Raw genomic sequence first — 56,758 nt, 5'->3', positions numbered from 1 at the left:
CGTCGGCCGGGTCCTCACGCAGGGTGCGCAGGAACAGCGACGACATCCGGGTCAACACCCGCAGAAGGGTAGCGAGGTCCCCCGCGGCGCTTCATCCCGGTTCGGACGGCGGCGCTCGGCACGGTGCCCGCCGGGCGGCGCACGGGAACAGTGACCCGCGTCATCGACGTTGTGCGGACATGGGAGACGAACAGCACGAACTGCTCCGCGACGCGAAGCAGGGCGTCCTCGCCACGATCAAGCGCAGCGGGATGCCGCAGCTCTCGCCGGTCACGCCGCACTACGACCGCGAGGCCGGCACGATCGGCGTGTCGATGACCGACGGGCGGGCGAAGACCGCGAACCTGCGTCGCGACCCACGCGCGGCGCTGTCGGTCGAGAGCGCCGACGGGCGGGCCTGGGCCACCGCGGAGGGCCCGGTCGAGCTCATCGGCCCGGACGACTCGCCGGACGGTCCCGCGGTCCGGGCGCTGGTCGACTGGTACCGGGCCGCCGCCGGGGAACACCCGGACTGGGACGAGTACCGCGAGGTCATGGTCCGCGACCGGCGGGTCCTGATGGTCATGCGGGTGCAGCGGGTCTACGGCGAGCGCGTCTGACCTCCGGCCGTCACGCGCCCGCCCGGTCCGGCGGGCGCGTGACGTCGTCCACCCCCCGTCGTTGCCGCTTGCATCGGTAACCCGCGTGCGCAACTATTTGCGGATGCGGGCTATATGTACACGCCTGCATCCTGCACCGACTGACGACAAGGGAGACGGGCGTGCCACTCGGACTGGTCGCACTCGCACTGGGCGGCTTCGGGATCGGGCTCACCGAGTTCGTGATCATGGGGCTGCTGCCGGAGGTGGCGGCGGATCTCGCCGTGAGCGAGCCGGTCGCCGGCTACCTCATCTCGGGCTACGCGCTGAGCGTCGCGATCGGCGGGATCGCGCTCACCGCCCCGCTCACCCGCTGGAACCGGCGCACCGTGCTGCTGACGCTGATGGTGCTGTTCGTCCTCGGCAACCTCATGTCGGCGCTGGCCCCGGACTACGGCGCACTGCTCGCCGGCCGGGTCGTCGCCGCGCTGTGCCACGGAGCGTTCTTCGGGATCGGCGCCGTCGTCGCGGCCGACCTGGTCGCCCCGGACCGGCGCGCCGGCGCCATCGCGACGATGTTCGCCGGGCTGACCCTCGCGAACGTGCTGGGGGTGCCGTTCGGGACGTTCCTGGGCCAGCAGTTCGGCTGGCGCTCGACGTTCTGGGCGATCACCGCGATCGGTGTCGTCGCGCTGGTCGCGATCCGGCTGCTCGTGCCGTCGATCGCGGCCGGTCCCGCGCGCCCCGGCTCGGTGTTCGCGGTGTTCCGGCGTCCGCAGGTGTGGATCTCGGCGGCGGTGACGGTGCTCGGCTTCGGCGGGATGTTCGGCGGCTTCACCTACATCGCCTACACCCTCACCGAGGTCACCGGCTTCGCCTCCGGCACCGTGCCGTGGCTGCTGGTGCTGTTCGGCGCCGGTCTGTTCGCCGGCAACCTGCTGGGGGGCCGGGCCGCGGACCGGGCACTGACGCCCACCCTGGTCGTCCTGCTCGCGGTGCTCACCGTCGTGCTCGTCGCGTTCGCGCTGGGGGCCGGCAGCAAGCCGGTGACGATCGTGCTGCTGCTGCTCATGGGCGGCGTCGGCTTCGCCACCGTCCCGGGCCTGCAGCTGCGCATCATGCGGCACGCCGGGGACGACCCGACGATGGCCTCCGGCGCCAACATCGCCGCCTTCAACCTCGGCAACACCCTCGGTGCCTGGCTGGGCGGGCTGACCATCGGGGCCGGCCTCGGCTACACCGCACCGCTCTGGGCGGGCGCCGCCGTCACCGCCGCCGGGCTGGCCGTCCTGCTGGCGGCCACCGCCGGTGCCCGCCGTGCCGCCACGGCGACCGGTCCGGTCGCCGTCGGCTGACTCCGCGCTGACCTCCGCGCTGACTCCGCGGGCCCGCCGGGCTGCTTGCCGGCGCCGGTAGTCGGCGACGACGGGTAGCCTCGGCGGGACCGACGGAGGAGGGGTCATGTCGCTCGCCGACGACGAGGTCGAGGGCCAGGTCCACGGCTGGCGGCTGCTCGCCGTCCTGCACGCGCGGATCGAGTCCCGGCTCGAACGGGCCCTGCAGACCGGGCACGGGCTCTCGGTCAGCGAGTACGGCGTGCTGGAGATGCTGTCCCGGCAGGAGCAGCACCACCTGCGGATGACCCAGCTCGGCACCACCATGGCCATGAGCCAGAGTGCCACCACCCGGCTCGTCACCCGGCTCGAGGACCGCGGGCTGCTGACCCGGTACCTGTGTGCGACCGACCGGCGCGGCATCTACTCCGAGGTCACCGACGCCGGGTTCGCGGTGCTCACCGAGGCCCGGCCCACGCACAACCGGGTGCTGCACGAGGAGCTGGCGGCCGCCGCGGAGAACCCCGAGATGGCGCACCTGGTCGCGGCGATCTCGGCGTCCGAGCCCGCGGTCACGACCGGCGGGCCGGTCCGGGCCTGAGGATCCGGCCCGGTCAGCCCGGGTGCGCCTGCTGCTCCCGGACCGCACGCAGGACCGCGGCGCAGAGCCGCACGTGCTCGCGGCGGTCCCCGGGCCCGGTGCGGGCCAGCGCGACGTGCACGGCGTCCTGCGCCAGGTCACCGCGCCCGGTCAGCAGCGCCGCCCCGGCCAGCAGCTCCGACCGGACCGGCGGGGTGACGGTGCCCGGTTGCGGGGCGCTCTCCCCGGAGAATTCCCTGCCCAGCTCCCGCAGCGCCCGCGCCAGGTCCGCACTCATCCCGACCACCGGGCGCGCAGCGCCGCCAGCCCGTGGTGGGTGTAGCCCTTCACCGCGCCCTCGCTGACCCCCATCACCTCGGCGGTCTCCTTCACCGACAGCTGCCACTGCAGCCGCAGCACGACCGCCTCCCGCTCCCGCGGCGCGAGCGAGGCGAGCGCCTCGGCCAGCGCCATCCGGTCCACGACCCCACCGGCGACGTCCCGGCCGCCCGCGGGGAGCTCCGCGGCCGGCTCGGACCCGGGCCCGTCGCCGGCACCGGCCGGGTCGGCGGTGTGCGCGCGCTCGGTGACGAACCGCTTCAGCTCGCGGTTGATCTCGTTGCGGGTCGCGGTGACCAGGTACGCCGCCGGGTTGTCCAGGTCGGCGGGGTCCGGGCTGCGCCGCCAGACCTTCTCGTAGGCCCGCTGCACGACGTCCTCGGCGCGGGCCCGGTCCCCGATCCGGCGCAGGGCGTACCCGACCAGGCCCTCGTGCTGCTCGCGGTAGAGCCGGTCGAGCAGCCCGGCCAGCTCGGGGCCCCGGTGCCGGGACACCCGCCGGGTGCGGCCGCCGCGCAGCACCGCCGCGGTCGCGCCGAGCACCGTGCCCCGGCCCAGCCGGGCGAGGTCGTGCAGGCCCGCGAGCAGGGCCCGGCCCAGCTCGTCGGTGGCCGAGGGGTCGGTGACGTCGCTCGCGGGTTCGGTGGCCGGGCACATGGGGGTCTCCTCGGATCACGGACCGGGCGGGATCAGTATGCGCGGGTCTCGGTCGTCCACCGGGTCGCCGGGCCGTCCCACGGCCGGTAGCCGGTGAACGTCAGCGTCGCGGACGCGCCGGGAGCCAGGTCGAACGACTCGACGTCCGCGATCCGCCCGTTCGTCATCGCCGTCACCGACCCCGTCGCCGGGAACGTCTCGGCGTTGGTGACCCGCACCGTCGCCGAGCAGCTCTCCGGGCAGGTCCCGGGCGGCGGGGTGGCCCACTCGACGGTCACCTCGGGCGCCGCGCTGAGCCGCTGCTGGTAGTCGACGGCGGTGTCCCGGGCACCGCGGGCGGCGCCGACGGCGTCGAGCGCCTCCGGCGTCCCCGGGGCGACCTGCAGCATCGACGGCCCGGTCGTCACGAACGTCGGCCGGTAGCCGAGCAGGCGCGGGTCGGCACCGTCGGTCACGAACAGCTCGTCGCCGATGCCGGTGATCCGGCGTGCGGGGGTGCCGTCGACGTCGGAGGTCCCGCCGTCGGACCACGGCGACCAGCCGACCCCGGAGGGCAGCTCCGGCAGGTGGCCACCCAGGTCACCGGCGAGGTCACCGGGGGGCTTGAGCACGGTGTCCAGCGCGTAGACCTCGCCCATCGGGTTCTTCACCCACCGGTTCGCGAGCCGGCCGGCCCGGTCGACGAGGTCGATCTCGTCGGCGAACCAGGCGTCGTCGGCCCGGAGCATCTCGATCCCGTCGATCCGGGCGTACTCCGCCCGGCCGCCCTCGGGCAGGGCCAGGGTGCCCGCCGCGTCGCCGTCCCGGTTCACCGTGATGTCGACGTCGAGGTCACCGGCGCTGATCTGGGTGATCCGGCCCCGGTAGGTGACCGACTCCCAGGTGCTCAGGTCGTCGGTCGCGGCGGCGACGGCGTCGCCCGGATCGGGACGGCCGCCGAGAGCGGACCAGGCCACCCCACCGGCCACGACCAGCGCCAGGGCGATCGCGCCCGCGACGACCACCGGGCGCCGGCGGTTCCCGGACGGCCGCGACCCTCCCTGCTCCGGCGGCACCGGCGGGGTCCCGTGGCCCGCCCCGCCCGCGTCGTACGGGACGGGGCCGATCCACGGGCCCACCGCCCGCGCGGTGGCCATCAGCCGGGCGAGGTCGGCCCGCTCGGCGGCGGTCATCGTGGTCCCGGCCGGGTGCGCCAGCTCGGTCCCGGCCGCGCCCGGGCGCGCGACGTCCGTCCCGGCGGGGGCGGCCTTCGCGGTGTCGTCCGGGACCGACGGACCGGCCGGGGTGATCGTCCACCACGCACGCTGCTCGTTCGGCTCGGGAGTGTTCGAGGAGGTCATGGTCGCGAGTCCTTTCGTGGGCCGCGGGAGCACCCCGCCTGCCCCGACCGACCCGCGGCACCGGCGATCGGTGGGGGCCGTGCCCGCGATTCACCCGGACGGACCAGTGCCCGGGACGTGGATCCGGTCGGCACGGACGGACACACGCCCGGTCTCGTTGTCGATCTCGATCCGGTCGACCCCCGCGAGATCGGCCGTGGTGAGGGCGTTCCCGGGATCGCGCGGCCGCCGCAGGAGGCGCAGCACGCGGTCGGGGTCGCCGGTCTGCAGCTCGTGCCCCGGTGTGGTGACCAGGAGCCGGACCACGACCTCGTGCCGGGGGTCGTGCACGTGCAGCCGGTGCCGGGCCGCCGCCGTCCGCAGTACCCGGAACACCGCGTCGGGACGGTCGCCGTCGACCCAGCCCTCCTCGGCCACCACCCGCGGCCGGGGCGCGTCGAGCCGCACCCCGGCGTCGTCGACCTGGAACCGGACACCCCGCAGGGTCTGCTCGGGGTCGAGTTCCCAGCGGCCGCGGCAGCGCGCGACGACCGCCCGCAGCCGGGCGAGCAGCCCCGCCAGTCGCGGGGCGTTGCGGGCCGCCAGCGCCGTGTTGTCCGCCGGGTCGTCGTAGTCGTCGATGTCGCGGACCGGATCGGGAACCGCCCAGGGCAGCCAGATGTCGGACCGGGACACCACGGTGAGCTCGGCGCTCCCGTCCGGCCGGGCGATGCCGTCGACCTCCAGCACCGGGACCATCGGGCCGCCGGCGGCCCGCAGGTCCGGCACGTCGTCCTCGACGACCGTTCCGCCCGCGGCGGTCCACGCCAGCCGGACCGAGACGTGATGGCGGTGGTCGAACAGCGCGGCGCCGCCGTCGAGGTGCGGGTGGGCGTCGAGGAACCCGGCGAGCGGGCCGTGGGCGTCCCGGTCGAAACCGATCGCGGGCACCGACCGGACCCGGTAGACGCCCGACGCCTCCCCGACCGCCAGCACGGTCCGCGTCATCGCCCGGCCGCCGTCGGCGCCAGCCGGGAGCACCGCCCGCCAGCCGACGACGGCGGAGCCGGCCACACCCCAGGTGTTCCGTTCCGGCCTCATGCGCGTCCCCTCCCGGCCGACCGGCGGTGCCGGCGCCGCCATCCGGTCGTGACCAGGACCAGGATCCCCGCCGCCACCGGCAGCGCCCAGGTCCAGGGCGGCGGTCCGGCCCCGGCCGGTGCCCGCGGTGGCGGTGGGTCCTCGGTGACCGACCCGAGCCAGACCGTCCCGTCCGGTGCGTTCACCGGCCGGTCCACCGCCGCGACCGGTACCACCGGGTCCGGCCGGTCGTCGGTGCGCACCGGCACCGCGCTCAGGTCGATCCCGCCCCAGCTCACCAGCCAGCGCCCACCCTCGAGCCCGATCTCGGCGGGCGGGTACTCGCCCTCCCGGAAGGACGTCCGGTAGCGCTCGAAGATCTCGCGCGGCGACCACGGCTCGGCCGACGCCCAGCGCGCCGCGTCGCCGCTGTCGACCACGGATGCGAACTCGGTCGGCCGGGTCGCGCTGCGGGCCCGGTACCACTCGGCGACCACCCGGGCCGAGTGGATCTGCCGGAGCTCGGCGAACGCGGGATCGTCGTCGACCTGGCGCTGCAGCGCGGGCAGCAGGCGGGCGCGCAACGCCGACTCCTGGCGGTCGGTCACCTCCGGCGGTGCCGGTTCGCACGGGCCCGGCGCCGTGACGGTGGACCGTTCCAGCTGGACGCGCAGCGGTGCGTCCAGCACCTCGACGGCGTCGCCGGCGTCCCGGACCCGGGCCTCGCCGGGCACGATCCACACCCGGACGGTGTTGCAGTAGCGGACGAGGTCCAGCGCCCCCGGGGCACGCCAGAAGGCCGCGCCACCGGGCGTGCGGGGGTCGGTGAGCCGGGCCAGCGCCTGCTTGAGCCGCAGGTCGGACTCCAGCATCGTCCGTCCGACGTCGGTGGTCCCCAGCTGCGGATCGGTGATGGTGTCCGGCTGGTCGGGGTTGAGGTTGACCCAGAACGACGACCGCGGGAGCGCGAGCCAGACGAAGAAGGCGTCCGACGCCCGCAGGGCCGTGTCCGCGGTGCCCGTGGCGGGCGCGGCGCCGGGCCGGGCGCTGAACGCGTACCGGGTCCCGGTCCCCGCCGTGCCGTCGGACAGGTAGCGCAGCGTCACGCTGCCGAGGTCGATCCCGCCCGGCGCCGTGGCCCGCGGGTCCGGTGCCCCGGACAGCGGGCCGCGGGCGACCCGGCCGCTGCCCGGGACGTCGAACGGGGCGGCGGCCCGGCGGACCGGGTCGGTCGACGGCGCCGTAGCTCCGCCGGGTGCGGTGCCGTCCGGCGCCGCACTGTCCGATCCGGTGTCGCCCGGTGCTGCGGCGGATGCGCGGACCTCGGGCGCCGCGGCGCCGGCGGAATCGGAGGCGTCCGCCGAAGGCTCGGGCAGGGCGGAACCGGCCGGACCCGACGGTCCCGTGGACGGCTCCGGCGGGGCCGGTGCCGCAGGATCCGCGGGTGGATCCTGGCCGCCGGGACGCAACTGATCGGGAGTGCGCGCAGCGCTGGTGATCATCGTGTCGCCGGGACTCATCCCGGCGAAGGTCTCGATCACGATCAGGTCCAGGAAGTCGGCAGGCCGACGACCGCCGAGCTCGGGGTCGGGCGTGTTCAGCAGGTCGTACAGCCCGATCCCGGGCCCGTTCAGGTGCTCGAAGAAATCGGCCGGATCGGTGAACACGTGCGGGCCACCGGCGATCCGGATGACCCAGACGTTGCGGGGACCGGTGTCAGGATCGAGTGTCACCCGGGTCTGTCTGATCAGCGTCTTGAGGGTGGCCCGCAGGGACTTGTCGCTCGCGGTGGTAAGCCCCTTGTGCTGCTGATTCTCCTCGACGGTCAGATCCTGCAGATCGATGTCGCTCCCGTTCGCCGGGGTTTCGAGGGTTACGAGGTGCCCCTCAAGGATGCGCCGGGCCGCGGTCTCGATCGGGGCCCGATTGCCGGCCTCACGCAAATCGTCGGCGAGCCGGTTCAGCGTCTCCGGTGTCGTGAACCGGCCGCTCAGAGCAAGGATGGAGAACGCGGGGAACATCTTCGCGTCGAGGATCTGCTGGAGCATCACCCCCGCCCGGGCCTGCCGCTTCTGCGGGGTGGAGAAGTCGAACCTGCCCCGCTTCTTCCGCGGGTCGTCATCGTTACGGCGCGGGTCGATCTCGATCAACGACAGCAAAGCATCCAGCAGTTCCGTGACCTCCCGTTGCCGCTGCGGAGTGATCGCGGCCTGCGTGACCAGCCTGCGGAAGTCGGCCGTCGGTGCGCCCGGACGGCGCAGGTCGGTCGCCAGGTCCTGCATGGCCTCGGTCTCCTCGACGGTCAGCGGCGCGATGGCTTTATAGGTCTCCCTCCAGCCATCCACCCAGGAGGGATCCGGATCGGCCGCGTCGCCTGCGCCGGTCGCTGTGCCCGACCCGGATCCGCCCGACCCGGCCCTATCGGAGTCGGACGCGGTCGGTCCGGTACCGGGCGCACCAGGATCCGCGGCTCCGGCGCCGGGCACCCCGGGTTCGGCCGCACCGGCACCCGGCCCGCCCGGGTCGGCGGGCCCGCCACCGGCCGCTCCCGGAGCCGGCGCTCCGGTCCCCAGTGCGAGGACCTCGGTCCCGTCCAGCACGGCGAACCCGCCGTCGGACGTGCGGAGCAACCGGCCGGAGCGCCCGTCGACCACCGTGGTGTCCGCCGTGACGCCGCCGGTGCCGGGCGCCCCCGGGGCCCCGTCGTTCCACGAGGTCGCGCCGACTATCCGGCGCGCCAGATCGGCCGGGGTTAGCCCGGCGACCGGCGGCATCCCCGTCTCGGACGGTGCGGGGTCGCGCAGCAGCTCGTCCGCCAGCGCGTCGGCGGCCTCCGGGTTCTCCGAGAGCCACCACTCCCGGTTGCCGCGGAAGCGGGACGTGCCGTCGGCGACCGTGAACTCGGCCCGGGCCCCGAACTCCCGCACCAGCACGCCGCGCGCGGTGCCGTCCGCGGTGATCTCGACGTCCGCCGTGGTCGTCAGCCCCGTGGGGTCCACCGCCACGGCGCGGTACCGCAGACCGGCCATGCTGCCGACGGCATCGGCCGCCGCCCGTGCCTGCGGCCGCGCGGGATCGCCGGACACCCACGTCCAGCACCCGAGCACGGTGAACAGGACGAGCAGGAACGCGAGGAAGCGCGCGGCGTCCCGGCGGACACGCGTCGTGGCGGGCAGCATGCCGGCTACGACCCCGTCACGGCCCCATCGGTTGGGGCCGTGCTCAGACCGGTTCGGCCAGCAGCTCCCCCAGCAGCCGGGCGACGACGGCCGTCTCGATCAGGAACCCGTCGTGCCCGTACGGCGACTCGATGACGTGCAGCGGCCCCGACCCCGCGATCCCGTCGGCCAGCTGCTCCTGCTCCGCGAGCGGGTAGAGCCGGTCCGAGGTGACCCCGGCGACCCGGGTCAGGGCCCGCACCCGGGCCAGCCCGGCCGCCGTCCCGCCCCGGCCGCGGCCCACGTCGTGATGGTTCATCGCCTGGGTCAGCCGCACGTAGGAGGCCGCGTCGAAGCGGTGCACCAGCTTGTCCGCATGATGGTCCAGATAGGACTCGACGGCGTACCGGCCGCCGTCCAGCGGGTCCGCACCGTCCTGCGGGGAACGCCCGAACCGGGTGGCCAGCTCGTAGCCGGACCGGTAGCTCAGGTGCGCGATCCGCCGGGCGACGCCCAGGCCGCGCCACGGACCCTCGGGCCGCTCGTGGTAGTCGCCGCCGTGCCAGAACGGGTCGGTGCGGATCGCCTCGATCTGCGGTCGCGCCCACCCGATCTGGTCCGCCGACGACGCGGCCGGCCCGGCGAGCAGCAACAGCCGCCGGACCCGGTCGGGCTCGGTCGCGGCCCACTCCAGCGACCGCATCGACCCCATCGAGCCACCGATCACGCAGGCGAACGCGTCGATGCCGAGTGCGTCGGCCAGATGCTGCTCGGCCGCCACCATGTCGCGCACCGTGACCAGCGGGAACCGGCTCCCCCACGTCCGGCCGTCCGGCGCGGGTGAGGCCGGGCCGGTGCTGCCCTGGCAGCCGCCGACCGCGTTCGGCGCGACCACGAACCAGCGCGCCGGGTCCAGCGGCCCGCCCGGCTCGATCAGCCCCGGCCACCAGCCCGCCGTCGGGTGCCCGGGCCCGGCCGGGCCCTGCAGATGCGTGTCCCCGGTCAGCGCGTGCAGCACGAGGACGGCGTTCGACCCGTCCGGCGCGAGCTCGCCCCACGTCTCGTAGGACAGCCGGACACCGGGCAGCTCCCCGCCCGCCTCCAGCTTCAGCGGCGCGGGGAGGTCCAGGAACCGGCGACGGCCGGGGTCGTCCCCCTCCCGCCAGCCACCACTGGCGGGAGGGGGGACGACGCCGGTCTCGTTCACGATCACGGGAGCGATGGTGCCGCGCTCACGCGTCCTTCGCGGCGCGGAACCCCGCGTCCAGGTCGGCCTTGATGTCCTCGATGCCCTCCAGACCCACCGACAGCCGGATCAGCCCCGGGGTGACCCCGCTCGCCAGCTGCTCGTCGGCGCTCAGCTGGCTGTGCGTGGTCGACGCCGGGTGGATCACCAGGCTCCGGACGTCGCCGATGTTGGCAAGGTGGCTGTGCAGCTCCAGCGCGTCGACGAACGTCCTCCCCGCCTCGACGCCGCCACGCAGCTCGAACGCGACGATCGCGCCGCCGCCCTTCGGCAGGTAGCGCTGCTGGGCCGCGTGCCACGGCGAGGACGGCAGCCCCGCGTAGTGCACCGTCTCGACCTCGTCGCGCTGCTGCAGCCACTCGGCCAGCGCCTGGGCGTTCTGGTTGTGCCGCTCGATCCGCAGCGACAGCGTCTCGATGCCCTGGATGATCAGGAACGCGTTCTGCGGGGAGATCGCCGGGCCGAGGTCGCGCAGCAGCTGCACCCGGGCCTTGATGATGTAGGCGATCGGGCCGACCGCGTCGGTGTAGACGGCGCCGTGGTAGCTCGGGTCCGGTGTGGTCAGGCCCGGGAACCGCTCGGCGTTGCCCACCCAGTCGAACCGCCCGGAGTCGACGATGATGCCGCCGACCGAGGTGCCGTGACCGCCGAGGAACTTCGTCAGCGAGTGCACGACGATGTCGGCGCCGTGTTCGATCGGGCGCACCAGGTAGGGCGTCGGGACCGTGTTGTCGACGATCAGCGGGACGCCGGCGGCGTGTGCCACCTCCGCGACACCGGCGATGTCGAGCACGTTGCCGCGCGGGTTGCCCAGCGTCTCGCCGTAGAGCAGCTTGGTGTTCGGCCGGATCGCCGCACGCCACGCCTCCAGGTCGTCCGGGTCGTCGACGAAGGTGACCTCGATCCCGAGCTTCGGGAACGTGTAGTGGAACTGGTTGTAGGTGCCGCCGTAGAGCGAGGCGCTGGAGACGATGTGGTCCCCGGCCTGCGCGATGTTCTGCACGGCCAGGTGCTGGGCCGCCTGCCCGGACGCGACGGCCAGCGCCGCGGCACCGCCCTCGAGCGCCGCGACCCGCTGCTCCAGGACGTCCTGGGTGGGGTTCATGATCCGGGTGTAGATGTTGCCGAACTCCGCCAGCCCGAACAGGTTGGCGGCGTGCTCGGTGTCGCGGAAGGCGTAGGACGTCGTCTGGTAGATCGGCGTCGCGCGGGCCCCGGTGGTCGGGTCCGGAGCGGCCCCGGCGTGCACCTGCTTGGTCTCGAAGGACCAGTTCACGGTCGGGTCGGGCTCGGTCATGAGGGTTCTCCTGAACGGGATCGGCCGTGCCTGCCCCGCCCGGGTGGGCCGGGACGTCTGCTGGACGCCCCGGGGACCCGGGGGGCACGGGGAGGTTCCGGCGGGAGGGAAACGGGCAGCCGCGCACGGGCGGGGGCCCGGACGGGCACGGGTCAGCTGCAGGAGCGACAGGCCGCGCTCGTGATCCGCATGCAGTCGACGTGGAGGCGCTCCACCAGGCAGGTCACCCCACGAACCTAGCCCGCACCGCCGGTGCCGCACAACGCCCCGGCCGGGTCCGGCACGCTCAGCCGCGGGCGGTCATGACGGCACGCTGCTCCGGGGTCGCACCGGGCCCGGGTGCCGCCCGGACCTCCGCCACGGACGGCCGCTCCGAGCAGCCGGTGCACTCCGTCGTCGTGGTCACCGTCCCGCCGCAGCCCTCGTGCCGGTAGACGACCGGGGCGCCGTCCGGAGCGGCCCAGCGGTCGCCCCACGCGCTCAGCGCCATCACGATCCCGCCCAGCTCGCGCCCCTTGGGCGTCAACCGGTAGACCCGCCCGGACTCGCCGGTCTCGACGACCTCCATCAGGTCGTTGTGCACGAAGTCCGCCAGGCGCTTGGCCAGGATGTTCGGCGCGATGCCCAGACGACGCTCGAACTCGGAGAAACGCGTCATCCCGGCGAAGACGGCGTTGCGGATGATGAGCACGCTCCACCGCTCGCCAACGATCTCCAGCGCCCGTGCGGCCGAGCAGTTCTCCCTCTCGTACATCCGTCCCAGCACGGGACCGACGGTACCCGTGGCACTTGCGTGATGCTAGCGAGACCCCTACGTTACTAGTGCCGCGTCCGGGAACGTTGGGGACGTAATCGTGTCGGCTTGATCCGTCCCGGTCTGGCGCAGGAGGCTGTGCGCCGGAGGTGATGGCCGTGGCGCGACAGCCGGAGGTGTTCGTCCGGGGACTGACCCCGGACGAGGCCCAGCGATTGGTCAGGATCACGCGCACGGCGCGGGACCGGGTCCGGTTGCGGCGGGCGGGGATCGTGCTGGCCTCGGTGCAGGGCCGGACCGCGACCGAGGCCGCGATGATGTTCGCGGCGAAGCCGCAGTACGCGCGGGAGGTGATCCACGCGTTCAACCAGCAGGGCTTCGCCGCTTTGGACCCAAAATGGAGCGGGGGCCGACCCCGTAGGTTCGGTCCCCACGTCCGTGAGCTGATCTGCCGGGTCGCTCGCACCCCGCCCCAGCAGGTCGGGTTGCCGTTCACCACCTGGAGCCTGGCCAAGCTGGTCGAACACCTCGCCGCCGCACACCGGGTCGTGATCAGCGTCGAGACCGTCCGCCAGGTCCTGCGTGACGCCGGGGTCCGCTGGCAGGCCACGAAGACCTGGAAGGCCAGCCGGGACCCGCGGTTCGTGGAGAAGATGAACCGGATCCTCGACCTCTACGACCGCGCCGCCGACGGTCGCCTCGAACCGGGTGCGCGGGTGATCTGTGTCGATGAGTTCGGGCCGCTGAACCTGCTGCCCCGCCCCGGTCGGGGCTGGTTCCCGATCCGGCGCCCGGCCCGGCTACGGGCCACCTATAGCCGTCACAGCGGGGTCCGGCACATGTTCGCCGGTCTGGACCTGGCCTCCGGGCAGCTGTTCTACCGGCTCCGTGACCGCAAACGCGGCCGCGAGTTCCTCGACTTCCTCCGCCAGCTGCGCCGCCGTTTCCCCACCGGCGGTCTGCACGTGGTCTGCGACAACTTCTCCCCGCACCTGCGCACCGATGTCGCGCACTGGTGCCACGACCACGACGTCGAGCTGGTGCTCACCCCCACGAACGCGTCCTGGCTGAACTGGATCGAGTCGGAGTTCACCGCGCTGCGCTACTTCACCCTCGACGGCAGCGACTACCCCTCCCACACCGCCCAGGAAGCCGCGATCGCCGGCTACATCCGCTGGGCCAACCGCCACGCCCGACCCAAGAAACACTTCGCGCCCGAGTCCAAGATCCGCAGGCCGGATTACCTACCCAACATTGCCTGACGAGGCACTAGCATCACGCAAGCGAACCGATCGGAGACCGGCCATGGCACTGCCCGAGATCGTCGATCACGACACCTGGATCACCGCGCGCCGAGCGCTGCTGGAGGAGGAGAAGGACCTGACCCGCCGCAGTGACCGGCTCGGCGAGCAGCGGCGACGGCTGCCGATGGTGCGGGTGGAGAAGGACTACCGGTTCGCCGGGGCCGGCGGGGAGGCCGGCCTCGCCGACCTGTTCGGACCGCACCGCCAGCTCGTCGTCCAGCACTTCATGTTCGACCCCGATTGGGACCGGGGGTGCGGGAGCTGCACCGCCATGGCCGACGGCGCCGCGCACCCGGGGGTGCTGCGGCAGCTGGCCTCGCGCGGGACGGCGTTCGCCGCCGTCTCCCGGGCACCGCTGGAGCGGCTGCAGTCCCTGCACGGCGAGCGGGGATGGGACTTCCCCTGGTACTCCTCGCACGACAGCGACTTCAACCACGACTTCTCGGTGACGCTCGACCCCGCCAGGGGCCCGGTCCGGTACAACTTCCGTGATCCCGGGGAGCTGGCCGCGACCGGCATGGAGTGGATGACCACCGAGCCGAGCGAGCAGTCCGGCATCAGCTGCTTCCTCCGCGACGGCGACGCCGTGTTCCACACCTACTCCACCTACGGCCGCGGCGTGGAGGTCATGATGCCCGCCTACCAGCTCCTCGATCTCACGCCGCTCGGCCGCCAGGAGGAGTGGGAGGAACCGGCCGGGCGCGCCACCGTCCTGTACCGCAGCGACGACGCGGTGCTCAGCGGCGAGATCCTCCGGACCGGCTGAGGTCCGCGCTGCGGCGGGGCCTCCCGGCACGGGTACTAGGCTCGCCCGCCGTGCTCGTTCTGCTGCCGCCCTCGGAGACCAAGCGCGCCGGCGGGGACGGCGCGCCGCTCGATCTCGCCGGCCTCTCCCACGACGCCGAGCTGGGCCCGGTCCGCTCCGCGCTGGTACCCGAGGTCGTCGCGCTGGCCGCCGACCCGCCCGCGGCCCGCGCGGCACTCGGCCTGTCCGCCGGCCAGGCCGCCGAGATCGACCGCAACGCCGCCCTGCCGACGGCCCCGACGATGCCGGCGCTGGACCGCTACACCGGCGTCCTCTACGACGCGCTCGACGCCGGTTCGTTCACCCGGGCGACGCGCGGGCGGGCACGGTCCCGGCTCGCCGTCTGCTCGGCGTTGTTCGGGCTGCTGGGGGCGGACGACCCGATCCCCGCGTACCGGCTGTCGGCCGGGTCGCGGCTGCCCGGCGCCGGCACGCTCGCGGCCCGCTGGCGACCGGCGCTGGACCCGCTGCTGGCCCGGATCGCCACCGGCGAGCTCGTCGTCGACCTCCGCTCCGGCGGGTACGCCGGCCTGGGTGCCGCGCCCGGCGCGGTGACGGTGAACGTGCTCGCCGAGCGCGCCGACGGTCACCGCTCGGTGGTGAGCCACCACAACAAGGCGCACAAGGGCGGCCTGGCCCGGCTGCTCGCGACCTCCCGGGCCGAGCCGGGCGACGCCGGGGCGATCGCGCGGATCGCGCGGCGCGCCGGGCACACCGTCGAGCGGACCGGCGACCACCTGGACCTGGTCGTCCCGGCCTGACCCGGCCCCGGTCCGGGAGCCCGGCCGAGGGGCGGGGTGTCCGGCGGGTCGCGGAAAACCGGTGGCGCCGCGGGACGGGGCCGGGCACGGTGTCGGCAGCCGGAGGGACCGGTGCGCGGCCGTGGCCGCGCTCGAGGGGCGAGGGGGTGGGTACCGATGGCCGTCGCCCGTGTCCGGGTGCGCGTCGCGCACCCCGATCCCCCGTTCCCGCCCCGCGGCAGGTCCGGCACCCGGTAGCGCACCGGCCCGGAGCCGCGCGGCCACCCGCTGCCCTCCGGAGCCCACTGTGTCCTCCCGCAACACGTCCTCCCGCAACACGTCCTCCCACCACACCGAACCCGTCCCCCGCCGTCGCCGCCGCTTCGACGACGAGGACGAGCGGTCCGGCCCGACCGCCCGCACGTCCCCGGTGTCCGACCTGGACGAGCGCGCCGGGCACGATCCCGATGCCCCACCGGACGGCGACCGCTGGAGCACCTGGCCGTCGATCACGGCCGGGTGCCGCGGCCCCCGCCCGTGGCCGTCCTGGCTGGTCACCGACGCCGGTGCCGTCGACCGCGAACGCGGGGTCCTCAAGACCGGCAAGGAGGCCGACGTCCATCTCGTCGAGCGGGCACTGCCCGGCGAGGACGGGGTCCTGCTCGCCGCCAAGCGCTACCGCGACCCGGCCCACCGGCTGTTCCACCGCGACGCCGGCTACCTGGAGGGGCGGCGGGACCGCCGGTCCCGGGAGAACCGCGCCATGGCCCGGCGGACGGCGGTGGGCCGCGACCTCATCGCCACGCGCTGGGCCGACGCGGAGTTCGGCGCCCTGACCCGGCTCCACGAGGCCGGAGCACCGGTCCCCTATCCCGTCTCGGTGTCCGGGACCGAGGTGCTCATGGAGTTCGTCGGGTCGGCCGGTGGCACCGCGGCACCCCGGCTGGCCGCGACCCGGCCGGACCCCGACCAGCTCTGGACACTGTGGACCGTGCTGGGCGGGGCACTCGGGACGCTCGCCGATCTCGGGTACGCGCACGGCGACCTGTCCGCCTACAACGTGCTGGTGCACGACGGCCGGCCGGTCCTGATCGACCTCCCCCAGGTCGTCGACGTCATCGGGAACCCGCAGGGACCCGGGTACCTCGACCGGGACGTGACCCGGATCGGCGAGTGGTTCACCGCCCGTGGCCTCGATCCGGACGAGCCGGAACGGCTGCGGCGCGAGCTGGGCGAACGGGCCCGGCTGCGCTGAGCGGCCCCGCCGGGTACGCCGCACGGCGTACCCGGCGGCCGGCGCCGACCGGTCCGCTGCGCGCCCGCCGGGCCGGGGGGCGTACCGTCGTCCGACGAGCGCCGGGCCGCGAACGGCCGGGCGCGGACCTTCCCATCACGGAGCGCGGCCGCGACGACGCCGAGCCGCGCCCGGGCCCGTCGGCCGAGTCCCGTTCCCCACGAGGTCTCCGCAGGACGTGCCACGTCCTGCGAGGAGCCCTGTGACCAGGCCCCAGTTCCGTCCGCCGTCCGAGCCGAGCACCGCCGACCGGCGGCCCCGCCGGCGCGCCACCCGCCCCGCCGGGACCGCCGCACCGTCCGGCGACGGCGGCACCCGCGGCCGGGACGCCGACCGCGAGCCCCGTCCCGACCGCACCGGCACCGGTGGTCGGGGCGGTAGCGGCCCCCGCGACCGCGCCGCCCACGACGGCGCCGGCGGTGGATCCCGGCGCGGCCGGTCCCGCCGGCCCGGTTCCGGCGAGCCCCGGGACACCGCGGGGCGCGACTCCCGCGACGCCGGACCGCGCTCCGGGGGGACCGGAGCCGGGTCGCGGTCCCGCCGCGGCCAGAAGCGCGGCGCCGCGCCGGGCGACACCCGCCCCGCGGAGCGGCGCCCCGCCGCCACCGAGGCGGTCCCGGTGTGGACGCCCCCGGCGACCGGCATGCCCTCGTTCGCCGAGCTCGGACTGCCCGACCGCCTGGTCGCCGCGCTGGCCGAGCAGGGCTTCGACACCCCGTTCCCGGTCCAGGCGGCGACGCTGCCCGAGACCCTCGCCGGCCGCGACCTGCTCGGCCGGGGCCAGACCGGGTCCGGCAAGACCCTCGCGTTCGGGCTCGGCCTGCTGGCCCGGCTCGCCGGCGACCGGGCCCGCCCGACGGCCCCGCTCGGCCTCGTCCTCGTCCCGACCCGTGAGCTCGCCGCCCAGGTCGTCGACGTGCTGACCCCGCTGGCCGCCGCCGTCGGGCTGCGGGTCACCGCGGTCGTCGGCGGGCTCTCGATCAACCGGCAGGTCGCCGAGCTGCGCCGGGGCATCGACCTGCTCGTCGCCACCCCGGGCCGGCTCGGCGACCACCTGCAGCAGCGCACCTGCGACCTGTCCGAGGTCGCGGTCACCGCGATCGACGAGGCCGACCGGATGGCCGACATGGGCTTCCTGCCGCAGGTCCGCACGATCCTCGACCGCACCCCGTCCGACGGGCAGCGGCTGCTGTTCTCCGCGACCCTGGACGGGGAGGTCGACGCGCTCGTCCGGCGCTACCTGACCGACCCCGTGACCCGGTCGGTGGCGCCGCCGACGGCGAGCGTCGACACCATGGAGCACCACGTGCTCGTCGTCGACCGCGACGAGCGGTCCCGGGTGATCGCCGAGATCGCCGCGCGCGAGGGCCGGACGATCCTGTTCGTGCGCACCAAGCACGGCGCGGACCGGATGGTGCGGGTGCTGCGCCGTGAGGGCGTCGCCGCGGGCCCGCTGCACGGCGGGCGCTCGCAGAACCAGCGCAACCGCGCGCTCGACGACTTCCGCTCCGGCGCGGTGCCGGTCCTGGTCGCCACCGACGTCGCGGCCCGCGGCATCCACATCGACGACGTCGGGCTGGTCGTGCACGTCGACCCGCCCGCCGACCCGAAGGCCTACCTGCACCGGGCCGGGCGGACCGCCCGGGCCGGGGAGGAGGGCGTCGTCGTCACCCTCGCGATGCCCGAGCAGCGCGCCGAGGTGAACCAGCTGACCAAGCAGGCCGGGGTCACCCCGGCGGTCGCGACGATCGCGCCCGGCCACCCGGACCTGGTGCGGGTGACCGGGGCCCGGGAACCCTCGGGTGAGCCGATCGTCGTGGCGAAGCCCGCGCAGCCCGCCCGCGGTGGTTCCCGGGGCGGCCCGCGGGGCGGTGGGGCCGGCGGGGCCGGCCGGGGGCGGCGCCGCCGCTGACGTCCGGCGTCCGGCTCCGGTGGCACCGCCACCGGGGCGGACCCGGTGCGGCCGGGGTCAGTCCCGGCGGGCCTGCCGCCGCAGCTGCAGGATGCGCCCGGTGCCGGGGATCGCGACCAGCAGGATCCCCGCCACGGCGGCGAACAGCAGCGCGGCGCCGGTCGGCAGGCTGCCGCTGAACCACAGGAAGTTGATCACCACCGGCTCGGTGTTCTGCACGATGAACACCAGCAGGAAGATCAGCACGACGGCGGAGAGGACCAGGGCGGCCCAGAGACCCCCGGTCCGGGTGTGCGGGACCTTCCGCCGGACCGGCTGGGTGGGACCCTCCGCCGGGCCCTCGCCGCCCGGTTCCGGCTCCCCGACCGGTACGGCGACGGTCGGCTGCTCGGACGGCTCGATCTCCCCCGTCGGCACCCGCATCGCCGGATGCGTCACCGGATCCGCCGTGGGGTCCTCCGGCCCGACCCGGCCCCACGCCGGCGACTCCCCGGCCCGTCGATCGTCGCTCATCGCCCGGCTCTACCCTCCCGTGTCGGTGCGCATGGTGGCGTCACCGTCGTGGGCCACCGGCGGGGCAGTATCCCGCAGGCACGGGTCCCGACCGGGACGGCGCGCCGGATTCACCTGATCATGACCGCCCGCGGGGTCAGCGCTCCACCCCGGGCAGCTCGGGGATGCCGGCCCCCGGCCGGGCGAGCGCGCCGCGCAGCCACTGCTCCACCCCGGCCACGTGCACCGTCGCCCAGGACCGGGCCACCTCCGGCTGTCGCGCAGCGATCGCCCGGTAGATCTGTTCGTGCTGCTCGCGGGTCCGCTCGAGCGCACCCTCCTCGTTGAGCCCGCGCCAGATCCGCGCCCGGGTGGTGGGGCCCGAGATGCCCTCGATCAACGAGCAGAGCACCATGTTCCCCGCGCCGCCGGCGATGCGGCGGTGGAACTCCAGGTCGTTGGCGACCAGGCTCTCCACGGTCGGTGCGACCTCCAGCGTGTCGAGCTGGGCGCGCAGGCCCAGGATCTCCGCGTCGGACATCCGCACCGCCGCCATCGCCGTCGCGGCCGGCTCGATGATCCGCCGGACCTCCAGGAACTCCAGCACCGTGTCGTCCTGGTGGAAGTCCACGACGAAGCCGAGCGCGTGCATCAGCACCGACGGCTCCAGGCTGGTGACGTAGGTCCCGTCACCCTGGCGCACGTCCAGGACCCGGATCAGGGACAACGCCCGCACCGCCTCGCGCAGCGAGCTGCGGGACAACCCCAGCCGCTCGGCCAGCTCGGCCTCGCGGGGAAGCCTGGATCCCGGCGGGAGCTCCCCGCTGACGATCATCTCCTTGATCTTCTCGATCGCCTCGTCGGTAACCGGCACGCTCGTCCCCCCTGGTCGGACCCGCTGTCCGGGGCCGATTGTGCCGGTACCGCGCTCCGCCGGATCGCCTGGCCGGTACGCCGCCGGCCGTCCGCGACGGAGGATGACGACCCGGTCGTAACCGCTACCCGATCGCGAAACTACGAGCGACTTCCATCGCAGTAAACGTCTACTACGCGCAGAGATAGGACCAATGGTTGCGCACCATGGACACAGGACAGGCGAGCCTTCATCGCCGCGCACGGCTCGCACACCACTCTGAGTGATCGAGCCACGGACGACGTCCCCGCGAGCTCGTCCCGGAGCACACTCTCGTAGCGTCTTCCACCTGGAGTAACCGTCGAGAACCCGCCCCGGACGGCGCGATACGTCCAGCGCTTGACCATTGCTGTCGGTCACCGACGGCCGCGCCGAGCCGACGTGCCGGCCGCGACACAGCGGGCGATCACTCGCTCGCGAAACGTCGAAACATTCATGCTTCGGCACACATCGGATGTACATCCTTCCTCTGGGGCAGTAATAATTACTCCATACGGCTAGAGTTTGACAGGACATATAACCCTTCCTTAACGTCTCTCCGTCACCGAGGGGGTCCCGCAATGAACCGCATCGTGGTCTTGACCGCGTCCGTCGCCCGCGCCGCCCGGCCGCGGCGCGTCCACCCGTCGCCCACCGCGGGTCCCGCGCGGCACCCGGCCGGCTGACCCCCGCGACGCCCACCCCCGACATCCCGAGCCCCGACGAGGAGACACCGTGCTTTCCGGGATCCACCCCCTCCTGAGCGGACCGCTGCTCGCCCACCTCGACGCCATGGGGCACTCCGACGGGGTCGTGCTCGCCGACGCGCACTTCCCGGCCGAGAACCTGGGCCGGCGCACCCTCGTCCTCCCCGGGGTCGGTACACCGGAGTTGCTGGCCGCCGTCCGGACCGTGCTGCCCCTCGACGACGAGCCGGCCCTCGACCTGATGGCGCCCGACGGCGGCAGCACGCCACCGGTGCACGAGGAGCTCGTCGTGGCCGCCGGCGCGACACCGCGCCTGCTGGGGCGCTTCGAGTTCTACGACGCTGCGGCCGAGGCCTTCCTCGTCGTCCGGACCGGCGAGACCCGGGTGTACGCCAACGCCTTGTTGCGCAAGGGCGTCGTCACGTGAGTCCGCCGCTGCTCGAGGTCCGCGGGATCCGCAGGGAGTTCCCGGGGGTCGTCGCGCTCGACGACATGGACCTCGAGCTGCGCGACGGCGAGGTGCTGGCCGTCGTCGGCGAGAACGGCGCGGGCAAGTCCACCCTGATGAACGTCCTCAGCGGGGTGCACCGGCCGGACGCGGGCGAGATCCGGATCGACGGGCGTCCGGTGCGGATCGGGGACCCGCGCCGGGCCCGCGAGCTGGGCATCGCGATCATCCACCAGGAGTTCACGCTGATACCCGACCTCACGGTCGCGCAGAACGTCCTCGCCGGCCGCGAGCCCCGCCGGGCCGGGTTCCTGCTCGACGAGCGTGCCCTCGTCGCCCGGACCCGCGCTCTGCTCGACCGCCTCGAGCTGCCGCTCGACCCGCACGCGACGGTCGCGTCGCTGACCGTCGCCCAGCAGCAGATGGTGGAGATCGCGAAGGCGCTCGCCGACGACGACGCCCGCATCCTGATCATGGACGAGCCGACCGCGGCGCTCGACGACGCCGAGGTGGAGGTGCTGCACGCGCTGATCCGCCGGTTCCGGCGGCCCGGGACGGGCGTCGTCTACATCTCGCACCGGCTCGAGGAGCTGGCCGCGGTCACCGACCGCATCACCGTCGTGCGGGACGGGCGCCACGCCGGCACCCTGGACACCGCCGGTGCCTCGATGGCCGAGGTCATCACCCGCATGGTCGGGCGGGAGCTGCCGGCGGCGACCGCGCCGGCGACGGTGCCCGAGCGCGGGCGCCCGCTGCTCGCGGTCCGCGGGCTGTGCACCCCCGGCCTGCTCCGCGACGTCTCGTTCGACCTGCACGAGGGCGAGATCCTGGGTGTGGCCGGGCTGATGGGCGCCGGTCGCACCGAGGTGGCCAGGGCGCTGGTCGGTGCCGACCGGCCCAGTGCCGGCACCGTCGAGCTGCGCGGACGGGCGGTGCGCATCGGCTCCCCCGCCGTCGCCGCCCGGCTCGGCCTGGGCTACCTCTCCGAGGACCGCAAGCAGTACGGCCTGCTCCTCGACCGGTCCGTCACCGAGAACGTGGTGCTGAGCTCGCTCGCCTCCCGGTTCTCCGGGGCCGGTGTCGTCCGCCGCCGCGCCGCCGAGCGGCGTACCGCCGAGCTCGTCGAGTCCCTGCACATCCGTACGCCGTCCGTGCACACCCGGGTCGGCACGCTGTCCGGCGGCAACCAGCAGAAGGTCGTCATCGCCCGGTGGCTGGCGCGCGACTGCGACGTCCTGGTGTTCGACGAGCCCACCCGGGGCATCGACGTCGGGGCGAAGGACGAGATCTACCGGCTGGTGCGCGAACTCGCGGCCACCGGGAAGGCGGTCGTCGTCATCTCCTCCGAGCTGCCCGAGGTCCTGCGGCTGTCCCACCGGGTCCTCGTGATGAGCGAGGGCCGGGTGACCGGCCAGCTGGAGGCCACCGACGCCACCCAGGAGTCGATCATGGAACTCGCCACCCTGCGGCCCGGCGAGCCGGACCGGAAGGACGCAGGGCGAACGTGGACACAGACATGACACCCGTCTCCACCGGGGCGGCGGACCCCGCCGGACCGCGGACCGGTGACCGCGTCCGATCGGTCGGTGACCGGCTGCAGCAGCTGCTCGCCGGGGCCGGGCTGCTGGTCGTGTTCGCGTTCTTCGCGATCGCCGACCCGAACTTCCTGAACTACGGCAACGTCACGAACATCCTGTTCTCCACCGTGGTCATCGGGACGCTGGCGCTCGGTACGACCGCCGTCGTGGTGACGGGCGGGATCGACCTGTCGCTCGGGACCGGGATGGCGTTGTGCGCGGTCGTCGCGGGCGTCCTCATCACCGGCTCCGGGTTGCCGGTCGTGGTGGGGGTGCTCGGCGCGATCCTGTTCGGCGGGCTCATCGGCCTGGTCAACGGGCTGAACGTCACCCTGCTCGGGCTCCCCCCGTTCATCGCCACGCTGGCGATGATGATGGTCGCCTCCGGGCTCGCCCTGGTGCTGTCGGGCAGCGCGCCGATCTACATCGACGCACCGGGCTACACCGCCATCTCCACCGGCAGCGCGCTGCCCGGCTCCGGATTCCCCAACGCGGTGCTCGTGCTGGCCGTGGTGGCGGTACTGGCCGCCGTGCTGCTCAACCGCACGGTGCTCGGCCGCTACGCCTACGCGATCGGCTCCAACGAGGCGGCCACCGCGCTGTCGGGCATCGACGTCCGGCGCAGCAAGGTCCTGATCTACACCATCGGTGGCCTGTTCACCGGCCTGGCCGGGGTCCTGATCTCGGCCCGGCTCGGCTCGGCCCAGCCGGGCACCGGGACCGGCTACGAGCTGCAGGCCATCGCCGCGGTGGTCATCGGGGGCACCTCGCTGTCCGGTGGTCGCGGCTCCGTGGTCGGCACGCTGATCGGCGCGCTGATCATCTCGGTGCTCAACAACGGCCTGCAGATCATGTCGATCCCGCAGGAGTGGCAGAACGTGATCCTCGGCGTCGTCATCGTCCTCGCCGTGTACGCCGACCAGGCACGTCGCCGCAGATCGTGAACCGCTCCCCCGCCCACCCCCTCCAGGGAGGACTCAACCCCGTGCGTACCCGTCGACTGCTCGTCGCCACCGTGGCGGCGCTCTCGCTCGCCCTCGCCGGCTGCGGATCCGGCGCCCGGTCCGGCGACGACGAGCCGCTGGAGATCGCCATCGTCTCGAAGGGCTTCCAGCACGAGTTCTGGCAGGCCGTCAAGCAGGGCGCCGATCAGGAGGCCGCCCGCCAGCAGGTGAACATCACGTTCGAGGGACCGGCCACCGAGTCCGAGATCGAGGCCCAGGTCACGATGCTCACCAACGCGGTCGGCCGCGGGCCGGACGCGCTCGCGGTCGCCGCCCTCGACTCCCGCGCCGCCGCGCCGGTCCTGCAGCAGGCGCAGGGGTCCGGCATCCCGGTCGTGGCGTTCGACTCGGGCGTCGAGAGCGACATCCCGGTCACGACCGCGGCGACCGACAACCGGGCCGCGGCGGCCGAGGCGGCCAAGCAGCTGTCGACGGCGCTCGGCGGCGTCGGCAAGGTCGGCGTGGTCGTCCACGACCAGACGAGCCGGTCCGGCATCGACCGGCGGGACGGCTTCGTCGAGTGGATGCGGGCCAACGCGCCGGGCATCCAGCTGCTGGACCCGCAGTACGGCGGCGGTGACCAGGCGAAGTCGGCCGACATCGCCAAGGCGATCGTCGCCGCCAACCCGGACCTGCGCGGGATCTACGGCTCCAACGAGGGCACCGCGATCGGTGTGACCCGCGGTGTCGGGGAGAGCGGACGCCAGGGCGTCGCCATCGCCGGCTTCGACTCCGGGTCCGGGCAGACCGACGCCATCCGCGACGGCCGCCAGCTCGGCGCCGTCACCCAGGACCCGGTCCGGATGGGCGCGGAGGTCGTGAAGGCCGCGGTGAAGGCCGTGAACGGCGAGGAACAGCCGAAGGTGATCAACACCGGCTTCTACTGGTACGACCGGTCCAACATCAACGACCCGAGGATCCAGTCCTCGCTCTACGAGTAACCGGCGGCCCACGGCCCGGTATCGCCACCGATCACCGGGCGGCACGAGCGACGACACACATCGGAGGACCTCTCGTGGACGAACGCATCCTGATCACCGGAGCCGCCGGCGTCGTCGGCACCGTGCTGCGCCGGCGGCTGCGCCGGCCGGGCCGGGTGTTCCGGCTGCTCGACATCGCCCCGCAGCAGGCGCCGGGGCCCGACGAGCCGGTCGAGATCATCACCGGCTCGGTCACGGATCCGGCCACCGTGGCCGCCGCCTGCGACGGCGTCGACGCCGTCGTCCACCTCGGCGGGCTCGGCCCCGGATCCGGCTGGGCGGACGTGCTCGCGGTGAACGTCGACGGGACGCACACGGTTCTGGAGGCCGCACGGATCGCCGAGGTGGACCGCGTGCTGCTCGGCTCCGGCATCGACGTCGCCGGGCACCGTGCCGGGCGCGAGTCCCCCGCCGGCGCCCCCGCCCGGCCCGGCACCTACTCCGGGGTCGGCAACGCCGCGGTGGAGGGCCTGGGCAGCATGTACCACTCCCGCTTCGGGATGGACGTCGTCGTGCTGCGGCTCGGCAGCTGCGCGGAGACCCGCCCGGCGGAGGACCGGGACGGGACGGGCGCCTGGCTGTCCCCCGAGGACGCGGGGCGGCTGTTCGATGCCTGCATCCGCCATCCCGCCCCGGGCTACCGCATCGTCCGGGGGGTGTCCGGCGGGGTCGGCGGAGCGCTCTCCCCCGCCGGGACACCCGGTACCGCGGCCGCACCCGGCGCCCCGCTGGACGGGGTGGTCGCCGACGCCGAACGGTTCAGCACCGGGCTGTAGTGCCCCGCCGGGCGCGGTGCCCGCTGCGGATCAGCGTCCCAGCCGGTGCGCCAGCTGGGCCCGGTACAGGTTCACCGGTTCCGGGACGGTCCCCGGATCGGCCAGGACGCTGCCGAGGTCGTCGCCGAACTCCCTGGTGTGGTCGGTGACGGCGTCCTCGGCCGTCCCCCGCACACCCACGACGGCGCTGCGCGGCGCGTTCCGCTCGATGCGGACACCGTGCCCGCGGCCGTTGCGCACGTCGACGTTCCACATCGAGATGCGGGCGCCCCACAGCGGCCCCGCGTCGTCGGAGCCCCCCATCCGGCCGGTGTTCGCCAGCGTGATCCCGGTGCGCACGCTGTCCGCCGGGATGGCGCGGTGCGAGTCGAAGGTCCCGGCCGTCATCGTCCCGTCGCTCCAGACGTTGCCGGTGGAGAACCCCTCCGAGTTGAGACCGTGCACGCAGTCCCCCAGCACCGCGAAGTCCGACACCAGGTTGTCGTGCGACTGGACCCGGCAGAAGAACGGGTGGTGGGCGGTGCGGCCGCCGGTGGACACCCCGGTCAGGGTGACGTTCTTGGCGCTGACCATGCCGAACGCGTTGTCGGCGTGCTCGACGTGCACGTTGCGCGCCCAGCAGTCGATCGCGTTGTGGAAGCACGGCCCGTTGTAGCCGACCTCCTGGTTGTGCGGGCCGAGCTCGACCTCGCGCATCCGGATCGTGAGCTCCTCGACGCCCGAGCCCCGCACGACCGGCCCGATCTCGCACAGCGCCGGGTTCCACTCGGCCCGCAGGTCGAGCCGCAGCGGCTGGGCGAGGGTGACCGTGTCGCCGTCGACCGCCCGGATCTCGACGGGCCACCGGTACCGGGTGAAGTTCGGGGCGCCCGACCAGTCCGACAGCTCCGGGCGCAGCCGGCGCGCCGCCGTCGTCCAGTCGTAGTCCGCGGTGTCCGGCACGTCCCCGCACAGGTGGCGCAGCAGGCTGCTGTCCTCGATGTTGTCGAGGGTGAGGAGCACGGTGTCGCCCGCGGCGAGCCCGCTCGCGTCGGCGACCCGCAGCGTGCTGTCACCGCGGCGGGGGCCGCCCGGCACGGTGCTGAGCACCGCGCCGCCCTCCCAGCCCTCCTCCCCCAGGAAGTCCGCCGCCCGCAGGCTGTCCAGCCGGGTGCGCGGGACGAACCAGAGCAGCCCGCCCATGAAGCTCCACTGGATCCGGGTGTCGCGGCGGTTCTCGAAGTACGCCTCGGACAGCGATCGGTCGCAGTACAGGGTCGTGCGGTCCTTCCCGGCCCCGCGGAGCACGACACCCGAGTGGTGCACAGGGATCAGCCGGGTCGTCCGGTAGGTCCCCGCCGGCAGGCTCACGCACCCGCCACCGGCGGCCCCGGCCGCCTCGATCGCCGCGAGCAGCGCGTCGGTGTCGTCGGCCGCACCGTCACCGGTCGCGCCGTGGTCCCGCACGTCGAACACCGGCCCGGGGGCCGGGAGGTCCTGCTCGCCGCGCCGGTACCCGGCGAAGGAGACGTTGGGGAGCGTCGGATGGGTGTCCGGTGCGCCCAGGTACTCCTCCCACAGCGCGGCCGACGTCGAGCGGGCCGGGCCCGGCTCCGGGGCCGGGACCCTGGGCCCCGACGGTGCCCCGGCCGGTGCGGCCGCGGCCCCGGACACGGCCAGACCACCGGCGATCGCCAGGAACCGGCGCCGGTCGAACGGGACGTGCATCACCCGGTCGCCGTGGGTACGCCGTCGACCCGGCGGGGCAGCTGCCACGGGTTCGCCTCGCGCAACGCGTCGGGCAGCAGCTCGTCCGGGAAGTTCTGCCAGGCCACCGGGCGGAGGAACCGCTCGAGGGCTGCGGTGCCGACCGACGTCGTGGTCGGTGCGGTGGTCGCCGGGTAGGGGCCGCCGTGCTGCTGGGCCCAGCTGACCGTCACCCCGGTGGGCCACTGGTTCCACAGCAGCCGCCCGGCCACGGCGACCAGCGCCGGGAGCAGGTCGCCGACGGCGGCGGCGTCCGACGGCTCGCCCTGAACGGTCGCCGTCAGCCCCGGCTCCAGCTCGCTCAGCAGGGCCACCAGCTCGTCGGTGCCGGAGTAGGTGACCAGGAGCGACACCGGTCCGAAGCACTCGTCGTGCAGGCGGGCGCCGGCGGCCCGGAAGGTGGCCGCGTCGGTGCGCAGCAGGGTCGGGACCGGTCCGTCACCCGTGCCCTCCGCGAGCAGCTCGACGCCCGGCGTGGTGGCGACCGTGTCCAGCCGGGCCCGGAGAGCGGCCTCGATCCGGTCGTTCAGCAGCGGCGCCGCGGACGTGCCGCCGACGGCGGCGACCAGCGCCTCGTCCATCCCGTGCCCCTCGGGCACGAGCAGCAGTCCCGGCTTGGTGCAGAACTGACCGGCGCCGAGGGTGAACGACCCGGCGAACTCCTGCGCGATCCGCTCCCCGCGCGCCGCCGCGGCGGCCGGGGTGACGACGACCGGGTTCAGGCTGCCCAGCTCCCCGTAGAAGGGGATGGGCCGGGGCCGCGCCGCGGCGATGTCGAACAACGCGCGCCCGCCGCGCACGGACCCGGTGAACGCCGCGGCGGCGATCCGCGGGTCGCGCAGCGCCGTCACCCCGGCGTCGACCCCGTGGACGACGGCGAACGTGCCCTCCGGCGCACCGGCGTCGGCCAGCGCGGCGCGGACGATCTCCCCGGTGCGCCGGGACAGCTCCTCGTGCCCGGGGTGCGCCTTGAGCAGCACCGGGCAGCCCGCGGCGAGCGCCGCCGCCGAGTCGCCACCGGCGACGCTGAACGCGAACGGGAAGTTCGAGGCCGCGAAGACCAGCACCGGGCCGATCGGGATCCGCACCCGCCGGATGTCGGGCCGGGCGCCCATCGGCCAGCCGGGGTCGGCGTGGTCGACGGCCGCATCGAGGTGCCGGCCCTCGCGCAGCACCTCGGCGAACAGCCGCAGCTGGAACGTCGTCCGGGCCAGTTCGCCCGCCAGCCGGGGACGCTCCGGGAGGTGGGTCTCGCGGGCGGCCAGCGGGATCAGCTCCGGGCCCGCGGCGTCCAGGGCGTCGGCGATCCGGTCGAGCCGCGCGGCGCGCTCACCCGGCGTGGCGTCGGTGGCCGCCGCCGCGGCGGCCGCGAGCGCGGCCTCCAGCGCGGAGTCCGTGGTGGCCGGGACGGTGTCGGTGTCGGTGTCGGTGTCGGTGTCGGTCATGGTGTCGAGAGTCCTTTCCGGACCGCGGACGCGGCGCCGGTCGCAGCGAGCAGCTGCGCCCAGCGGGCCGGTCCGGCGAGGCCGAGGTGGTAGAGGTGCAGTTCGTCGGCGCCCGCGTCGTGCAACGCCGCGACGCGGGACGCGACGCCGGGCTCGGCGGCCGGGGCGACCGTGGTGAGGTAGGCGCCGATCACGGTGCCGGACGGCAGCAGCGTCCGCGCGGCCCGGACGGCCTCGACCGAGGTCTCCGGCTGCCAGGCGGGCACCACGACCGTGCCGACGTCGGGTCCGGTCCGCTCGGTGACCCCCGGCAGCGCGCCGGTCGCCCACGGGTCGGACGCGGCGTGCAGCGCGGTCCGCAGGCCGCCCGGCAGCGCGTCGAGCACCCGGGCCCGCAGCACGTCGGTGGCCCGGTGCCGCGCGGCCAGCACCCGGGTGCGGATGCGCTCGTCCAGGCCGTCCGCGGTGGCGGTGAGATCGCCGGAGGCGAGCAGCCGCCGGGCCGCGTCCCGGACCGCGGCGCGGACCCCCGCGGCGTCCTCGAGACCGGCCTCGCACGCGTCGCAGAAGCAGATCGACAGCAGCCGGGCGGCCGCGGGCGACCAGGTCGCGTCGGTCTTCTCGTGGTGGCACTGGTGCAGGGCGCCGAGCTGCCCGCACGCCTCCAGCACCACCGAGCCGACGTCGAGCCCGGAGACCGACTCCGCGGCGAGGGTGGCCGCGTGCTCCCGGACCCGCGGCTGCGCCGGGCACAGCGCCCACGGGTAGCGCTCCCCGAAGCAGTTGCGCACCGACAGCTCCGGGTGCTCGGTCCCCAGCCGCGAGTCGTGGGTGAGCACGGTCCAGGCCGCGGCCGGGACACCGGCCCGCCCGAGCAACCGGACGGCGTCACCGGCCGGATCCGCGGACCCGGCCCAGTCCGGCACCCCGGGGCGCAGGTCACCGGGCCACCGCTCGGGGCGCAACGGCCGGTAGAGCGCCGCGTGCCGGGCGAGGACCGCGGTGCCGGTGTCCGACCACGGCGTCGCCGCCCGGACCGAGTGGTACGCCGTCGCCACCGCGACCTCGGTGACCCCGGCCTCGGCCACCCGGTCCAGGAAGCCGGGCGCGGTCACGTCCCACGGGAAGGCGTAGCCGACGACCCGCATCACCAGCGCGCCGTGTTCGGCTCGAAGCCCGGCTCGAAGCGCCGCATGTACCCGCGGTCGTCGCGCCGGGTGAGGCCGCAGCGCAGGTAGTCCTCGTGCGCGCGGGCCAGTGCGTCCCGGTCCAGCTCGACGCCCAGACCCGGCCCGGCGGGTACGGCGACCGCCCCGCCGGAGAACTCCAGTGCCCCGGGGACGACGACGTCGGTCGTCTTCCACGGCCAGTGCGTGTCGCAGGCGTAGTCCAGGTTCGGGGTGGCCGCGGCCACGTGCACCATCGCCGCCAGGCTGATGCCGAGGTGGCTGTTGGAGTGCATCGACAGACCGACCCCGAACGTCGAGCAGACGCCGGCGAGCGTCGCGGTCGCCCGGAGCCCGCCCCAGAAGTGGTGGTCGGAGAGCACGACGCCCACGGCGCGCTGCCGGAACGCCGGCTCGACGTCGTCGAAGGAGACCACGCACATGTTCGTCGCCAGCGGGACGGGCGTGGCCGCCGCGACCCGCGCCATGCCCTCGATGCCGGGGGTGGGGTCCTCCAGGTACTCCAGGATCCCCTCCAGCTCGCGGGCGACCCGGGCCGCCGTCTCCGGGGTCCAGGCGGCGTTCGGGTCGAGGCGCAGCGGGACGCCGGGGAACGCCTCGGCCAGCGCCCGGATCGCGGCGATCTCCTCGTCCGGGGGAACACCCCGCCCTTGAGCTTGATCGAACCGAACCCGTACTCGTCGACCATCGTGCGGGCCGAGGCGACCAGCTGCTCCGGGGTGCGCAGCTCGCCCCACCGGTCGGTGCCGCCGTCGAGGTGGGTGCCGAACTTGTAGAACAGGTACGCGGAGAAGTCGACCCGGTCCCGGGCGGCGCCGCCGAGCAGCTCCACCACCCGGCGGCCGGTGAGCCTGCCCTGGGCGTCCAGCGCGGCCACCTCGATCAGGGAGAACACCGACGCCACCGTCTTGGTGGTGGAGGCGCCGCCGATCAGGCCGTGGGCGTCCGCGGCGGCGGCCGTGACCTCCCGGACGACGACCTGCCGGACCGCGGCCAGGTCGAACACGTCCATCCCGGCGAGGTGCGGGAGCACGGCCCGCACCCGGTCGAGGAACGCGGTGTCGCCGTAGGACTCGCCGAGCCCGACCACGCCGTCGTCGCAGTGCAGCTCGAGCACGCTGCGCAGGGCGTACGGCTCGTGCACCCCGGTCACGTTGAGCAGCGGCGGGTCGGCGAAGGCGACCGGGGTCAGCGTCGTCGCGCGGATCGTCGCCCGGGTCGTCACAGCGGTCATCGCGAGAGCTCCACGACGAGCTCCCGGCCACGGTCGACGATGCCCGCCAGCCGCTCGACCTGCTCGTCCGAGGGTTCCACCAGCGGCGGGCGCACCGGACCGACCTTCTGGCCCTTCAGCCGGGCCGCGGCCTTCACCAGGGCCACCGCGAAGCCGGGGGTCTCGTCGCGCAACGCCACCAGCGGCAGGTAGAAGCCCTCCAGCAGGCGGTCCATCACCGCGTCGTCACCGGCGGCGAGCGCCGCGTTGAACCGGGCCGCGATCTCCGGGGCGATGCAGTGCACCGCCGAGGAGTACCGGGCGACGCCGATCGCGGCGTACGCCCGTGCGGAGACCTCCGCCGTGGGCAGACCGTTGAAGAACAGGAAGTCACGCGCCCGGTCCGTGCCCACCGCGCGGATCGTCGAGACGATCCGGCTCATCAGCTCGACGTCGCCGTAGCCGTCCTTCAGGCCGACGACCTGGTCGACGTCGAGCAGCCGGCGGGCGCCCTCGGCGGTGAACACGCCGGGCGAACGGTGGTAGACGATCACCGGGATGCCGGTGTCGGCGACCGCGTACTCCACGTACCGGTGCAGGCCCTCCGGCGGGCCGCTGACCAGGTACGGCGGCAGAAGCAGGACCCCGTCCGCGCCGCCGTCGCGGGCCGCGGCGATCCCGGCCCTGGCCGTGGCGGCGCCACCGCCGGCGCCGACCCAGACCGGGACGCGGCCGGCCACGATCTCCCGGGTACGGGCGAGCACGGCGGCCACCTCGGCCGGGGTGAGCGAGCTGAACTCACCGGTTCCGCACGCGACGAACAGCGCGGCCGCGCCGCCGTCGAGGTGCGCCTCGACCGTGTCGGTGAGGACGTCGAGCGCGATCCCGCCGTCGACGTCGAAGGGGGTCAGGGGGAAGGCGAGCACGCCGTCCAGGTGCAGGGGTGTCGTCATCAGCTCGGTTCCTCGGGTCGTGCGCCGGGTGGCGTCGCGGGGTCAGGCGGGCCGGGCGGGGTCGCCCGTGGGCACCGGGGCGTCGTCGCGCCCGATGAGGTCGATGAGGCGGTCGGTCTCCGCGCTGCGCTCGGGGACGAGCAGCCCGAGGCCGGTGTAGAGGACCAGCGAGGTCAGGATCGGGGTCGCGACGGTCACGGTCTGGGTGGCGTCGAGTCCGTAGTAGACGATCCCGTAGGCGATCAGGCCGCCGGCCCAGGAGACGAGTGCGGCCCGTGGGCCACAGCGCCGGAACTGCGGCAGCATCCCCAGCAGCAGCGGGATGGAGATGGGCCCCATGAGCGCGGCCACCCAGGAGACGACGATCGTCAGCACGCCGCCGAGGTTCTGCGCCTGGGTGGCGACGACCATCGTGAGGACGATGAAGCTCAGCGTGGTGATCCGCGCGGCCCGCAGGCCCTCGGCCTCGGTCCAGTGCCGGGCCCGCGCCACCATCGCCGGGATCATGTCGCGGGTGATGACCGCCGAGATCGCGTTGGCGTCCGAGGCGACCATCGCCATGGTGTGCGAGAAGAACCCGGCGAGCACCAGCCCGACCAGGCCGGCCGGCAGCAGGGTCAGCGTCATCTCGGCGTAGGCGGTCGTCGGGTCCTCCAGGCCGGGGACCAGCAGCGGTGCCGCGAACATGGGGAACATCAGCACCAGCGGCCAGACCATGTACAGGCCGGCCGACAGCAGGGCGCCCCGCTTGGCCTCGCGGGTGCTGGGCGCCGCCATGTAGCGGTGCGCCAGGTTCCACATGCCGCCGTTGTACTCGAGCGTCTTCACCAGGACGTAGACCAGCAGCAGGACCGTCGTGAAGTCCTCGGTGACCGGGCTGAGGTGCCCCGCGGGCAGCCGGTCCCAGATCGTCCAGATCGCCGACGGGCCGCCGAGCAGGTCGAACACCACCCACAGCATGGCGATCCCGGCGACCGCCTGGATGACGAACTGGCCGAGGTCGGTCATCGCGTCCGCCCACAGACCGCCCGCGGTGCAGTAGGCGAGCGTGACCGTGCCGGTGAGGACGATGCCCCAGACGTAGGAGATACCGGTGAACGCGTTCAGCAGGGTGGCGATCGCGAACCACTTCGCACCGATGTCGAAGATCTTGAGCAGGCTGCCGCTCCAGGCGAGCGCCTGCTGGGTGGGCACGTCGTAGCGGGTCGCCAGGTACTCCAGCACCGAGGCGACACCGAGCCGGGACCGCAGCCGGTTCCAGCGGCCGGCGAACACCCAGGCGCCGATGGCCACGCCGATGCCGATGCTGGCGAAGCCCCAGAAGTAGACGGTGACGCCGTCGGTGTACGCGACTCCGGCGTAGGCGACGAACATGACCGCGGAGTAGCCGGACATGTGGTGCGAGATCCCGGTGAGCCACCACGGCATCCCGCCGCCGGCGGTGAAGAAGTCCGCGACGTCGCCGACGCGCCGGTAGGACCACCAGCCGATCGCGAGCATCAGCACGAAGTAACCGATCAACGCTGACCAATCGAGTGCGTGCACCGCCTGCCTCCTCAGTTCATATATGTGAACTCAGTTTCTGCATGAGAACTTATCCGCAAGGTTGTAGCGTGTTCCGCAGACAGTCAAGACATCGAGGAGGGCGACGTGACGGAGGAGGCCGCGGAGGTGGTGGCCGGGTCCCGGGCCGCCGTGAAGTCGGCGCAGCGGGCGATCCAGCTGATCGAGACCCTGGCGGGCCAGGGCGAGCGGCTCACGGCGACCGAGCTGCAGGCCGTCACCGGGCTCCCGCGCTCCAGCCTGCACGGCCTGCTGCACACCCTGCTGGAAGCGGGCTGGCTGGAGGTCGAGCCGGGCAGCGCGGCCTACGGCCTCGGCGTCCGGGCGCTGGTCTGCGGCACGTCCTACCTCGACCGGGACCCGGCGGCGCCGTACGCCAGGGAGGCCGTCGAGTCGGTGCGCGACGAGGTCGGCTTCACCACCCACTTCGCCCGCCGGATCGGTGCCGACGTCGTCTACCTCATGACCCGGGAGTCGCGTTCGGCGATCCACCGCTCCCGGATCGGCCGGACGCTGCCCGCGCACGCGACCGCGCTCGGCAAGGCCCTGCTCGCCGAGCTGACCCGGGGCGAGTTCGACGCGCTGCTGCCGGACCCGCTGCCCGCGCTGACGCCGAACACCCTCACCGACCCCGAGCTGCTGTGGGCCGACTGCGTCGCGAGCCGCGACCGCGGCTACGGCGCCGAGATCGAGGAGGGCAGCCCCGGGGTCCGCTGCGTCGCCGCGGCCGTGCCGTACCGGATCCCCGCGACGGACGCGCTGAGCTGCTCGATCCCCATCGACCACGTGACCCCCGACGAGGTCGGGCGGGTCACCGAGGTGCTCGTCGCCTCCGCCGCCGATCTCGGTGCCCGGCTCCGGCACGCCGGGATCCGCTGACCCGAAAGGAAACCCATGACCCACCGAGTCCTCATCACCGGAGCCGCCGGCATCGTCGGGACGATCCTGCGGCCCCGGCTGCGGCGACCGGGCCGCACGCTGCGCCTGCTCGACATCGGCGACCAGGTCCCGCCGGGTGCCGACGAGCAGGTCGAGCTGGTCACCGGCTCGGTCACCGACCCGGCCGCGATGGCCGCCGCCTGTGACGGCGTCGACGCGGTCCTGCACCTGGGCGGCATCAGCCGGGAGGGATCCTGGGCGGACACCCTGGCCGTCAACATCGACGGGACCCACACCGTGCTCGAGGCCGCGCGGGTCGCCGGGGTGCGCCGGGTGATCCTCGCCTCGAGCAACCACGCCGTCGGGTTCCGCCGGGTCGCCGACGCCGGCCCGGACGGGCTGCCGGCCGACAGCTCACCCCGCCCGGACACCTACTACGGCGTGAGCAAGGCGGCGATGGAGGCGCTCGGCAGCCTCTACCACTCCCGCTTCGGGATCGACGTCGTCGTGCTGCGCATCGGCAGCCTGTTCGAGACGCCCCTGGAACTGGGGGCTCGCGGGCTGAGCACCTGGCTCTCCCCCGACGACGGCGCCCGGCTCGTCGAGGCCGCCCTGAGCCCGCACGAGCCCGGCTACCGGGTCGTCTGGGGCGTGTCCGGCAACACCCGAGGGATGTTCTCCCTCGCCGAGGCCACGGAGCTGGGCTACGAGCCCCGCGACGACGCGGAGACCTACGCTGGCCGGCTCGACGACGGCTCCACGGAGACCTTCGTCGGCGGCGGCTTCTGCCGGATCCCGCTGGGCCGGGCGAACCCCCTGTAACCGGCGTCGGCCCCGCGGGCTCACCGGGGTCGCGACGGCGGCGCGACCCGCCGGCCGGCGTCCGCACCACCGGAGCCCGCCGGGTCGGCGCGGAGCATCCCGCGCCGGTGCACCACCAGCGCCCCGGCCAGTGAGATGACGGCGGAGAACGCGAGCCAGGCGCCGGGCATGGCCGCGTTCCCGCCGGTCACCTCGATCAGGCCGGTCGAGATGGCCGGGGTGAACCCGCCGAACACCGCCTGGGCCAGGCTGTAGGCGATCGCGAACCCGGACGCCCGGACCGCGGCCGGCATGATCTCGGTCAGGCTCACCACCATCGCGCCCTGGTAGGTCCCGTACAGCAGGGAGAACAGCACCAGCACGGCGAGCAGCCGCCCGAACGACGGGTCCGCGGTGAGCCACAGCATGGCCGGGTAGGCGACGACGAGGATCGTCCCGCTCGCGCCGAGGAGCAGCGGCAACCGGCCGATCCGGTCCGACAGGTGCCCGGCGAGCGGGATGACCACGAAGTTCGACAGGCCCACCACCACCGTGACGCCGAACGACGCCAGGTAGGTCAGGCCCAGCTCCCGCTCGCCGAAGGTCGGCGTGTACGCGGTGATCAGGTAGAACATCACGCTGGTCAGCGTCACCAGCGAGATCGCCGTCAGCACGATCGGCCAGGCCGAGGTGAGCGTGCGGTAGACCGTCCGGAAGGTCGGCGCGCCACCGGCGGTGCGCTGCTCGAAGGACTCCGTCTCGGGCAGCGTGCGCCGGATCCAGAACACGAACGGGACGATCAGGCTGCCGATCAGGAACGGGACCCGCCAGCCCCACGCGTCGATCTGCTCCGGGCTCAGCGACAGGGCCAGCACGACGCCGATCACCGCGGCCACGACGACGCTGATCTGCTGGCTCGCCGACTGCCAGCTGACGTAGAACCCGCGGCGGCCGGGCCGGGCGATCTCGGCCAGGTACACCGAGACCCCACTGGACTCCGCACCGGCGGAGAACCCCTGCAGCAGTCGCGCGAGCACGACCAGGATCGGTGCCGCGATGCCGATCGTGTCGTAGCCCGGCACCACGGCCAGGATCACGACCCCGACGGACATGATCACCAGGCTCAGGATGAGCCCGGCCCGGCGGCCGTGCCGGTCCATGTACGCGCCGAGGACGACCGCCCCCAGCGGGCGCATCAGGAACCCGACGCCGAACGTGACGAACGAGAGCATCAGCGAGAGGAACTCGTTCTCGGCCGGGAACACGGCACGTGCGATGGCGGCGGCGTAGAAGCCGTACACCGCGAAGTCGTACATCTCGAGGAAGTTCCCGGCCGCGGCGCGGACGACGTTCCCGCGGGTGGCGCGGGCGGCACCGGGAGTGGGAGTCGGCGACATTGCTTCTCCGTGTCTCATTATTCAGCACAGCTGACTGTTTTGTGGAACACAGCAGATCAGCGCGCCGCCCCGGCGTCAACCGTTGACCGTGCTCGACGGCGGTCCGTATGGTCGTCATGCGATACAGCGTCCTGTTATATGAGACGCACCGTTCGACGAGAGGACGCCGTGACAACAGCGGACAGAGCAGACGCCGGGGCCAGCGGTGGCCCGGTCCCGTTCCTGCACGGCGTGCGGGTCGTCGAGTTCTGCAGCGTGGCCGCGGGCCCGTTCGCCGGGATGCTGCTGGCGGACATGGGCGCCGACGTGATCAAGGTCGAGCACCCCGGTGGCGGGGACTCGATGCGGTCCTGGCCGCCGCTGAGCGACGGCTACAGCGAGAACTTCGCCTCGCTCAACCGTTCCAAGCGGTCGGTCGCACTGGACCTGAAGGACCCCGCCCAGCGCGACGCCGCCCGGGAGCTCGTCGCCGGTGCCGACGTGGTCGTCGAGAACAACCGGCCCGGGGTCATGGAGCGGCTCGGGCTCGGCCACGAGGAACTGCGGGCCGCCGACCCGCGCCTGGTCTACTGCTCGATCTCGGCCTTCGGCCAGACCGGGCCGCGGTCCGGCGAGGGCGGGTTCGACCTCACGCTGCAGGCGATGAGCGGGATCATGAGCGTCACCGGCGAGCCGGGCGGCGACCCGGTGAAGTGCGGGGTGCCGCTGTCGGACTTCACGACCGGGCTCTACGCCGCGTTCGCCGTGGCCGCGGCGCTGCGGGCCAGGGCGGAGTCCGGCCGGGGCGCCCACGTCGACGCGGCGATGTTCGGCTGCTCGCTCGCCGTCGCCGCGCTGCAGACCAGCGAGTTCTTCGGCCGCGGCAGCGACCCGGTCAAGCTCGGGTCCGCACACCCGCGCAACGCGCCCTACCAGGCGTTCCGCTGCGCCGACGGGCACGTCGCGATGGCCGCGGGCAACGACGGCCTGTGGCAGCGGGTGTGCACCGCGGTGGACCGGCCCGACCTGGCCACCGACGAGCGGTTCGCCAGCACCGCGCTGCGCGCCGCCCACCAGGAGACGCTGCGCGAGGCCCTGGAGAGCGGGTTCGCCGACCGCACGGTCGCCGACCTGCTGGCGGCGTTCCGCGCCGGCGGCGTCCCGTGCGCACCGATCAACACCTACTCCCAGGCGCTGGCCGATCCGCAGGTCGGGCACATGGGATGGGTCCAGCCGGTCACGCTGCCCAACGGCCACGAGACCCGCACGTTCGTGTCCCCGCTGCGGATCGACGGCCGCCCGGTCACCGGGCACCGCCCGCCGCCCGGGCTCGGGGAGCACACCGACGAGGTGCTGCGCGGTGCGGACCGGGTGGCGCTGTGAGGCTCGTCCGTGCCGAGCGCGGGGCCGATCCCGCCGTGCTCACCCTGACCCTGGACCGTCCCGACCGGCACAACGCCGTCTCCGCGGCGCTCGTCGAGGAGCTGCTCGCGGGGGTGCAGCAGGCGTACCGCGAGCCGACCGACCTGCTCGTCCTGCGTGGCGCGGGGCCGACCTTCAGCGCCGGGTTCGACCTGTCCGGGCTGGACACCGCGGGTGACGGCGAGCTGCTGCACCGGTTCGTCCGGATCGAGCAGCTGCTGCACGCGGTGCACCACGCCCCGTTCGCCACCCTCGCGCTGGCCCACGGCCGGGTGTTCGGCGCCGGGGCCGATCTGGTGTGCGCCTGCACGCACCGGGTCGCCGACCCGGACGCCCGCTTCCGGCTGCCCGGCATGGCCTTCGGGATCGTGCTGGGCACCGGACGGCTGGCCGGGCGGGTCGGCCCGGACCGGGCACGGCGGATCCAGGCCGACGGCGAGACCGTCGACGCCCCGGAGGCGCTGGCGTCCGGCCTCGTCACCGCCGTGCACCCGCGGGACGGCTGGGACGATCTCGTCGCCGCGCACGCCGCCCGGGAACGGGCGCTGCCCCGCGCGGCGCGCGCCGTGCTGCAGGACGTGCTGCACGACGACCGTGCCGACCGCGACCTCGCCGCGCTCGCCCGCTCGGCGGCCGAGCCCGGCCTGGCCCGCCGCATCCACGACTACGCATCCGGGAGGCACCGGTGACCCCCGCCCCGACCCTCGTCACACTGCACGATCTCGCCGACCGCATCCCGGACGGCGCCTCCGTGGCCCTCGGCGGCAGCTTCCTGCACCGCGGGCCGTTCGCGCTGGTCCGCGAGCTGATCCGGCGGGGCCGCACCGGACTGGAGATCGTCAAGCAGTCCCCCGGCTACGACATCGACCTGCTGTGCCGGGCCGGTGCGCTCACCCGGGCCCGCGCCGGGATCGTCGCCCTGGAGGGCAACGTCGGCCTGGCGCCCTGGTACCGCGCCGCGATCGAGTCCGGCGCCGTCGAGCTGGAGGAGCACGCCTGCGCCACCCTCACCGCTGGCCTGCGGGCGTCGGCGTTCGGGGTGCCGTTCCAGCCGGTCGGCGGGGTGCACGGGTCCGACCTGCCGGCGCTGAACGGCTGGGCCGAGATCCCCGACCCGTACGGCTCGGGCACCTCGGCCTACGTCGTCCCGGCCATCCGGCCGGACGTCGCGGTGATCCACGCCAACGAGGTGACCGAGAACGGCGACGCCCGGGTGTTCGGCACCTCGCACTGGGACCGGATCATGACCCGGGCCGCCCGGCGGGTGCTCGTCGTCGCCGAGCGGGTGGTGCCGGTCGCGGAGTTCGCGGCCCGCCCGGAGCTGACCCTGGTGCCCGGGTTCATGGTCGAGGCCGCGGCGGTGGTGCCGCACGGGGCGTGGCCCGGTTCGTGCTGGCCGCACTACGGCGTCGACTACGACGCGGTGACCGGCTACCTGGACCGCGACCGCGACCTCGACGACCATCTCGCCGCCGCACCCGAGGCGAAGGAGCACAGCACCGCATGACGACCTGGTCGCCCTTCTCCTACATCGTCACCAACCTCGCGCGGCTCGTGCGGCCCGGCGAGGTCACGTTCAGCGAGGTCAACTCGACGCTGCCGATGCTGGCCTGCCTGCTCGCCCGGCGCGCCTACGACTTCGACTTCACCTACCTCAACGTCACGGGCGGGGTGGACCCGGCGACGCCGTCGACGGTTCCGCTGTCCAGTTCGGACCCAGTGCTCGCCGAGGGCAGCGCCGCGATCTTCGCGAACGAGGACTTCTACGACCTCTGCTGCCGGGGCGGGATGGACCTCTGCTTCCTGGGTGCCGCCCAGGTCGACGGGGCCGGGGACACCAACGTGTCCTGCATCGGGGACTGGCACGCGCCGAAGGTCCGGCTGCCCGGCGGCGGCGGGGGCGCGGTCATGCTGCCGACCGCGCGCCGCTGCGCGACCTGGCGGACCGAGCACTCCCGCCGGACGATGGTGCAGACCCTGGACTTCCGGACGGCGTCGGGCGGGATGAGCGCCGTGGTCACGCCGATCGCGGTGTTCGCCCACGACGGCGAGCGGCTGCGGCTGCGGTCCTGGCACCCCGGCGTCGACCCGGACGAGGTGCGCGAGCGCACCGGCTTCACGCTGGTGCTCGACGACGCGGCGGCACCGACTCCGGTGCCCACCCCGGCGGAGAGCGCGGCGCTGGCCGCACTCGACCCGCGGGGCCGGTTCGAAGCGGACGCGGGGGTGCGCCTGCGATGACGGCCCGACCGGACCATCCCGCCCCCGACCTCGACGCGGTGCTGGCCGCCGCCCTGCACCGGCACGGCGCGGCCGGGCGGACCGCTCTCGTCGACGCCGACGGCACGACGACCGGGTACCGCGAGCTCGGCGACCGCGTCGACCGGGCCGCGCGGCGGCTGCGCGCGCTCGGGCTGCCACCGGCCTCGACCGTCGCGCTGTGCGCCCCGAAGGACACCGATCTCGTCGTCGCGCTGCTGGCCGTCGTGCGGGCCGGGCACTGCGTGTGCGTCCTGGAGCCCGGGGCGGGCCCGGAGACGGTGCGCGAACGCCTCGACGACTTCGCGATCGCCCGCGTGCTGGCCGGTCCGGAGCAGGCCGCGCGACTGGCGGGCTCCGACAGCCGGATCGGCGAGCTGCACGCGGTCACCCGGGGCGGCTCCGGCGACGACGGGCCCCCGCCGCCACCGGAGCACGACCCGGCCCGGCCGGCGCTGCTGCTGTTCACCTCGGGCAGCACCGGCCGTCCGAAGGGGGTGCGGCTCACCCGGGCCAACGTGCTCCCGCACGCCCGCGGGGTCGTCGCCCGCACCGGTCTGTCGCCGCACGACCGGCTGCTGCACCTCATGCCGGCCCACCACACCAACGGCGTGAACAACCAGATCCTCGCGCCGCTGATCGCGGGCGCGGGAGTCGTGCTCGTCGCGCGGTTCGACGCCGGCGCGGTCGACGACCTGGTCGCGCGGCACCGGCCGACCATCCTCACCGGCGTCCCCACCATGTTCCTGCGGATGCTGGACCGCGGGTGCCGCGGCGGCGGATCGCTGCGGATGCTCCGGTGCGGCTCCGCGCCGCTGACCCGCAGCCAGCACACCGCGATCGAGGACGCGTTCGGCGTCCCGCTGATCCAGTCCTACGGCCTGTCCGAGGCCACCTGCACCTCGGTGATGAACCCGCCCGACGCCCCGCGGGCCGGGAGCGTGGGGACGGCGCTGGCCGGCCAGACGATCCGGATCCTCGCCCCCGGCACCGACGACGAGCTGCCGGTCGGCGCCGAGGGCGAGGTCTGTATCGGCGGGCCCACCGTCATGGCCGGCTACTGGGGCGCTCCCGACGGTGCCGGCGGCCCGGACCCCGACGGCCCGGTCCGCGACGGGCTGCTGCACACCGGCGACCTGGGCCGGCTCGACGCCGACGGCTACCTGACCCTCACCGGACGCTGCAAGGACGTGATCATCCGCGGCGGCGAGAACCTCGCACCGGCGGCGATCGAGGCCGCCCTCACCGCGCACCCGCTGGTGTCCGACGCGGCGGTCGTCGGCGCGCCGCACCACGACCTCGGCGAGGTGCCGGTCGCGTTCGTCGTCCCGGCCGGGCCCGGCGCCGCACCCGATCCCGGGGAGCTGGCCGCGCACGTGCGGCGGACGCTGTCCCGGATCCACGTCCCGCAGCACACCGAGCTGCTCGCGGCGCTGCCCGTCAACGCCGTCGGCAAGATCGACCGCACCGCTCTGCGGGCCCGCGTCGCCGGCCCGTCCCGACCCGCACCAGGAGGCCCGGATGTCCCGGTCACCGGCCCGTGAGGGCTACGACCTCGAGCACTTCGTCCACGACGTCGAGGGGATCGTCGCCACCGGCGGCTCCGAGCGGTCGGTCACCGAGCAGGTGGCGCAGCGGCTGCGCGACCTGCTCGCCGCCGGGCTCACGCTCGATCCCGGCATGGTCGCGCCGCGCACCGACACCTACGTCATGCGCCCGCTGCACGTCGCGCCGGACGGGTCGTTCTCGATCGCCTGTGCGGTGTGGAACGTCGGCCAGTCGACCCCGGTGCACGGGCACGAGACGTGGGGCGTCGTCGGCATCCACTCCGGTGCCGAGCTGGAGGTCGACTACGTCAAGCCGGAGCGCGCGGGCGAGCCGCTCGTGCGGCGCGGGGAGGCGGTCTGGTCACCGGGCGAGGTGACGGTCTGCTGCACCACCGACGACGACGTGCACCTCGTCGAGTGCGGCAGCGACGTCCCGTGCGTGGGGATCCACGTGTACGGCGCCGACATCGGCACGCTGTCCCGGCGCAGCTACGACCCCGCCTCCGGCGCGGTCTCCTGGTTCACCTCGCGCTGGGGCACCCCCGCCGCGCCCTGAACACCCGCCCGGTACCGGGTCCCCGGTTCCCGCACGGGGCACGCCCCCTGCGGGAACCGGGATCCGGTGCGGATCCGGACGGTCACGACAATTGTTCGCCGGGTAATTCGTCGCGCGCGGTCGTTCAGTGGTCCTCGGCGTAGCACTTCATGGCGGTGAAACCGTGTGTGTAGGCGGCGCCGGCTCGCAGGGCCGCGGCGACGAACGTCGTCTCGGCGACCTCCTGCTCGGTCGCCCCCGCCTTCTTGGCCGCGGCGACGTGGCTCGCCAGACACGCCTTGCACTGCGTGGTCAACGCGACACCGATCGCGATCAGCTCGCGGGTCTTCACGTCGACCGCGCCGTCCGTGCGGGTCATGACGGTGCTGGAGAACGTGCTGTAGGCCTTGGCCTCGACCGGCGCCGCGGCCCGCAGGGACGCCATGAATTCGCGGTCGTACGTTTCGGGGGAGGAAGTCACCGATAGCCTTTCGACGCGGTCGCCGGGAACCGACCCCGTCAGTGATCGGGCCCCATGTCACCGACAATTCTGCCGCCCACACAGAACTGCGGCTAGACAGTGCTGCGGATAGGGTCATAATGTTGGACTATGACCACCGGCGGGCATTTCGACATCATCTCATTGGAAGTGCTCATCGCGATCGGCCGGTGGTCGAGCATCAGCCGCGCCGCGCGGGAGACGGGCGCGCCGCGCGGGAGACGGGCCTGTCCCAGCCGTCGGCGAGCCTGCGCATCGCCGAGCTGGAACGCCGGATCGGCAGCCCGCTCGTCGAGCGCTCGCCGACGGGGTCCCGGCTGACCGGCGCCGGCACCACGGTCGCCGGCTGGGCGACCCGGCTGGTCACCGCGTCCAAGGCGTTCGACCAGCAGGTCGCGTCCCTGCAGGACCCGGCCGAGCGGCGGCTCACCGTCGCCGTGTCGAAGACGGTCGCGGACTACCTGCTGCCGGACTGGCTGGTCACGATGCACGAGATCGCACCGGAGGTCACCGTCGCGCTGGAACTGCGCGACGCCGCCGACGTGGCCGAGCAGGTGCGCGACGGCTCGTCGGAGATCGGTTTCACCGAGGGCACGGGCACCGTGCACGATCTGCGCTCCTGCGGCATCGGCCACGACGAGCTGCTGGTCCTCACCGCACCGGGGCACCGCCTCACCCGCGAGGACCCGCTGTGCCTGGACCGGCTCGCCACGGAGCCGCTGCTGCTGCGCGAGACCGGCTGCGGCAGCCGCGCGACCCTGGAGCAGACCCTGGCCGGCGCCGGCCTGACGCCGACGGTCGGGGCCGAGCTGGCGTCCACGGCGGCGATCAAGTCGCTGGTGGTCGGCGGGAGCGGGGTGACCGTGCTCAGCGGCCTGTCCGTGCGGGCCGATCTCGACACCGGGGCGCTCGTCGCGCTGCCGCTGCGGGAGGGCCCCATCGAGCTGCCGTTCCGGGCCGTGTGGCGGCGGGGCGCGCATCCGGTGGGGCCGGCCCGGCGGCTGGTCGAGATCGCGGTGCGGGCGGGTGCGCGGCGCGCCGCCGGGCCGCGCACCCGCACCGTCACGGGCCGGTCGCGACCGGCCGGTCGGGGTCGGTGACCCAGTGCGACCAGGACCCCGGGTAGAGCGCGGCCTCGATACCGGCCGCCTCCAGCGCCAGCACCTGGTGCGCCGCGGTGACACCGGAACCGCAGTAGACCGCCACCGGCCGTCCGGGCCGGGCGCCCAGCCCGGCGAACCGGGCGCGTAGCTCCTCCGGGGTGCGGAACCGGCCGTCGGCGTCGAAGTTCTGCGCGGTCGGGGCGCTGACCGCGCCGGGGACGTGCCCGGCGACCGGGTCGACCGGCTCGGTCCGGCCGAGGAAACGGTCGTGGTCCCGGGCGTCGAGCAGCAGGCCACCGGCCTCGACGAAGCCCGGGATCTGCTCGGCGGTGACGCTCGCGGCCGCACCGCCGGCCGGGGCGAAGTCGCCGGGTTCGGCCGTGACCTCGCCGGCCTCGACCGGGTGCCCGGCGGCGGCCCAGGCGGCGAGACCGCCGTCGAGGACCCGCACCGAGGGGTGCCCGGCGTCGCGCAGCAGCCACCACGCCCGCGCGGCCCGGGCCGGCGTCGTAGCAGACGACCGGGGTACCGGCCCGCACCCCGAGACCGCGCATCGCCCGGCCGAGGTCCGCCGCGGCGGGCAGCGGGTGCCGGCCGCCGTCGCCCGCCGGGGCGGCCAGGTCCCGGTCGAGGTCGACGAACCGCGCGCCGGGCAGGTGCCCGGCGAGGTAACCGTCCCGGTCCGCCCGCGTCGCGAGTGCCCACCGGACGTCGAGCAACAGCGGCGGGGACGCCCCGGCCAGCTCGGCGGCCAGCGTCGTCGGGTCGATCAGTGGTGCGGTCATGCGGTCCCTTCCGTCGTCGGTGGCCCCGGTACCAGTACCTTCCCCGGGTTCATCAGGCCCAGCGGGTCGAGCGCGGCCTTGATCCGCTCGTGGATCCGGCGGGCGGCCGGGTCCAGCTCCGAGGCCAGACCGTCCCGCTTGAGCAGGCCCACGCCGTGCTCCCCGGTGATCGTGCCACCCAGCTCACCGGCCAGGACCATGATCTGCCGGAACGCGTCCCGGGCCGCGTCGTCGGCGGCCGGGTCCCCGTGCGGCGCCACGATCAGCGGGTGCATGTTGCCGTCACCGGCGTGGCCGAACGTGCCGATCAGCGCCCCGGTCCGCGCGGCGATCCGCCCGACCCCGGTCAGCAGGTCGGCGAGCCGCCCGCGCGGCACCGCGACGTCCTCCAGGTACACCCGCCCGAGGCGTTCCAGCGCGGGGTAGGCGAAGCGGCGCACGCCGAGCAGCAGGTCGGCCTCGTCCGGATCGTCGGCTCGGGCCACCTCGCTCGCGCCGTGATCGGCGAAGATCCGTTCCAGCAGCACGGCCTCGGCGGTGCCCGCCTCCCCCGGCAGATCGGTCTGGGCGATCAGCAGCGCCTCCGCCGAGGTGTCCAGCCCCATCCCCCGCCACCGTTCGACGGCCTCCAGCGTGGTGCGGTCCAGCAGCTCCAGCAGGCTCGGCGTGCTGCGGCCCAGTACCTCGCGCACCGCGTGCGCGGCGGCGGGAAGCGCCGGGAACGACGCCACCACGGTCAGCGCGGGCGGTGGCAGCGGCCGCAGCCGCACGGTGATCCCGGTGACCACGCCGAGGGTGCCCTCGCTGCCGGTGAACAGCGCCGTCAGGTCGTACCCGGCGACGCCCTTCACGCTGGCCCGCCCGATCCGGGTGACCTCCCCGTCGGGCAGCACGACCTCCAGCGCCAGCACCGAGTCCCGGGTCACGCCGTACTTCACGCAGCACAGCCCGCCCGCGTTGGTCGCGACGTTGCCACCGACCGAGCAGAAGTCCCGGCTGGCCGGGTCCGGTGCGTACCAGAGGCCGTGCTCGCGGGCGGCGTCGCGCAGCGCGGTGTTCAGCACCCCGGGTTCGACGACCGCGGTCCCGTCGGCCGGGTCGATCCGCACGATCCGGTCCATCCGCTCCAGCGAGACGACCAGGCAGCCGTCGATCGCGTTGGCGCCACCGGCGAGCCCGGACCCGGCGCCGCGCGGCACGACCGGGACCCGGTGCGCGGCGGCCGTCCGGACCGCGGCCGCGACCTCCGCGGTGCGCCGCGGCCGGACGACGGCCCGGGGCGTCCCGGCGGGGAGCCCGGCCGCCTGGTCGTGCCGGTACCCGGCGGTCCGGTCCGGGTCGCCGAGCACCTCGTCGGGGCCCAGCTCCCGGCGCAGGTCGTCGAGGAAGGCGTCGGCGCTCACCGGGGCAGCACCGACATCGGGCGCAGCACGTCGTCGAGCAGGTCGGCGATCCGCGGCTCCCGGTCCAGCGCGGCCAGCCGGGCGGCGATGCGCGCGGCGGCATCCGGGGCGAGCGTGCCCGCCGTGCAGGCCGCGAACTTCTCCTCCAGGTCGGCCCGGGTCATCGGGTTGCGCGGGTGCCCGCGGGGGGCCGTGGAACGGGCCGCGACCGTCCGGCCGCCGCGGAACCGCACGGTGAGCTGGACGTCCTTGGATCCCGGCGGCAGCTCGACCTCGGCGACGATCCGGCGGGTGACCCGCCGGACCAGCGGGGCGAGTGCCGCGGACCGCTCGCCGAACCCGTCCCGGAAGCAGGACTCGTCGAGCCGGCCGCCGGCGAGCCCCTGGGCGACGCAGAACTCGGGGCTGAACCGGGCCTCGTCGCCGGTGCTCGGGGCCCGGTAGCGCAGGGTGCGGTCGGTCTGCGGCAGCACCGAGCAGACGACCGACTCGATCGCGTCGACCCCCGGCCCGTCGGTGACCAGCGTGTGCAGGTCGACGGCGCAGTCGACCAGGCCGGTGGCGGACCCGCAGCACGGGTAGGGCTTGAACCGCAGGCCGTCCTCGATGTGCGGTCGCCCCGCGGGCTCCTGCCAGCGGCCGCCGAGCACCTCCAGGTAGGACGCCGGGGCGTGCAGGGCCCCCGGCCCGGCGTCGATCCCGGCGGCGGCCAGCTCGGCGGCCATCACGCCGTTGCCCGCGGCCCACCCCGCGTGCAGCGGCTTGACCGGTGAGCCGAAGTTGGCCTGCACCCCGGACGCGGTCGAGGTGGCGATCCCGAGCGCGTGCCGGGTGCGGTGCGCGCTCAGGCCCAGCAGCCGGGCCGCGGCGACGGTCGCGCCGAGCACCCCGATGGTGGCGGTCGTGTGCCAGCCGCGGGACCGCTGCTCGTCCGCCGCCCCGGCGCTGACCCGTCCGATCGCCTCGTAGCCGCTCAGGTAGGCGTCCACCAGGTCGGCGCCGCTCGCGCCGTCCCGGTAGCCGACGGCGAGGACGGCCGGGACCAGCACCGCGGACGGGTGGCCGTGCAGGACCTCGGAGATGTCGTCGAAGTCCCGGGCGTGGGCCAGGGTCCCCCAGCCGACCGCCGCGTGCTGCGCGCTCAGCCCGGACGTCCCGGGGAGCGGGACGGGCCCGGCACCGGCCCGCGCGAGGTAGCCCGCGACGGCCCGCGGTGCCGGGTCCCCGGCCGCCGCGAGCGCCACCGCGACGACGTCAAGGAACGCGAGCCGCACCTGCTGGCGGGCCCGGTCGGAGACCGTTCCCCAGTCGGCGTCGACCAGCTCGGCGAGTGTGTCCACCGTGCCTCCTTTCGGATCGTGGGGTCAGCTCACCCGGAGTTCGAGCCGGCGCGAGAGCAGGCTCAGCGAGTAGCAGAGGACGAAGTAGACCGCCGCGGCGAACAGCAGCAGCTGGAACGGGTAGACCAGGGTGCGGGCGTTGGCCTCCAGCACCCGGGTGAAGAACTCGGGCACGCCGATGATCGTCGCCACCGAGGTGTCCTTGATCAGGACGATCATCTGCGACACCAGGGCCGGCATCATCCGCCGCAGCGCCTGCGGCAGGACGACGTGGCGCAGCGTCGAGACCGCGGACAGCCCGGTGGCGCGGGCCGCCTCGCTCTGGCCCGGGTCGACGCTCTGGATGCCGCCCCGCACGATCTCGGCCACGTAGGCACCGATGTAGATGGTGAGCGCCACCGTGCAGGACCAGAACGCGGAGACGTCGTAGCCCTGCGCGGCGATCATGAAGAACGTGAAGAAGATGAACAGGACCAGCGGGATGCTGCGCGCGCCCTCGATGAGCACCCGCGCGGGGATCCGCAGCCAGGCCCGGTCCGACAGCCGCAGCACGGCCAGCACGGTGCCCAGCACGAGGCTGCCCGCCATCGCGACGGCGGCGATCCCGAGGCTGAACCAGAGCCCCCGCAGCATGTAGGGGAGGTTGTTGACGATCGCGTCCACGGCCGCTCACGCTCCCGCTGTCGTCTCGGTGAGCGGCCGCCGGCGCGCCCGCACGGGCGCGCCGCCCCAGCGCCGGTCCAGCGTCCTGGCGAGCTGGTTCATCAGTGCGCCCAGGGTCAGGCACAGCGCGGAGAAGATCAGCATCGTCACCCCGAACACCGCGAAGAACTGGAAGGTCGCCGACTGGATCTGGTACGCCTGGTAGACGAGGTCCGGCACGCCGATCACCAGCACCAGCGCGGTGTTCTTGGTGACGGTCACGTACTGGTTGCCCAGCGGCGGCAGGATGATCCGCAGCACCTGCGGCAGGATCACGAACCGGGTCGCCGCCGCGTAGGACAGGCCCGAGGAGCGGGCGGCCTCCATCTGGCCGCGCGACACCGACTGCCAGCCGCTGCGGACGATCTCGGCCATGTAGGCCGACCGGTAGGACACGAGCGCGCACAGCCCGGCGAGGAACTGGGTGCCGAGCAGGTCGCGGACCGGGCCCGTGACCGCGAGCACCCACCCGATGCCGAAGACCCCGAAGTTCCAGAGGCTGATGTGGATGAGGAACGGCACGTTGCGGCACGCCTCGGTCACCGCGGCCGCCAGCCAGCGCAGCGGCGCCAGCCGGGGCGCGGTGCTCACCCTGGCCAGCGCGATCACCGTCCCGACCACCGAGGACAGCACGATCCCCAGCACCGCCAGCGTCACCGTGACCCCGAGGCCGGAGAGCAGCAGCGACCGCCCCTCCGGACCGAGTACGACGCTCCAGTCGACCCCTCCGTCGCCCACGGCTACTTCACCGGCCAGGTCTCGATGGCGAAGTCGTGGTCGCCCCACCACTTCTCGACGAGCCGGCCGTAGGTGCCGTCGTCCTGCATCGCCATCAGTTCCCGGTTCAGGGCGTCCCGCAGCGCGCTGTCGCCCTGCCGGATCCCGATCGCGTACGGCAGCGGCAGCAGGCCGTCCGGGCCGATCACCCGGGTCGCGGTGCCGCTGCGGTCCAGCGCGGCCTTGCTCCCGTTGATCGTCCCCTCGGTCGCGAAGATCGCGTCGGCCTGCCCGGACAGCACCGCCTGCATGGTGTCGGTCCACTTGGCGACGCTGAGCACCGAGCAGGTCGGGCAGACCTTCGGGACCAGGGTCTCCTGGATCGACCCCTGGGCGACGACGATCTTGCGGCCGGCCAGGTCGTCCAGATCCCGGTACGGCGAGTCCCCCATGACCAGGAGCTTCATCGTCTCCTGGAAGTAGGTCGTCGTGAAGTCGATGGCCTTGTCCCGTTCCCGGGTCTGCACCATCGAGGCGGCGAGGATGTCGACCTTGCCGGTCTCCAGGTTCGCGATCCGGTTCGAGCTGGTCACCGGCTGGGTCTCCAGCCGGACACCGAGGCGGCGGGCCAGGTCGCGGGCGACGTCGATGTCGAAGCCCTCCGGCTCGGACCCGCCCTCGGGGATCGAGCCCCAGACGACGGCGTCGTACTTGGTGCCGGCCACCAGCACCCCGGCATCGGTGATGCGTTGCAGCCCGTCGGGCCCCCGGCCCTGGCCGGTGCCCGACAGGGCACAACCGGACAGGGCCGCGGACCCGAGCACCAACGCGACCAGGATCGCTACTGCGCGCAACGGCGAGCGCATGGAAGGAATCCTCTCGGACGAGGGAAGAAAAGGAGCGCCGGTGATCAGAGGATCTGCGCCAGGAATCGTTTGCTGCGGTCGTCGTCGGGATCGTCGAAGAACTTCTCCGGCGGGGATTTCTCCACGATCGTCCCGGCGTCCATGAACACGACGTGATCGGCGACCTTGCGGGCGAACGCGAGTTCGTGGGTGACCACCATCATCGTCATCCCGGTGCTCGCCAGGTCGGTCATGACGTCGAGCACCTCGCGGATCATCTCCGCGTCGAGCGCGCTGGTCGGCTCGTCGAACAGCATCACCCGGGGCCGCATCGCGAGCGCCCTGGCGATCGCCGCCCGCTGCTGCTGCCCGCCGGAGAGCTGCGCCGGGTGCTTGCCTGCCTGCTCGGCGATCCCGACCCGGTCGAGCAGCTCGGCCGCCTGCGCACGGGCCTCCTCGCGGCCCAGCCCGCGCACCCGCATCGGCGCGAGCATCACGTTCTTCTCGATCGTCATGTGCGGGTAGAGGTTGAACTGCTGGAACACGAACCCGATCTCGGTGCGGAGCCGGTTCAGGTCGGTCCCGCGGTCGTGCACGACGACGTCGTCGACGACGATCCGGCCGGCCGCGATCGGCTCCAGCCCGTTCACGCACCGGATGAGGCTGCTCTTGCCCGACCCGGACGGGCCGAGCACGACCACGACCTCCCCCGCACCGACCTGGAGCGAGACGCCCTTGAGCACCTGGAAGTCGTCGTAGAACTTGTCGACGGCCGCGATGTCGATGATCGGGTTCACGACGCGGCGACCGGCTCGGCGGGGTGCTCGGCCAGGATCCGGTCGATGGCCCGCTCCAGCTCCTCGGCACCCGCCCGGACCCGTTCCCTGGCCTCGGCGCAGCGCCGGGTGTCGGCGTCGAGCGTCGTCGCGAAGCCGGCCAGCTCGCGCTGCATCGCCGAGGGCGCCGGGCCGCCGAACAGCGTCCGCGCCCGCACGTTCTGCACCGGGTCCAGCGCCGTCCGCAGTGCTCCGGCGGGCAGGCCCACCGGGCGTCCGAAGTACTCGACGGCCGCCTCGTCGATCAGCTCGACGGTGGTCTCCATCGGCGGGATGCCGCGCTCCTCGGTGTAGCGCACCACGATCCCGATGATCTGGTGCGCGCTGCGCCACGGCAGGCCCCGCTCCCGGACCAGCGCGCCCGCGACGTCGGCGCCCTGGGCCCAGAACCGCGCCACGACCTCGAGCATCCGGTCGGCGTCCACGGTGAGCTCGCGGAACACCGAGACCGCCTCCTCCAGCCGGCGCCGGGCACCGGAGAACCCGGACCACTGGGCGGCCTCGATCAGCCGGCGCCCGGCGACCGGCAGGCCGGTGGAGCCCTTCTCGACCATCAGCGCGGTCGTCATCCCGCCGGCGGCCGCCTCGCTCACCGCCTTCGCGGCCTCGCAGAAGTACGGGTTCCGCTTCTGCATCATGATGCTGCTGGTCCCGCAGAACCGGTCCGGGAGATCGACGAAGCCGAACTCGGAGCTGAACCAGAGCTGCAGGTCGTCGGCGAGCCGGGCCATGTTGGCGGTGTGGATCGTCAGGACCGACATCGCCTCGAGGCACTCGGCGTCGTGGCTGAGGATCGCGTCCATCGTGTGCGGCGCCGGGCCGTCGAACCCCATGAGGTACGACGTCCGCTCCCGGTCGAGGTCGAACTCGCTGCCGGCCAGGATCCCCGCTCCCGCCGGGCTGACGTTGACCCGGCCGTAGCAGGCCAGCAGCCGGTCGACGTCGCGTTCCAGCACGCAGCACCACATCGTCATCCAGTGCCCGAACGTCGTCGGCTGCGCGTTCTGGGTGTGGGTGTAGCCGGGCATGACGACCTCGGCGTAGCGCGGGGCCAGCTCCACCAGGACGGCCCGGAACCCGTTGATCGCGTCGACCAGGTCGAGCAGGTGGTCACGGGTGGCGATGCGCCGGCTGACCGCGCCGAGGTCACCGGAGCTGCGGCCGAGGTGGATCCGCCCGCCGACGTCCTCGCCGAGCGCCCGGATCAGGTACTGCTCGCCGGAGTGCATGCCGCCCTGGACCCGGAACCGGGCCTCGGCGACGCCCTCGGCCTCCATCTCGCGCAGCGCGTGCAGCATCGCCGCGACCTCGGCCCGGCCGACGAGATCGCGCTCGGCCAGCATGACCAGATGGGCCTTGTCGAACTGGTGGATGGCCGGGAGCGTGTCCCCGAGTTTCTCGGTACGGTGCGATTCGAGCTCGGGCAGAATGAGGTGTTCTCAGTAGTGGTGGTCGTTCCGCTGCGACACGCCGAGGGAGTGGAGATGTCTAGGACATGGGGCAGGGCCCCGGTAGAGCAGTTGGTCGACCAAGATCAACGAACTCTCCGAGGCCCCGCATGTCCGATCCTGTCACCTACACCGCTGTCCTCCCGATCGGGGAGCACACCGTGGCCTACCTGGCTCGGCTTCTGGCCGCTCAACGCTGTCGCCGCGGTACCCGCCCCCGGCGGCGGGCGTTGACCCCGTTCGCCCAGGCAGTGCTGGTGATCCGCTGGTTCTGCGACGCCACCCGGGTCCGGCACCTGGCCCGCGACAACGCGATCAGTACCGCGACCACCTATCGCTACCTGCACGAAGGCATCGACGTCCTCGCCAGCGCCGCACCCGGGCTGCACGGTGCCCTGCTCGCCGCCCGCCTCGCCGGACACACCCACGTTCACCTGGACGGCACCCTGATCGCCACCGACCGCTGCCGCGCGCTCGGCCCCACCGCGGGGGTCGACCTGTGGTGGTCGGGTAAACACCACCGCCACGGCGGGAACGTCCAGGTCGTGTCCGCCCCGGATGGATGGCCGCTATGGACATCCCCGGGAAGACCCGGGCGCGAACACGACGTGACCTGTGCCCGAGCCCACCCCGGTCTGCTCGAAGACCTCGATCACTGGATCGATGATGACCACGCCGCGCTGGGCGATCTCGGCTACGAAGGTGAGGCCCACCGACTCACCGTGCCGATCAAACCCATCCCCGCCGGCGGCCGAACAGTCGATCAGCGCACCGTCAACAGCCTGCACTCAGCCACCCGAGCACTCGCCGAACGAGCAAACGCCCTGCTCAAGACCACCTTCGCAACGCTACAGCGAGTCACCCTCTGTCCCTGGCGCACCGGCGCGATCACCGCAGCCGCGCTCGTGTTACTCCACACCGAATACGACCGCACAACATGATCACCACGCTACTGAGAACACCTCAATGTCTTCACGGAGCCGGATTCCCGCGGTCCGGAAACCTCGGTAGTGTGCGGATTCCTGCTGACGCGGCATCGTCGCCCGCCCCTCTCGTCGGCTGGCTCGATACTGCGTTCGCCGTCCGCACGGGGGAAGCGCCACCTCCCGATGACGTCATAGTCACCGGCAATGGGTGGCCGCGGTCAGTCCACGGCGGGAGCGACCGCCGCCGGGCCGGGATAGGACCGGCAGCCGAGCTCGCGCGAGATCGCCCGGGCGGCCCCCAGCACGGCGTCGCGGTAGCGGGCCTCCTCCGGCAGCACCCGCTCGACCGGCCCGGAGATCCCCACCGCGGCCTCGGGCCGGCCGTCGATGTCGTAGACGACGGCGGCGACCCCGGCCACCGAGATCCGCCACTCCCCCCGGTTGACCGCGCACCCGGTCTCCCGGGCCGCCTGCAGCTCGTGCCGCAGCCGGTCCGGGTCGGTGATCGTCCGCTCCGTGTAGGCCGGCAGGCCCCCGGTGAGGAACCGGTCCAGCTCCGCGGGTCCCAGCGCGGACAGCAGCGCCTTGCCCGAGGCGACGCAGTGCGCGGGGGCACGGCCGCCGATCGCGGAGTACGCCCGGACCGGCTGCGGGCTCTCCACCTTGTCCAGGTAGATGGCCTCGGCCCCGTCGAGGACGGCGAGGTGCACGGTCTCCGCGGTGAGGTCGGCGAGCTGCTGGATGTGTGCCCGGGCGCCGCGGCGGACGTCGACCCGTTCGAGCACGGCGCTGGAGAGCTCGAACAGCTTCAGCGTGCACTCGTAACCGGTGCCCGACGCCGCCGGGCGGACGTATCCGGCCGCGGCCAGGGTCTGCAGGGTCCGGTGCACGTTGCTGCGGGTCAGCTGCATCTCGCGGGCGAGCTCGCTGGCACCGCGCGGCGCCGGGCTCAGCGCGAGCGTCTCCAGCACGCGCAAGCCCTTGAGCAGGGTGGTGTCCACCTGCTCAACATATGAGCACGGCGCTCAGCAGACAAATCGCGATCAGCCGTTGCGGGTCATCGGCAGGTGCCCGATGCCGTCCTCCAGGAAACGCTCGCCGGTCGTGACGAAGCCGTGCCGCCGGTAGAACGCCTCCTGCTGCTCCTGGGCGTCGAGCACGCAGACCGACGAGCCGACCTCGGCCAGCGCGGCGTCCATCAGCTGGTGGCCGTAGCCGTGGCCGCGGGAGTCGCCGCGGGTGCACACCCGTCCGATCCGGTACCCGCCGCCGGGCTCGACGAGCAGCCGCAGCGTCGCGACGATCTCGACCGACTCGCCGGTGTCGCGGGCCAGCCAGTAGTGCCGGGTCCGGCGCTCCAGGTCGCGGCCGTCCAGTTCCTGGTACGGGCACTCCTGCTCGACGACGAACACCGCGGTCCGCAGCGCCAGCAGCGCGTAGAACGTGTCGAGATCGAGATCGGGGGCCCAGCTGCGGCGCACCGTCGCGCCGGGGGTGTGCACGGTCGTCCCTCGTGGTTACCAGATGCGGGCGAGGGTTAGCCTCGCGATGTGGCTCACCATGACCTGGTCGTCGTCGGCACCGGTTCCGGGAGCACCTTCCTCGACGAGCGGTTCGCCGATCTGGACGTCGCGCTCGTCGAGCACGGTGTGTTCGGCGGCACCTGCCTGAACGTCGGCTGCATCCCGACCAAGATGTACGTCTACGCGGCCGACGTGGCCGAGACCGTCCGGCACGCGCACACCTACGGCGTCGACGCGAGCATCGACAAGGTCCGCTGGACCGACATCCGCGACCGGGTGTTCGGCCGGATCGACCCGATCTCGGCGGGCGGGCAGGAGTACCGGACCGACCGCAGCCCGAACGTCACCGTCTACTTCGGGCACGCGAGCTTCACCGGCGAGCGGGAGCTGGCGGTCGCCCGGACCGACGGCTCGGGCACCGACACGATCACCGCCGACCGGGTGGTCGTGGCCGCCGGGTCCCGGCCGAGCATCCCGCCGCTGGTCGCCGCGTCCGGCGTGCCGTTCGAGACCTCCGACACCGTGATGCGGATCGAGGAGGTGCCCCGCCGGCTGGTCATCCTGGGCGGCGGCTACATCGCCTCGGAGTTCGCGCACGTGTTCTCCGCGCTCGGCGCCGAGGTCACCGTGGTCTGCCGCGGGCCGCGATTGCTCCGCCACCTCGACGACACCCTGTCCGAGCGGTTCACCGAGGTCGCCACGTCGCGCTGGGACTGCCGGCTCGGCCGCCAGGTCACCGCGGCCACCGGCGACGGCACCGGCGGTCCGGGCGAGGTGACGCTGACCCTGGACGACGGCTCGGAGATCGTCGCCGACACACTGCTCGTCGCGACCGGCCGGATCCCGAACGGCGACCGGATGGACCTGGACCGGGCCGGGATCACCGTGCACGCCGACGGCCGCCTCGCCGTCGACGAGTACCAGCGCAGCGTGTCCGCCGAGGGCGTGTGGGCGCTCGGTGACGTGTCGTCGCCGCACCAGCTCAAGCACGTCGCGAACCACGAGGCGAAGATCGTCGGCCACAACCTGGCCCACCCCGGCGACCTGCGTGCGGCGAACCACGAGTTCGTCCCGGCCGCGGTGTTCACCGAGCCGCAGATCGCCTCGGTGGGCATGACCGAGTCGCAGGCGCGTGACGCCGGGCTGGACGTCACGGTCAAGGTCCAGAACTACGGCGACGTCGCCTACGGCTGGGCGATGGAGGACCGCACCGGGGTCTGCAAGATCGTCGCCGAGCGGGGCACCGGGCGGCTGCTCGGCGCGCACCTGCTCGGCCCGCAGGCGTCGACGCTGGTGCAGCAGCTCATCCAGGCGATGGTGTTCGGGCAGACCGTCACCGAGATCGCCACCCGGCAGTACTGGATCCACCCGGCGCTGCCCGAGGTCATCGAGAACGCCCTGCTGGGGCTGGACGTCTGAGCGTCAGCGGCCGAACTCGCCGCGGGTGACACCCGCGGCGAACGCCGACCACTGCGCACCACCGAACACCAGCGCCGGACCACACCCGGCGTCCTTGGTGTCCCGGACGGCGACCCGGCCGTCGTCGAGGACGGCGACCTCGACGCACTGTCCCTCGGATCCGCTGTAGCTGCTGGTGTGCCACCGGGCGCCCGCGAGTTCGCTGCTGTTCATCGGTCGTGCTTCTTCGCCGCGTCGCGGAGCAGCGCCCTGCTCCGGTGTCCGTCCCCGTCGTCGATCGTAGTCATCACCGACTCGTACAACGAGGCAAAATGCTGCACCTCGGCGGGACGGTCCAGGTAGAGCGCACCGGTCACGCCCTGCACGTAGACGATCGGCGGCTCGATCTCCCGGCCGTCCCCGGCCACCGGGAACCGCAGGATGGTGAACGGCCCCGACTCACAGCCCGCGTGCCAGCCCCGGTCGAACGGCGCCACCCGCAGCCGCACGTTCGGCAGCTCGGACAGCGCGGCCAGGTGCCGGCACTGGGCGGCCATCGTCGCCCCGCCGCCGACCGGGCGGCGCAGCACCGCCTCCCCGACCACCACGTCGAGCTGCGCCGGGTCGACGGCCCGGGTCACGATCGACTGCCGCTGCATCCGCAGCAGCACGCGGCGCTCGATCTCGTCCGGTCCCGGGGCGTCGGCGTGCGTGCCGATGAGGAACCGCGCGTAGGCACCGGTCTGGAACAGCCCCGGCACCATCTCCGACTCGTACATCCGCAGCTCACGGGCTGAACCCTCCAGCCCGACGAACACGTCGAACCAGTCCGGGATGACGTCGCCGTAGATGTGCCACCAGCCCTTCGCCTTGGTCTCCTTCGCCAGGCCCATCAGCGCGTCGGTGAGATCCGGGGCGACGCCGTAGGTCCGGCACATCGCCTCACGTCGAGGCTGCGCATCGACACCTGCCCGGTCTCGATCCGCCACAGTTTCGGCTCCGACCACTCCAGGACCTTCGCCGCCGCCCGCACG

54 protein-coding genes and 2 pseudogenes (2 of these 56 only partly in view) are annotated in these 56,758 nt (G+C 74.0%); 24 read left to right on the top strand and 32 right to left on the bottom strand.

The window, feature by feature from the left end; all coding sequences use genetic code 11:
* Positions 1-58: the beginning of a proline--tRNA ligase gene (locus AFB00_RS21055; protein WP_068798628.1), read on the bottom strand. Its footprint begins 1,688 nt before the window's first position; only the first 58 of its 1,746 coding nucleotides appear in the window; it begins with the start codon at positions 56-58; its stop codon lies beyond the left edge, outside the window.
* 121 nt (positions 59-179) lie between these two features.
* Between AFB00_RS21055 and AFB00_RS21050 the strand changes: the two genes are divergently transcribed.
* The 3 genes from AFB00_RS21050 (at position 180) to AFB00_RS21040 (ending at position 2,513) form a co-directional block, all read left to right on the top strand.
* A complete protein-coding gene (locus AFB00_RS21050; RefSeq protein WP_068798627.1) occupies positions 180-599 on the top strand; it encodes a PPOX class F420-dependent oxidoreductase in 420 nt (139 codons plus the stop codon).
* A gap of 161 nt (positions 600-760) precedes the next feature.
* Complete coding sequence (locus AFB00_RS21045; RefSeq protein ID WP_068798626.1) at positions 761-1,933, top strand: MFS transporter; 1,173 nt, start codon at positions 761-763, stop codon at positions 1,931-1,933.
* 106 nt (positions 1,934-2,039) lie between these two features.
* Positions 2,040-2,513: a MarR family winged helix-turn-helix transcriptional regulator gene (locus AFB00_RS21040; RefSeq protein ID WP_068798625.1), complete on the top strand. Its 474-nt coding sequence runs from the start codon at positions 2,040-2,042 to the stop codon at positions 2,511-2,513.
* Positions 2,514-2,526: 13 nt separating this feature from the next.
* On the opposite strand, the gene AFB00_RS21035 is transcribed toward AFB00_RS21040, so the two are convergent.
* The 8 genes from AFB00_RS21035 to AFB00_RS21000 all read right to left on the bottom strand — a co-directional run bounded on the left by AFB00_RS21035 (position 2,527) and on the right by AFB00_RS21000 (position 12,354).
* The gene (locus tag AFB00_RS21035; RefSeq protein WP_068798624.1) at positions 2,527-2,790 is read right to left on the bottom strand and encodes a hypothetical protein; all 264 of its coding nucleotides are present in this window, start codon (positions 2,788-2,790) and stop codon (positions 2,527-2,529) included.
* On the bottom strand, positions 2,787-3,488 hold the full coding sequence (locus tag AFB00_RS21030; RefSeq protein WP_068798623.1) for an RNA polymerase sigma factor: 702 nt from the start codon (positions 3,486-3,488) through the stop codon (positions 2,787-2,789). Before AFB00_RS21030 ends, AFB00_RS21035 begins: the two co-directional genes overlap by 4 nt.
* A gap of 32 nt (positions 3,489-3,520) precedes the next feature.
* A complete protein-coding gene (locus AFB00_RS21025) occupies positions 3,521-4,828 on the bottom strand; it encodes a hypothetical protein (RefSeq protein ID WP_068798622.1) in 1,308 nt (435 codons plus the stop codon).
* Between the two features lie 90 nt (positions 4,829-4,918).
* Positions 4,919-5,908: a hypothetical protein gene (locus AFB00_RS21020; RefSeq protein WP_156819663.1), complete on the bottom strand. Its 990-nt coding sequence runs from the start codon at positions 5,906-5,908 to the stop codon at positions 4,919-4,921.
* Complete coding sequence (locus AFB00_RS21015; protein WP_068798620.1) at positions 5,905-9,066, bottom strand: hypothetical protein; 3,162 nt, start codon at positions 9,064-9,066, stop codon at positions 5,905-5,907. Before AFB00_RS21015 ends, AFB00_RS21020 begins: the two co-directional genes overlap by 4 nt.
* A 43-nt stretch (positions 9,067-9,109) precedes the next feature.
* Positions 9,110-10,252 (bottom strand): homoserine O-acetyltransferase MetX, encoded by a 1,143-nt coding sequence (gene metX, locus AFB00_RS21010; protein ID WP_068800517.1) that lies wholly within the window; start codon positions 10,250-10,252, stop codon positions 9,110-9,112.
* A gap of 25 nt (positions 10,253-10,277) precedes the next feature.
* The gene (locus AFB00_RS21005; RefSeq protein WP_068798619.1) at positions 10,278-11,588 is read right to left on the bottom strand and encodes a bifunctional o-acetylhomoserine/o-acetylserine sulfhydrylase; all 1,311 of its coding nucleotides are present in this window, start codon (positions 11,586-11,588) and stop codon (positions 10,278-10,280) included.
* A 286-nt stretch (positions 11,589-11,874) separates the two neighbouring features.
* A complete protein-coding gene (locus AFB00_RS21000; RefSeq protein ID WP_197519610.1) occupies positions 11,875-12,354 on the bottom strand; it encodes a winged helix-turn-helix transcriptional regulator in 480 nt (159 codons plus the stop codon).
* Between the two features lie 146 nt (positions 12,355-12,500).
* Between AFB00_RS21000 and AFB00_RS20995 the strand changes: the two genes are divergently transcribed.
* The 5 genes from AFB00_RS20995 (at position 12,501) to AFB00_RS20975 (ending at position 18,397) form a co-directional block, all read left to right on the top strand.
* Entirely contained in the window at positions 12,501-13,604 is a 1,104-nt protein-coding gene (locus AFB00_RS20995) for an IS630 family transposase (RefSeq protein ID WP_083275968.1), read from the top strand.
* 43 nt (positions 13,605-13,647) lie between these two features.
* Positions 13,648-14,412: a DUF899 domain-containing protein gene (locus AFB00_RS20990; RefSeq protein WP_068798617.1), complete on the top strand. Its 765-nt coding sequence runs from the start codon at positions 13,648-13,650 to the stop codon at positions 14,410-14,412.
* 50 nt (positions 14,413-14,462) lie between these two features.
* A complete protein-coding gene (yaaA, locus tag AFB00_RS20985) occupies positions 14,463-15,212 on the top strand; it encodes a peroxide stress protein YaaA (protein WP_068798616.1) in 750 nt (249 codons plus the stop codon).
* A 286-nt stretch (positions 15,213-15,498) separates the two neighbouring features.
* Positions 15,499-16,446 (top strand): serine protein kinase RIO, encoded by a 948-nt coding sequence (locus AFB00_RS20980; RefSeq protein WP_068798615.1) that lies wholly within the window; start codon positions 15,499-15,501, stop codon positions 16,444-16,446.
* Positions 16,447-16,687: 241 nt separating this feature from the next.
* Positions 16,688-18,397, top strand: coding sequence for a DEAD/DEAH box helicase (locus AFB00_RS20975; protein ID WP_442965821.1), 1,710 nt, complete (start codon positions 16,688-16,690; stop codon positions 18,395-18,397).
* 57 nt (positions 18,398-18,454) lie between these two features.
* On the opposite strand, the gene AFB00_RS20970 is transcribed toward AFB00_RS20975, so the two are convergent.
* Both AFB00_RS20970 and AFB00_RS20965 read right to left on the bottom strand, forming a co-directional pair.
* The gene (locus AFB00_RS20970) at positions 18,455-18,910 is read right to left on the bottom strand and encodes a LapA family protein (RefSeq protein WP_156819662.1); all 456 of its coding nucleotides are present in this window, start codon (positions 18,908-18,910) and stop codon (positions 18,455-18,457) included.
* 136 nt (positions 18,911-19,046) lie between these two features.
* On the bottom strand, positions 19,047-19,763 hold the full coding sequence (locus AFB00_RS20965; protein ID WP_068798614.1) for a FadR/GntR family transcriptional regulator: 717 nt from the start codon (positions 19,761-19,763) through the stop codon (positions 19,047-19,049).
* 753 nt (positions 19,764-20,516) lie between these two features.
* Between AFB00_RS20965 and AFB00_RS20960 the strand changes: the two genes are divergently transcribed.
* The 5 genes from AFB00_RS20960 (at position 20,517) to AFB00_RS20940 (ending at position 25,273) form a co-directional block, all read left to right on the top strand.
* Positions 20,517-20,915 carry an RbsD/FucU family protein gene (locus AFB00_RS20960; protein WP_068798613.1) on the top strand — a complete coding sequence of 133 codons (399 nt, stop codon included), beginning with the start codon at positions 20,517-20,519 and terminating at the stop codon, positions 20,913-20,915.
* Entirely contained in the window at positions 20,912-22,456 is a 1,545-nt protein-coding gene (locus tag AFB00_RS20955) for a sugar ABC transporter ATP-binding protein (RefSeq protein WP_068798612.1), read from the top strand. The genes AFB00_RS20960 and AFB00_RS20955 overlap by 4 nt, the downstream gene beginning before the upstream one ends.
* Positions 22,453-23,457, top strand: coding sequence for an ABC transporter permease (locus tag AFB00_RS20950; protein ID WP_068798611.1), 1,005 nt, complete (start codon positions 22,453-22,455; stop codon positions 23,455-23,457). Before AFB00_RS20955 ends, AFB00_RS20950 begins: the two co-directional genes overlap by 4 nt.
* 41 nt (positions 23,458-23,498) lie before the next feature.
* Positions 23,499-24,458, top strand: coding sequence for an ABC transporter substrate-binding protein (locus AFB00_RS20945; RefSeq protein ID WP_068798610.1), 960 nt, complete (start codon positions 23,499-23,501; stop codon positions 24,456-24,458).
* A gap of 74 nt (positions 24,459-24,532) precedes the next feature.
* Positions 24,533-25,273, top strand: coding sequence for an NAD-dependent epimerase/dehydratase family protein (locus tag AFB00_RS20940; protein WP_068798609.1), 741 nt, complete (start codon positions 24,533-24,535; stop codon positions 25,271-25,273).
* Positions 25,274-25,303: 30 nt separating this feature from the next.
* On the opposite strand, the gene AFB00_RS20935 is transcribed toward AFB00_RS20940, so the two are convergent.
* The 6 genes and pseudogenes from AFB00_RS20935 to AFB00_RS20910 all read right to left on the bottom strand — a co-directional run bounded on the left by AFB00_RS20935 (position 25,304) and on the right by AFB00_RS20910 (position 33,362).
* Complete coding sequence (locus AFB00_RS20935) at positions 25,304-26,980, bottom strand: glycosyl hydrolase family 28-related protein (protein ID WP_156819661.1); 1,677 nt, start codon at positions 26,978-26,980, stop codon at positions 25,304-25,306.
* The gene (locus tag AFB00_RS20930) at positions 26,980-28,464 is read right to left on the bottom strand and encodes an aldehyde dehydrogenase (NADP(+)) (RefSeq protein WP_068798607.1); all 1,485 of its coding nucleotides are present in this window, start codon (positions 28,462-28,464) and stop codon (positions 26,980-26,982) included. The genes AFB00_RS20935 and AFB00_RS20930 overlap by 1 nt, the downstream gene beginning before the upstream one ends.
* A complete protein-coding gene (locus AFB00_RS20925; RefSeq protein ID WP_068798606.1) occupies positions 28,461-29,612 on the bottom strand; it encodes a hypothetical protein in 1,152 nt (383 codons plus the stop codon). The genes AFB00_RS20930 and AFB00_RS20925 overlap by 4 nt, the downstream gene beginning before the upstream one ends.
* Positions 29,612-30,885, bottom strand: a pseudogene (locus AFB00_RS20920) (glucarate dehydratase family protein). Before AFB00_RS20920 ends, AFB00_RS20925 begins: the two are co-directional and overlap by 1 nt.
* Entirely contained in the window at positions 30,882-31,817 is a 936-nt protein-coding gene (locus tag AFB00_RS20915; RefSeq protein WP_068798605.1) for a 5-dehydro-4-deoxyglucarate dehydratase, read from the bottom strand. Before AFB00_RS20915 ends, AFB00_RS20920 begins: the two are co-directional and overlap by 4 nt.
* 42 nt (positions 31,818-31,859) lie before the next feature.
* Entirely contained in the window at positions 31,860-33,362 is a 1,503-nt protein-coding gene (locus AFB00_RS20910) for a sodium:solute symporter family protein (protein ID WP_068798604.1), read from the bottom strand.
* A 105-nt stretch (positions 33,363-33,467) separates the two neighbouring features.
* Between AFB00_RS20910 and AFB00_RS20905 the strand changes: the two genes are divergently transcribed.
* Positions 33,468-34,259, top strand: coding sequence for an IclR family transcriptional regulator (locus AFB00_RS20905; RefSeq protein WP_231974011.1), 792 nt, complete (start codon positions 33,468-33,470; stop codon positions 34,257-34,259).
* A 15-nt stretch (positions 34,260-34,274) separates the two neighbouring features.
* Positions 34,275-35,081 carry an NAD-dependent epimerase/dehydratase family protein gene (locus AFB00_RS20900; RefSeq protein ID WP_068798602.1) on the top strand — a complete coding sequence of 269 codons (807 nt, stop codon included), beginning with the start codon at positions 34,275-34,277 and terminating at the stop codon, positions 35,079-35,081.
* Between the two features lie 20 nt (positions 35,082-35,101).
* Here the strand turns inward: AFB00_RS20900 and tcuC are convergent, their stop codons facing one another.
* Complete coding sequence (gene tcuC, locus AFB00_RS20895; RefSeq protein ID WP_068798601.1) at positions 35,102-36,457, bottom strand: tricarballylate/proton symporter TcuC; 1,356 nt, start codon at positions 36,455-36,457, stop codon at positions 35,102-35,104.
* 168 nt (positions 36,458-36,625) lie between these two features.
* Here tcuC and AFB00_RS20890 point away from each other — a divergent pair, with 168 nt between their 5' ends.
* From AFB00_RS20890 to AFB00_RS20865, 6 genes are read left to right on the top strand one after another with little or no spacing between them, the layout of a single operon-like run.
* Positions 36,626-37,819 carry a CaiB/BaiF CoA transferase family protein gene (locus AFB00_RS20890; RefSeq protein ID WP_231974010.1) on the top strand — a complete coding sequence of 398 codons (1,194 nt, stop codon included), beginning with the start codon at positions 36,626-36,628 and terminating at the stop codon, positions 37,817-37,819.
* Positions 37,816-38,547, top strand: a complete 732-nt coding sequence (locus AFB00_RS20885) for an enoyl-CoA hydratase/isomerase family protein (protein ID WP_068798600.1) — start codon at positions 37,816-37,818, stop codon at positions 38,545-38,547. Before AFB00_RS20890 ends, AFB00_RS20885 begins: the two co-directional genes overlap by 4 nt.
* Positions 38,544-39,365, top strand: coding sequence for a CoA transferase subunit A (locus tag AFB00_RS20880; RefSeq protein WP_068798599.1), 822 nt, complete (start codon positions 38,544-38,546; stop codon positions 39,363-39,365). The genes AFB00_RS20885 and AFB00_RS20880 overlap by 4 nt, the downstream gene beginning before the upstream one ends.
* Positions 39,362-40,099 carry a CoA-transferase subunit beta gene (locus AFB00_RS20875; RefSeq protein WP_068798598.1) on the top strand — a complete coding sequence of 246 codons (738 nt, stop codon included), beginning with the start codon at positions 39,362-39,364 and terminating at the stop codon, positions 40,097-40,099. The genes AFB00_RS20880 and AFB00_RS20875 overlap by 4 nt, the downstream gene beginning before the upstream one ends.
* Entirely contained in the window at positions 40,096-41,661 is a 1,566-nt protein-coding gene (locus AFB00_RS20870; RefSeq protein ID WP_068798597.1) for a class I adenylate-forming enzyme family protein, read from the top strand. The genes AFB00_RS20875 and AFB00_RS20870 overlap by 4 nt, the downstream gene beginning before the upstream one ends.
* Positions 41,639-42,220, top strand: coding sequence for a cysteine dioxygenase family protein (locus AFB00_RS20865; RefSeq protein WP_068798596.1), 582 nt, complete (start codon positions 41,639-41,641; stop codon positions 42,218-42,220). Before AFB00_RS20870 ends, AFB00_RS20865 begins: the two co-directional genes overlap by 23 nt.
* Positions 42,221-42,344: 124 nt before the next feature.
* Here AFB00_RS20865 and AFB00_RS20860 read toward each other — a convergent pair whose 3' ends face one another.
* Positions 42,345-42,644: a carboxymuconolactone decarboxylase family protein gene (locus tag AFB00_RS20860; RefSeq protein ID WP_068798595.1), complete on the bottom strand. Its 300-nt coding sequence runs from the start codon at positions 42,642-42,644 to the stop codon at positions 42,345-42,347.
* Between the two features lie 224 nt (positions 42,645-42,868).
* On the opposite strand from AFB00_RS20860, the gene AFB00_RS20855 reads away from it, so the two are divergent.
* Positions 42,869-43,798, top strand: a complete 930-nt coding sequence (locus tag AFB00_RS20855) for a LysR family transcriptional regulator (protein WP_068798594.1) — start codon at positions 42,869-42,871, stop codon at positions 43,796-43,798.
* Here the strand turns inward: AFB00_RS20855 and AFB00_RS20850 are convergent.
* The 8 genes and pseudogenes from AFB00_RS20850 to argH all read right to left on the bottom strand — a co-directional run bounded on the left by AFB00_RS20850 (position 43,761) and on the right by argH (position 51,772).
* A pseudogene (locus AFB00_RS20850) lies at positions 43,761-44,586 on the bottom strand (sulfurtransferase). The gene AFB00_RS20855 and the pseudogene AFB00_RS20850 sit on opposite strands and share 38 nt — an antisense overlap.
* The gene (locus tag AFB00_RS20845; protein WP_068798593.1) at positions 44,583-45,989 is read right to left on the bottom strand and encodes an FAD-binding oxidoreductase; all 1,407 of its coding nucleotides are present in this window, start codon (positions 45,987-45,989) and stop codon (positions 44,583-44,585) included. The pseudogene AFB00_RS20850 and the gene AFB00_RS20845 overlap by 4 nt, the downstream one beginning before the upstream one ends.
* Positions 45,986-47,329: an MmgE/PrpD family protein gene (locus AFB00_RS20840; RefSeq protein ID WP_068798592.1), complete on the bottom strand. Its 1,344-nt coding sequence runs from the start codon at positions 47,327-47,329 to the stop codon at positions 45,986-45,988. Before AFB00_RS20840 ends, AFB00_RS20845 begins: the two co-directional genes overlap by 4 nt.
* 24 nt (positions 47,330-47,353) lie before the next feature.
* A complete protein-coding gene (locus tag AFB00_RS20835) occupies positions 47,354-47,992 on the bottom strand; it encodes an amino acid ABC transporter permease (RefSeq protein WP_083275709.1) in 639 nt (212 codons plus the stop codon).
* A 6-nt stretch (positions 47,993-47,998) separates the two neighbouring features.
* Positions 47,999-48,769, bottom strand: coding sequence for an amino acid ABC transporter permease (locus AFB00_RS20830; protein WP_068798591.1), 771 nt, complete (start codon positions 48,767-48,769; stop codon positions 47,999-48,001).
* A gap of 2 nt (positions 48,770-48,771) precedes the next feature.
* Positions 48,772-49,614 (bottom strand): transporter substrate-binding domain-containing protein, encoded by an 843-nt coding sequence (locus AFB00_RS20825; protein WP_083275707.1) that lies wholly within the window; start codon positions 49,612-49,614, stop codon positions 48,772-48,774.
* Positions 49,615-49,658: 44 nt separating this feature from the next.
* Complete coding sequence (locus tag AFB00_RS20820; protein ID WP_083276101.1) at positions 49,659-50,381, bottom strand: amino acid ABC transporter ATP-binding protein; 723 nt, start codon at positions 50,379-50,381, stop codon at positions 49,659-49,661.
* Between the two features lie 5 nt (positions 50,382-50,386).
* Positions 50,387-51,772, bottom strand: coding sequence for an argininosuccinate lyase (gene argH / locus AFB00_RS20815; protein ID WP_068798588.1), 1,386 nt, complete (start codon positions 51,770-51,772; stop codon positions 50,387-50,389).
* Between the two features lie 215 nt (positions 51,773-51,987).
* Between argH and AFB00_RS20810 the strand changes: the two genes are divergently transcribed.
* A complete protein-coding gene (locus tag AFB00_RS20810) occupies positions 51,988-52,818 on the top strand; it encodes an HARBI1 family protein (protein WP_068796054.1) in 831 nt (276 codons plus the stop codon).
* 203 nt (positions 52,819-53,021) lie between these two features.
* Here the strand turns inward: AFB00_RS20810 and AFB00_RS20805 are convergent, their stop codons facing one another.
* Entirely contained in the window at positions 53,022-53,804 is a 783-nt protein-coding gene (locus AFB00_RS20805; RefSeq protein ID WP_068798587.1) for an IclR family transcriptional regulator, read from the bottom strand.
* Positions 53,805-53,846: 42 nt separating this feature from the next.
* On the bottom strand, positions 53,847-54,305 hold the full coding sequence (locus tag AFB00_RS20800; protein ID WP_231974009.1) for a GNAT family N-acetyltransferase: 459 nt from the start codon (positions 54,303-54,305) through the stop codon (positions 53,847-53,849).
* 48 nt (positions 54,306-54,353) lie between these two features.
* Here AFB00_RS20800 and AFB00_RS20795 point away from each other — a divergent pair, with 48 nt between their 5' ends.
* Positions 54,354-55,745 (top strand): mycothione reductase, encoded by a 1,392-nt coding sequence (locus AFB00_RS20795; RefSeq protein WP_068798586.1) that lies wholly within the window; start codon positions 54,354-54,356, stop codon positions 55,743-55,745.
* A gap of 3 nt (positions 55,746-55,748) precedes the next feature.
* Here AFB00_RS20795 and AFB00_RS20790 read toward each other — a convergent pair whose 3' ends face one another.
* The 3 genes in view from AFB00_RS20790 to AFB00_RS34195 are tightly spaced (each overlapping or abutting the next) and all read right to left on the bottom strand, a layout consistent with a single transcriptional unit that may run on beyond the window.
* The gene (locus AFB00_RS20790; protein WP_068798585.1) at positions 55,749-55,958 is read right to left on the bottom strand and encodes a DUF397 domain-containing protein; all 210 of its coding nucleotides are present in this window, start codon (positions 55,956-55,958) and stop codon (positions 55,749-55,751) included.
* Positions 55,955-56,662: a DUF5753 domain-containing protein gene (locus tag AFB00_RS20785; protein ID WP_197519609.1), complete on the bottom strand. Its 708-nt coding sequence runs from the start codon at positions 56,660-56,662 to the stop codon at positions 55,955-55,957. Before AFB00_RS20785 ends, AFB00_RS20790 begins: the two co-directional genes overlap by 4 nt.
* Positions 56,617-56,758: the 3' portion of a helix-turn-helix domain-containing protein gene (locus AFB00_RS34195; protein WP_197519608.1), read on the bottom strand. 86 nt of this gene lie beyond the right edge of the window; only the last 142 of its 228 coding nucleotides appear in the window; its start codon lies off the right edge, out of view; it ends in the stop codon at positions 56,617-56,619. The genes AFB00_RS20785 and AFB00_RS34195 overlap by 46 nt, the downstream gene beginning before the upstream one ends.

The sequence above is a fragment of the Pseudonocardia sp. HH130630-07 genome, assembly GCF_001698125.1.
Classification (GTDB): Bacteria; Actinomycetota; Actinomycetes; order Mycobacteriales; family Pseudonocardiaceae; genus Pseudonocardia.
This window is presented reverse-complemented; position numbering and strand designations above follow the sequence as displayed.

What these genes read in the sequence shown, in the direction of transcription:
- AFB00_RS21030 (WP_068798623.1), bottom strand. Translation starts at nt 3,488, where the DNA reads ATGTGCCCGGCCACCGAACCCGCGAGCGACGTCACCGACCCCTCGGCC.
- AFB00_RS20875 (WP_068798598.1), top strand. Translation starts at nt 39,362, where the DNA reads ATGACGACCTGGTCGCCCTTCTCCTACATCGTCACCAACCTCGCGCGG.
- AFB00_RS21025 (WP_068798622.1), bottom strand. Translation starts at nt 4,828, where the DNA reads ATGACCTCCTCGAACACTCCCGAGCCGAACGAGCAGCGTGCGTGGTGG.
- AFB00_RS21035 (WP_068798624.1), bottom strand. Translation starts at nt 2,790, where the DNA reads ATGAGTGCGGACCTGGCGCGGGCGCTGCGGGAGCTGGGCAGGGAATTC.
- AFB00_RS20950 (WP_068798611.1), top strand. Translation starts at nt 22,453, where the DNA reads ATGACACCCGTCTCCACCGGGGCGGCGGACCCCGCCGGACCGCGGACC.
- tcuC (WP_068798601.1), bottom strand. Translation starts at nt 36,457, where the DNA reads ATGTCGCCGACTCCCACTCCCGGTGCCGCCCGCGCCACCCGCGGGAAC.
- AFB00_RS20785 (WP_197519609.1), bottom strand. Translation starts at nt 56,662, where the DNA reads ATGTGCCGGACCTACGGCGTCGCCCCGGATCTCACCGACGCGCTGATG.
- AFB00_RS21020 (WP_156819663.1), bottom strand. Translation starts at nt 5,908, where the DNA reads ATGAGGCCGGAACGGAACACCTGGGGTGTGGCCGGCTCCGCCGTCGTC.
- AFB00_RS20810 (WP_068796054.1), top strand. Translation starts at nt 51,988, where the DNA reads ATGTCCGATCCTGTCACCTACACCGCTGTCCTCCCGATCGGGGAGCAC.
- AFB00_RS20990 (WP_068798617.1), top strand. Translation starts at nt 13,648, where the DNA reads ATGGCACTGCCCGAGATCGTCGATCACGACACCTGGATCACCGCGCGC.
- argH (WP_068798588.1), bottom strand. Translation starts at nt 51,772, where the DNA reads ATGCTGGCCGAGCGCGATCTCGTCGGCCGGGCCGAGGTCGCGGCGATG.
- AFB00_RS20925 (WP_068798606.1), bottom strand. Translation starts at nt 29,612, where the DNA reads ATGCGGGTCGTCGGCTACGCCTTCCCGTGGGACGTGACCGCGCCCGGC.
- AFB00_RS20865 (WP_068798596.1), top strand. Translation starts at nt 41,639, where the DNA reads ATGTCCCGGTCACCGGCCCGTGAGGGCTACGACCTCGAGCACTTCGTC.
- AFB00_RS20930 (WP_068798607.1), bottom strand. Translation starts at nt 28,464, where the DNA reads ATGACCGACACCGACACCGACACCGACACCGACACCGTCCCGGCCACC.
- AFB00_RS20870 (WP_068798597.1), top strand. Translation starts at nt 40,096, where the DNA reads ATGACGGCCCGACCGGACCATCCCGCCCCCGACCTCGACGCGGTGCTG.
- AFB00_RS20790 (WP_068798585.1), bottom strand. Translation starts at nt 55,958, where the DNA reads ATGAACAGCAGCGAACTCGCGGGCGCCCGGTGGCACACCAGCAGCTAC.
- AFB00_RS20915 (WP_068798605.1), bottom strand. Translation starts at nt 31,817, where the DNA reads ATGACGACACCCCTGCACCTGGACGGCGTGCTCGCCTTCCCCCTGACC.
- AFB00_RS21005 (WP_068798619.1), bottom strand. Translation starts at nt 11,588, where the DNA reads ATGACCGAGCCCGACCCGACCGTGAACTGGTCCTTCGAGACCAAGCAG.
- AFB00_RS21040 (WP_068798625.1), top strand. Translation starts at nt 2,040, where the DNA reads ATGTCGCTCGCCGACGACGAGGTCGAGGGCCAGGTCCACGGCTGGCGG.
- AFB00_RS20970 (WP_156819662.1), bottom strand. Translation starts at nt 18,910, where the DNA reads ATGAGCGACGATCGACGGGCCGGGGAGTCGCCGGCGTGGGGCCGGGTC.
- AFB00_RS20935 (WP_156819661.1), bottom strand. Translation starts at nt 26,980, where the DNA reads ATGCACGTCCCGTTCGACCGGCGCCGGTTCCTGGCGATCGCCGGTGGT.
- AFB00_RS21050 (WP_068798627.1), top strand. Translation starts at nt 180, where the DNA reads ATGGGAGACGAACAGCACGAACTGCTCCGCGACGCGAAGCAGGGCGTC.
- AFB00_RS21015 (WP_068798620.1), bottom strand. Translation starts at nt 9,066, where the DNA reads ATGCTGCCCGCCACGACGCGTGTCCGCCGGGACGCCGCGCGCTTCCTC.
- AFB00_RS20860 (WP_068798595.1), bottom strand. Translation starts at nt 42,644, where the DNA reads ATGGCGTCCCTGCGGGCCGCGGCGCCGGTCGAGGCCAAGGCCTACAGC.
- AFB00_RS20825 (WP_083275707.1), bottom strand. Translation starts at nt 49,614, where the DNA reads ATGCGCTCGCCGTTGCGCGCAGTAGCGATCCTGGTCGCGTTGGTGCTC.
- AFB00_RS20900 (WP_068798602.1), top strand. Translation starts at nt 34,275, where the DNA reads ATGACCCACCGAGTCCTCATCACCGGAGCCGCCGGCATCGTCGGGACG.